We start from the raw sequence: 57,671 nt of genomic DNA, 5'->3' as shown, positions 1-57,671 counted from the left end.
GTACTCTATATACAAAGGTTTTCTTTGGGTTCTGCTTACCTATAAATTCTGCTACTTTTTTATTAGCCAATAGCATAAATTCTTCAATCAGTTTGTTGGCATCTTTACTGGTTTTAAAGAATACTCCCGTTGGGTTGGCTTCTTCGTCTAAATTGAATTTCACTTCAACCTTATCAAAGGAAATCGCTCCTGATCGCATTCGTTGCGAACGCATTTTTTTTGCCAATCTATCTAAAACCAAAACAGCTTCGGCAATCTCAGGTTTAGTGTTGTATTGTTTTCCTGTTAATGATACTTCTTGAGGGATCGTTGTATTTAATTGAGACGCTTCAACTGCTCCCAGCGTGACTTTAGGATTATTTTCTATGATAGCCTGCGCTTCTTCGTAAGCAAAACGTGCATCGGAATAGGTAACTGTTCTACCAAACCATTGATCTTTAATCTCACATTTATTGTTCATTTTAAAGACCGCAGAGAAGGTGTATTTTTCTTCATGCGGACGTAATGAACAGGCTCCGTTCGATAAAATTTCCGGTAACATTGGTACTACACGATCTACTAAATAAATAGAGGTAGCTCGCTCGTAAGCTTCATCATCTAAAACCGTTCCTGGTTCTAGATAGTGTGAAACGTCTGCAATATGTATTCCTATTTCATATAAGCCATTTTCTAAAACTTTAAATGATAAGGCATCATCAAAGTCTTTGGCGTCCTTAGGATCTATTGTAAAGGTTATATCCTTACGCATATCGCGTCGCTTGGCAATTTCTTCAGCTGTAATATTTAAGTCTATGGAATTAGCATAGTTTTCTACCTCATGAGGAAACTCGTGAGGCAAACCATACTCTGCTAAAATGGAATGAATTTCCGTACTGTGCTCACCTGGTTTCCCAAGAACTTCCAATACTTTACCATTGGGTGAATCTGCTTTTTCTGGCCACTCCTCTATGGATACCAAAACTTTGTCTCCATCCTCAGCTTTCTTGGTTTTATTGATAGGTACAAAAATATCTGTGTACATTTTAGCACTATCTGCTACTACGAAAGCAAAATTCTTTTTTTCGTGAATTTGAATAGTACCTACATATTCACTTCTAGCGCGCTTAATAATATTGGTGATTTCTCCTTCTTGTTTTCCTCTTCGTTTTCTTCTGTAGGCGTAAAATTCTACTTCGTCACCATCCAAAGCTCTATTGATATTATTGGATGCTATAAATACATCCTCCTCAAAATCATCACTGATGATGTAGCCATTGCCTTTTGAAGAAAGGTCTAGAATACCAGTATGATATTCTGTGTTTACAATGGCTTTGTATTTACCTCTATCGACTTGTTCTATTTCTTGTTTAGAAGTAAGTTTAGCTAAGGTTTTTATGATTTGGTTTCGGCTACTAGCATCGTTAACACCAAGTATAGATGCAATTTGCTTGTAATTAAAAGTTTTGTTTTTATCTTTTTTTAAAATACCTAAGATGGTATTTGTAAGGTTAGGAATCTTGTTCTTTTTAGATTTCCTTTTTTTCTGTCTTGTCATTTAATTTGTAATCATATTCGTTTCCTAAAAGTGTTAGGAATTCTTCATTTAAAACTCAATATAGGTGGAAGTGAAGATATTAAGTTTTGTGCAAAGCTACACTATTAAATTTTAATAGTGTTTAGTAAAGGTTAAATTAATAAAAAAATCACTTATCAACATATATATACATATCATCATTTTTCTTTTAAAATTTAAAAAATAAAATGATGGTTATTATAGTCTGTTAATAGCTAGTATAACTTTTTTAAGTTTTATTTTGATTTGTTGTAGTTTACAATTTATTACGGTTTAGTTAACACTAAATTTACATGTAAAAGCTTCATTTATAAGCTAAACAAAAAAGCTATCAACAACTGTTAATAATCTATGTTAATAGAATTAACTGATATGTTTTGAGTAAAAATTTGTTCATTTGAACAAAAAGGCTGTTTATAAATTCACTCCAAAAAAAGGATTAAAAAATTAGGTTATATAAATGCTATTTTGGTTTAAAAAATTAAATGAATAATCCTAATTTTTGTTTTCAAGACTTGTGAACAGTTATTAACAAGTAATGAGTATTACTATTAACCAGTTTTTATTATTTGTAACTTTGTTGAAAGATAAGATTAGTAATCCAGAGCTAAGAAATTAATCTCCATAATTATGGGATTGCCGCACTTCGCTCGCAATGACATAAAAATATGAACATCTCAATAGGAAACGACCATGCAGGTCCAGAATACAAGCTAGAAATTTTAAAATACTTACAAACTAAAGAACATGTCGTTACCAACTATGGTACCGATTCTACGGATAGTGTAGATTACCCTGATTTTGTGCATCCTGTAGCTAAGGATGTTAACGATAAAAAAGTGGATTTTGGAATTTTAATTTGTGGTAGTGCTAATGGTGTAGCTATGACGGCAAATAAATATCAAAACGTAAGAGCTGGTGTGTGTTGGACAAAAGAAATCACAGAATTAACTAGACAACATAATAATGCTAATATTATATGTATTCCAGCACGTTTTACATCTGTTCCACAAGCTATTAAAATGGTAGATACTTTTTTAAATACTGAGTTTGAAGGTGGTCGTCACCAAAAACGTGTGGATAAGATTCCGTTATCCTGTTAAATGGGTCACTCGCACGCTCATAAACATTCCCATAACCACGATCTAAATGGTCGTAATCTGTTTATTTCCATACTTCTCAATATTGTTATTACAGTCGCTCAGGTTGTAGGTGGTTTAATTTCAGGTAGTTTGGCCTTGCTTAGTGATGCGCTCCATAATTTAAGTGATGTTGTCTCTTTGATTATAAGTTTAATTGCGAATAAGTTAGTTAGACAAAAAGCCTCACTAAAACGTACTTTTGGATATAAACGTGCGGAAATCCTAGCGGCTTTCATTAATGCGGCTACACTTATTATTATAGCTATACTTTTAATATTTGAAGCTGTTGAGCGTTTTAAAAATCCACAGCAAATAGAATCTAACCTTGTGATTTGGCTTTCTGTTATCGCTATTTTAGGTAATGGATTTAGCGTCTTATTGCTAAAAAAGAATGCAGGTGATAACATGAATATGAAAAGCGCCTACCTTCATCTTTTAACCGATATGATGGCAAGCGTTGCAGTTTTAGTGGGTGGATTGTTAATGAAGTTTTATCAGATTTGGTGGATAGACAGTGTGTTAACCTTTGCTATATCCATTTATCTTATTGTGATGGGATGGAACTTATTAAAAGACTCATTTAGAGTCCTAATGTTATTTACGCCAGAGTCTACTTCTGTTGATTCTATCGTTAAAGATATTCAAACCATAGATACAATTAAAAATGTTCATCATGTTCATATCTGGCAATTGAATGAAGAAGAAATTCATCTCGAGGCTCATATAGATTTTAATAAGAATATTACCTTATCTGAATTTGACACCATTTTAGATGAAATTGAAGAACTGGTCTATCACAAGTACGAAATTAATCATATTAATATTCAACCAGAATTTGGAAAATGTGATACCAAGGATGTAATTGTACAAGACTAATTAATTTTGTCAGGCTGAAAAACAATTATGCTAGAAATAAAGACAAAAACATTTCAAGAATTAAACACTAAAGAGCTCTACGACCTACTTCAATTACGTAGTGAAGTGTTTGTGGTAGAGCAAGATTGTGTCTATCAAGATATTGATGGTAAAGATCAGAAAGCGCTACATATATTAGGCTATAGAGATAGAAAATTAGTGGCCTATACACGTATTTTTAAACCAGGTGATTATTTCGATGAAGCCAGTATAGGTAGAGTAGTGGTGAAAGAAAATGCTCGGCAATATAAGTATGGTTATAATATAATGACTGCTTCAATACAAGCAATTAAAGACTATTACGACGAATCTGAAATTAGAATTTCTGCCCAAATATATTTAAAGCGATTTTATAACAATCTAAATTTTAAGGAAGTGGGAGAGGAATACCTAGAAGATGGCATTCCGCATATAAATATGATTAAATCTTCTTAGTTAGAAGTTTTGGGTTTAATAACACGCGTCACAACGATTTCTACACGTCTATCTAATTCCGGCTCACCACCAAGCGGAAATTTTCTTCGTTGACCAACAAACTTCATGCGATAGCGCTTTACACCTTTTTCTGCTAAATAATCGTAAACTGTCTTAGCTCTTGCTAAGGATAAATTACGTTTTTTGGTTTTTCGGTCAATAGCATCTCGTGCACCGTGGGTACAACATACATGGCCTTCAATATTGAAATAAATATCTGTTCGCTTTACTAAAATTTTAGCGATTTCGTCTAATTTAGCCTTTGACTCCTTGGTAAGGTAACTATAACCCGTGCGGAATAAAATATTTTCTAGTTGAATTTTATCACCTTCTTTAAGCTCACCGCTTAGTAGTTCTTCAGTAGTTTCTTTTTTTGGTTGTTCTACCTTTTCACGAGGAGGATCATATGGTTGTACTATAATTTCAACCTTTCTGTTAAGTCCACGAATTTTATAAAGATCCTTATCATTTACAACATTGAGAAGGATTTCACCCTTACCATCCACATTTGTAATTACGGACTCATCAAACTCATTGTTAGAAAACACTTCTTTTATAGCATCTGCGCGCTGTTGAGACAACACCATGTTATAAGAATCACTACCTCTATCATCACAAAAACCGTATATGGATATTTTCTGAATATCCATGTTTTCAATTTCCGATAAAAACAAGAGGAGTCGACTTTCTTCAGTCTCAGGAATTTCGTATTTATCCGTTAAAAAATATACCTGATGCTTAATCTCCTTTTGAGCAAAAGCAAACTGAATGGATAGGCATATAAAAACGAGTAGGGACTTCATTTTTTCTAGAATTTTCTTACTAATTGAAAATTTCCTTAGTGTTAAATATAGATATTTTTTTCTTAAACGCTTTTATAGAGCGCTCTTACTTACCTAAAATGCTAGTATACTGCTTGGTATCATTCAATATAGAAACCGCTTTATTTATCTCAGGGTTATTTGCGATATAATATTGATACAAACCTTCACTATAGAAATAGCGTTTAATAATTTCATCAGTTAACAACGATTTTAATTGAGGCTTATTAGCATTAATAGCATTCGTTTTATAAGCCTTTAAAGCATTGTTTAAATCATCTATTTCTGAATTTATAACACCACTCAATTCTTCTTCATTAGCAACAGATATCGCATCTTCCAAAGCTTTTTCTGTTTTGGTTTCAAAATTAAAACCAGTGGTTTTTAAATACCCCTTAAAGGCATTGAAATCTGAATCAGATAACTTAAAGGCGCTTAAATCCTCTACCTTATTATCGTAATAATATTGTGTCGCAAAATTAAAGACTAAATTTTCGTTTAAAATCGCTTTGGTTATTGGCGTAAATTTAGAAAGCTCTATTTCAACATCTGGCTGTACTCCGCCACCATCAAAAACATCGCGCCCGTTGCGAGTTTTAAAGGCATTGTAATTTTCTTTTTTAACACGAGTTGCTTTTCCGTTCTCGTCTCTATTCCAGTAATCTAAAGCCTGTATACAACGACCAGAAGGTGTATAATATCTCGATATGGTAATTTTCATTTGTGTTCCGTAGGTCAAAGGTTTAGGACGTTGAACCAATCCTTTACCAAAGCTACGTGCACCTACCACTACTGCCCTATCCATATCTTGCAGGGCACCAGAAACAATTTCACTGGCAGAAGCACTGCTACCATCTATCAAGACTACTAATGGAATTTCAGTATCAATCGCATCTCTTTTTGTATAATAGGTTTTGTTATATTTTTTAACTTTAGATTTGGTGGTCACCACTAACTGATCTTTAGGTACAAAAATGTTAGTGACATTTACCGCCTCGTGCAATAAGCCACCAGGATTACCTCTTAAGTCGAGGATAAGTTGTGTAGCTCCTTGATTTTTTAATGCTCTTAACGCACCAAGTGTTTCCGCTGAAGCTTTTTGATTAAACTTTCTCAATACAATGTAGCCCGTTTTATCATCAATCATTGAATAGTGCGGAACCGCTTTTATTTCAAGTGATTCTCTAATGATTTTTACTGTATTGGTTTTACCTTGTCGTTTGTAGGTTACGGTAACTTCAGTACCTGCTGCACCTTGAAGCAGGTTGGCAGCATCATCCTTAAAATCGGCTACGACAACATTATCTACTTTAATGATTTCATCACCTGCTTTTAGTCCGGCTTTGTCCGCAGCGTAGTTTTTATAAGGCTCAACTATAACCAATTTATCTTTTAGCGTGAGTACTTTGGCACCAATACCAGTATAATCTCCAGCATTGTTTATTCGTGAAGCCTCAACATCTTGCTCATTATAAAACTGCGTGTAAGGATCTAAATCGTCTAACATGCTTTTAATAGCCGTGTCCATTAACTCACCAGGATTGGTCTCGTCAACATAGTTCATGTTGAGCTCTTTAAACATTGTGGTGAAGATTTCAATTTGCTTTGCTATTTCAAAAAAATCATTTTTAAATGCTGTAGTACTGAAAAATATAATTACAGCTAGAGCAGGTATTATGAGTTTTTTATGTAGATATTTTTTCATGATTCTGAGGTTTTATCTAAGAATTTCTTAAATAACAATTTTATACTGTCATTCAATTTATCAAAAGTTGTTCCATCCTTGCTAAGGTACAAAATCATAAACGCATAAGATGTTGAACTATTGTTAAAGTATAAGGGTTTATTCAGCCTATAAGCTTCTCTTAGTAAACGTTTTATTCTGTTTCTGGCCACTGCAGTTTTATGGAGGCGCTTACTTACTGAAACACCAGTTTTGAGCTTGCTACCATCTTTATAATCTGTTTTAAGGTAAATAAGACGTAGAGGATAAACCGTAACAGATTTGCCTTCATTAAACAAATGCTCAATGAGTTTTTTACTTTTTAGCTTATCTTTTTTAGAATATTGAAATCGCATCGTAACAAAAATAGAAAACCATGCCGATTAGACATGGTTTTCATAATCTATTTGAATAATTGCTTACTCTAAAGTAAGTGAATTATTTTCTCGTTTTACATCTGCCATCATCTGAGAAGGATCAATTTCAACAGATTTAACAGCCTTATTTGCTTCAAAAGTGTAGGTTGGTATTGCCCAAGCCCAATCATCTATTATAGTTGCTGATGTTGGTTTTTCTCCGCGCATCATTTGTAACGGAATATAAAACTCTTCAGTTGATCCGTCTGTATAGGTTACGGACAAATCAATAGGCATTGGCATTAATCCGATACGTTCTAAAGTAATGGATTTGCCCTCAACCGATTTTACAGCATAATCAATAGTATTGGTGGTTTGGCCAAAATCTATTAAGTACCAATCCAATTCAAAATCAGTTACACGTTCTGCTGTTCTTATAAAATCCATTGGTTTTGGATGTTTAAAGGCAAAATCATCATAATACTTTTTAATGGTTTTCTTAAGATTGTCTTCACCAATAACATAGCCAAGTTGTGCCATAAATACAGCCCCCTTGCTATATGCAGCAGCTCCGTAAACTTGATTATAAGCATATCGATCGGCATGTGTAGTCAATGGTTGTTCATAGCCCGAATTTGCTAATCCTATGTAGTTTCGATAAGAGCCAGCTTGTGGATTATCTTTTTTGGTTTCATTCAGTTCATTTTCAGCAAGATTAGAAATATAGCTTGTAAAGCCTTCATCCATCCACTCGTGCTTTGCTTCGTTAGTAGCTAATAAGAATTGAAACCATGTATGAGCCAACTCATGGGCTGTAACACCGAGTAAACTTCCATAACTTCGCTGACCGGTAATCAATGTACACATGGCGTACTCCATACCGCCATCTCCACCTTGTATAACAGAATATTGGTCGTAAGGATATTCACCAATATTTTCACTAAAGAAATCCATTAATTTTGCAGTGTCTGGCTGTAGTTTCTTCCAATTTTCAAGATACTTAGGCTCTAGATCTTTTTTGTAGTAGAAATGCAGTTTAGGACCATTTGGCATTTCATAAGTATCATGGATAAAATCTGGATCTGCAGCCCAAGTAAAATCATGAACTTTTGGAGCTTCAAAATGCAAGGTTTTTTTACCACCTTTAGCCTTGGTTTCATTTTTCAGATAACCCGTACCGCCAACAACATAATCTTTGTCGATAGTCAATTTCACATCAAAATCTCCCCAAACACCATGGAATTCTCTTCCGATGTATGGATCTGCATGCCAACCTTCGTCATCATATTCTGCTAATTTCGGGTACCATTGCGTCATGGAAAGTGCAACACCTTCTTTGTTGTTTCTACCAGAACGACGAATTTGAACAGGGACTTGAGCATCAAAATCCATATCAAAAGTCACTTTTTCACCTGGTTGAATAGGCTGAGCCAACTTCACCTCTAATACCGTGCCGACAGTTTCGTGCGTAATTGTTGTGCCGTTTTGCTTTAATGAATTAACTTTTATAAAACCAATTTCATTTGGTTGAAGTTTACTGATACGATCTCCTACTCTTGGGTCGGCATCTGCAATAGTTCTAGAGCGTACGTCCATTTCGCTTCCAGGCTGAAAGGCATTAAAATACAAGTGATAATACACTCGGTTTAATACATATGGTGAATTATTGGTATAAACCAACTTCTGTTTTCCTTTATATTGAAAGGTATTGACATCCATATCGATTTCCATTTGGTAATCCACATGTTGTTGCCAGTACTCTGTTTTAGGTTTAGCAATAGGGCTATTATTACTCTGACTAGGCTTTTCTGTTGCTCCACAAGAGAATACAAGAGCGATACAAGAAAGGCTTAAAAGAATTTTTTTCATATAATTTTAGGTTTAATTAAAAGTGTTTTAATGGCTATTTAATTTTTGAAGCCATTATTAATGCGTTGTAAGCATTGGCTATTTTTCCAGATGAAGACAGCTCAACAAATGGTTTAACGTTTGAAGCATCTCCACCGACCACAACCTTTGTCGTTAATGGCAAGCCAGAATCTAAAATCACTTGCTTAACTTGTGCGGCTGTTAAATTTGGATATTGAGAACGGATTAAGGCAGCAATGCCAGCTACACCTGGTGCAGCCATTGAAGTTCCTCCGTTAAAGTCGTATTCGTTTTCTGGCATTGTAGAGTAAATTGCAGAACCTGGAGCAAAAACATCCACGTTCTTCTTACCATAGTTTGAAAAGCCCGAAACCAATTTAGAACCATATTTTTCAGTCAATGAGCCCACTCTGATGTAAGTATCTGAAACTTCGACATAGTCAACGTTATCATCTGGGAAATTAGGCTCAACATCTACATCCTTACTGTCATTACCAGCAGCATGTACAAACACCACATCGTTATCAGAGGCATATTTAATGGCTTCTCTTACCCAGTCTGCATGTGGTGAAAATGACTTTCCAAAACTACCATTAATGACTTTTGCACCATTGTCAACCGCATAACGGATGGCAAGAGCAACATCCTTATCGTACTCGTCTCCGTTAGGCACAGTTCTTAAAGCCATTATTTCTACATTATTTGCTACACCGTTGGCACCCTTCCCATTGTTTCGTTCTGCAGCAATTATACCAGCTACATGCGTACCGTGAGACTCTGATTTTTTTACTGGGTTTACATTACTGTTACCGTAGCCAATATCAGATAAATCGTTGATATCATCATTCGTGGTTCTGCCTTTAAAATCTTTGTTTAGATTATAGTTTAAACGCTCATTAACCTGCTCTTGAATACCTTTTAATTCCTTTTGAGCTTGTTGTAAGGTTAAACCGTTGGCGTTTATATTTTGTGCTATTTGTTTCGCTTGTTGTACGTCTTGTTCTTCAGAAGAAATAGCATTGACCTCTTCCATAGTGTAATCTTCTTTATTAAGATGTTTTGCTAAAGTTTCATGAGCATTATTAACAGCTTGTGCAATTTGATCGTACTGTGTTTTTCTGGCTGTCCAAGTTTGGTATTCAGACTCATAGGTGGTTTTAGCTTCTTCATAACGTGGATGTGATGTATCTCCGCTCGCTAAAATTCTAACATATTCCAATTGTTCATTGTAAGCATCACCAAGAAAATTCCAACCATGGATATCATCTACATAGCCGTTGTTGTCATCGTCTTTACCATTATTTGGGATTTCATCCTCATTCGTCCAAATAACATCATCCAAATCTTCGTGGTCAATATCAATACCAGAATCAATGACGGCAACAATCACTTTCTTACCTTTCTTACCTTTTATTATTTCTTCATAAGCTCTATCAACTGCCATTCCCGGAATGGTATCTCTTACAAGATCTAAATGTCCCCAGTTTTTCTTTTCAGCTTCTGTAAGTTTAGTAACTTTTAGAGGAGATGTATCAATATTTTCAACGGGAGTTGAGAGAATATCAGCTGTTCCTCCACAACCCACCATAAGCGTTGTGGTTATGCCTAAATATAAAATAGGTCTGTAATTAAATTTCATTTGTGTTTATATATTAGTTTATTTAAAATAATTCGTTGCAAGTAAAAGTTTCATTGAGTCGCACCCCTTTTTCTGAGTGCTTTACGGTAATGATTTCGTTGTGAGCATCGTGCTCTAAAAATAGATAAAAATTTTGGTCAGCTGCCATATTCAAGAATAACTCTTTTTCGTCTAAAGTCAGCAAGGGTCTGGTGTCATAACCCATTACAAATGGTAAAGGTATGTGACCAGCGGTTGGAACCAAATCTGCCATGAAACAAATGGTTTTTCCTTTATAGTTAATCATTGGAATCATTTGCTTGTCGGTATGGCCATTGGCGTAAAATATATCAAAACCGAGCTCAGAATTCTGCAAGATATGATGATTAGGGATTGAAGTAAATTTTAATTGCCCACTTTCTTCCATTGGCAAAATATTTTCTCTTAAAAAAGATGCTTTTTCCCTCTGGTTGGGTTCTGTTGCCCATTGCCAATGGTCAGCATTACTCCAAAAGTGCGCATTTTTAAAAGCCGGTTCGTAACCTGTTTTGTCCTTGTTCCATTGTATACTACCGCCACAGTGGTCAAAATGTAAATGCGTCATAAACACATCAGTAACATCATCTTTATGGAAACCATATTTAGCCAAAGACCTATCAATACTATCATCTCCCCAAAGGAAATAATAACCATAAAATTTGTCACTTTGTTTATTGCCCATGCCAGTATCAATTAAAATCAATCGATCTCCATCTTCAATAAGCAAACAACGTGCCGCAATATCTATCATATTATTGGTGTCCGCAGGGTTTGTTCTGGTCCATAATGATTTTGGAACCACACCAAACATAGCACCACCATCAAGCTTAAAGTTACCTGCATTAATAGGGTATAGTTGCATTAAAAAGTCAATTTTTAGTGAAGTGCAAATTACTAAAAGCACGAATACTAAAAGGTTTAGACGCAAATAATTGATTGTTTTTTAACATTTTTGAGGCTAATTGCATTTCCATTCGTATTAAAATTAATTACATTTATATAATGCAAAACGTATAATGATGAAGCCAAAAGTGAAATCCCCTGTTAAGATAAAAAAGATGAAACTGTTAAGGTTCGGTAGGGATTTTGAACCAGACCAACAGGTTATTCTTAGAGATTATTTGGCAATAGAGCGCACACGTTTAGCGAATGAACGCACACTATTGTCTTACATAAGATCTTCATTATACCTGCTCCTTGGTGGCATAGCTTTTTTTCAACTTAAAGAGTTCCCAAATTTTAAATATTTGGCCATATTGTCACTGGTCTTTAGCCTTATCTTTTTTATCATTGGTATATATAGGTTTACACTTTTGAAAAAGAGTTTAAAACGCCTTTATTATAAATCAGAAGAGATAGAAGAGGAGAACGACTAAAATTTAAGACATATTGAGTGTAGAATTAATCATCACGTTTGCCATTATTGTTGTTGGCGTATTCCTATTTGTTAGGGATTACTTTTCTATTGACACTACTTCAATATTAATAATGGCCATGTTTATTGTCTCTGGAGTTTTGAATCCTGAAGAGGGTTTTTCTGGGTTTAATCATCCCGCTACAATAACCCTTGGTTGCATCTTTGTAGTTAGTGGTGGTGTTTTTAGTTCTGGTATTTTAGATGGTTTAAGCCATAGAATTATTAAACTTGCAAAGATCCATTACAGTATAGCTCTAATTGTATTTTGTACCATTTCAGGATTATTTTCTGCATTTATTAACGATACCGCAGTAGTAGCTTTACTACTGCCTATTGCATTAACGGTCTGCAGGGAAACCAAGATTGCCCCAAGCCGATTATTGATGCCAATTTCTTTTGCCGCACTATTTGGCGGAACCTGTACACTAATAGGTACATCAACAAATATTTTGGTTAGCAGCTACGCAAAAAAGTACGGAGTTGAAGAGTTTGGGATGTTTGAGTTTAGCGGAGCGGCTTTTTGTTTACTTATTGTAGGCTTTGTGTATATGTTTATAATTGGGCCAATTTTGTTGCCAAAAAACAGAGGTGCGGATGATGAATTTACCAAAAAAGCCGAAACTTATATTACAGAATTGTATGTTGAAGACAATTGTGAAGACATCAATAAATCCTTAGGCAATTCGCAATTGGTTAAGGATTTTAATGTAAATATCCTTTCCATTCTAAGAAATGGTGTACTGAAGCATACTTTTGGACTCGACACAAGAATTATGGAAGGTGACATACTTAAAATTTTGGCACCACCACAGACGCTCAGCAGGCTTTTAGATTTTGAGGGCTACAGTATTAAAGGCAATAAACGTATGAAAAAAGCCGAGGATAAGTACAAATCTTTTAACCTTTACGAAGTCATCATCCCTTATGGATCTGGTTTATCAAACAGCACATTAAAAGAATCTAATTTTAGAAGGCAGTACAATTCATCAGTAATTGCTATACGACAGCGTGGTGATGAAATTTACGATAAGCTGACACGCGTAATGCTGAAAGAAGGTGATATGCTTATTATATTGGGACAAGCTGAAGACATCAATAATCTCGAATCGCAAAACCTTGTTGTAAAACTTTCGGAATACGTAAAAAAGAAAACAAACCTTAAAAAGGCAATCCCAGCGGTTCTAATAGGTGTTGGAGTAGTCTTAGCAGCTTCACTAAATCTTACGTCCATATTGATAAGTGCTATGGTTGGAGCATTGTTAATGGTGGTTTTGGGCATACTCAAACCTATTGATGCTTATAAGGCAGTGGAGTGGAAAGTGATTTTTATGATGGCTGGTGTTTTGTCCATGGGTACGGCATTGGAAAAAACAGGAGGCGCAGAACTTATTGCCAATTTTATACAAGAAAGTCTGGGTCAATATAGTGCACAAATAACACTAAGTCTAATCTATCTTGCTACATTTATTTCTACCAATCTTATTTCTAGTAAGGCTACAGCCGCACTAATGACTCCCATTGTTATAAGTCTATCACAGGTAATGCAAGTGAGTGAACGACCATTTTTGGTTGCTGTAATGTTTGCTTGTTCATTAACATTTATGACACCAATGAGTTATCCAACCAACACCATGGTCTATGCCCCTGGAAATTATAAGTTTAATGATTTTTTAAAAATGGGAACGCCATTAAACTTGTTGATTTGGCTGGCAGCCTCTTTTGTAATTCCTTATTTCTTTCCATTCTGAGTTATTGGTGATTAACTGAAAAAGCCTTTCAAATTATATTTATTTAGTATTTTCACCAAAAAGTAAATTTATGTTAGAGTTAGCAGGAATCATCATACTAGGCATACTCGCACAATGGGTAGCTTGGAAGTTTAAAATACCAGCAATATTACCTTTGATATTAATTGGGTTGTTAGTTGGCCCAATAGCCGCAGAGTTTTTTAGTTCAGATGGGGTTACAAAATTAATTGATCCAATTTGGATTGAACCACAGTTAGATAATTATGGTAACCCTGTCTTAAATGAAGAAGGGGAACCTATAATGGGCAGAGGTCTTTTTCCTGGAGAAAGTCTTTTTTATTTTGTGTCGCTTGCTATTGGTATTATTCTCTTTGAAGGAGGGTTAACCTTAAAGAAAGGCGAAATTAAAAATGTAGGACCCGTCATTACCAAACTTATTACCATTGGATCTTTAGTTACATTTTTTGGAGGAGCTATAGCTGCTTACTATATTTTTAATTTAAGCTGGAAAATGGCATTTTTATTTGCGGCACTGATAATTGTCACAGGCCCAACGGTTATTACCCCAATTCTAAGGAATATCCCCTTAAAAAAGGATGTCTCTGCTGTTTTAAAGTGGGAAGGTATATTAATAGATCCTATAGGAGCTTTGGTTGCTGTATTAGTATTTGAGTTTATTAGTGTCGATGCAGGTGGGGAGTTTACCAAAACCGCTTTAATTGAGTTTGGAAAAATTGTTCTATTTGGGTTTACATTCGGTTTCACATTTGCGCACACGCTCAATTTTATTTTAAACCGAAAATGGGTACCACATTATTTAATGAACGTCTTTACTTTAGCTGTAGTTCTTGGATTATTTGTATTATCAGATGCCTTTGCTCACGAATCTGGGCTTTTAGCGGTGGTCGTAATGGGAATGGTTATGGGAAATTCAAACTCTCCTTATTTGAAAGATATCTTGTATTTTAAGGAGTCTTTAAGCGTTCTACTAATCTCCATATTATTTATATTATTAGCGGCGAACATAAACTTTGAGGAGTTAATGCTAATTTATAATTGGAATACTGTAGCTCTTTTTGCGATAATTGTATTTTTAATTAGACCTATTGGAGTGTTTTTGAGCACTTATGATTCTAACCTAAAGCTTAACGAAAAATTATTTATTAGCTGGGTTGGACCGCGTGGTATCGTTGCGGCTGGTATTGCTTCTCTTTTTGGTTTAAAACTAGCAAGTAAAGGTGTTGCGGGAGCAGAATACATTACGCCACTAGTTTTTGTTATAGTTCTAGGTACTGTTTTATTGAATGCAACTACAGCAAGGTTATTTGCAAGATTAGTGGGTGTATTTCTTGTTAAATCTGACGGGATTTTAATTGTGGGCGCATCTAAAGTTTCTCGTTTGTTAGGGCATTACCTCGAATCAAACGGAAGACATGTAGTACTTATAGACAGTAATCAAAGCAATATTGCAAAAGCTAAAGAATTAGATTTGGAGGCGATTAATACTAATATTTATTCTGATACACTTTTGGATAACATAGAATTAAATGATGTAGGTTATTTAATGGCAATGACAGGAAGCTCTGACATAAACCGATATGCAATTAGCAAGTTTAGCAAACAGTTCGGTGAAAACGGTTCTTTTAGATTGGTATCCCCAGAGGAAATGAGCGACCCAAAAAACAATCCTAAAGAAGGACTATTTTCCCATACCGATGATTACAATAATTTAACAGATGTCACAAGAAAATACCCATCCATTCAAGAGATAGAGATAGAGGACAAATCACATTACGATAGCTTAATTGATATTACGAACAAGGACAAGGATATCATTCCTTTATTTATAAAAGACAATGAGGACGAGCTCCACATTTTATCCTCCGACAGCATTGAATTTGAAGATATTAGCAAAGGTTGTAAACTTGTCTATTTAGGAAAGCCTTTTGATGTTGAAGAAGTTGCGGTTGAAGATGATTAAAATACAGGGAGGGATTTTACTAAAACCCCTCCCTGTATTGAATGATTAAAGGTTAGAGTTAATTTTTTCCGAGGTTAAATAATAACGACAGAGTAAATATGTTGTTCTTGTTTATCAAGAAATTTGTAAAGTCATTTTTAAACTCTCCACCACTTTCGGGTTTAAATGTCCAACGATTATGAGCAACAAGGTTGGTGTGCAGCGCTAAAGACCAATTTGTAGATAGCATCAGCTGAAAACCAACCACAACGGCAAGTGTGATCCGCGTAATATCAGTTGTAAAACTGTCAAACTTTTCGTTACCAAACCCATAACCTCCAAGTAAGCCATAAATTAAACGAATTTCATTAAACTGAGATATGGCTTGAAACATGAGTAAACTTACTTGTAAACCTACTAAGCTTTGTGTTCGGTCTCCAATGCTTAAGCCATCGTATTTTAAACCGAGAGAAGCAAAAAGCGCAGAACGCTGAAACAACTTTAATCTGTAATAATATGCAGCTTGTAAACACCATAAGGTTTCATCGTCACCAAACCCTACACCAGCTCCAATGGCCAACATTTGCATTGCAAACACAATATCTTCCGGATTGACTTGCTCATTTATTGCCTTGCTTAGCTCGGGTTTGTTTTCTAAGTAAGACTTAAAATCTTCAACAAGATAATCTGTTTCGAGATTGGTAAAATCTTCTGCTTTTATCTCTTTCTTTTCGAGATTGATGTCATTAAATAAGTCAGATTGGGCATTAAGTTGTATTAAAGAACACACTAAAAGCGCACTTAATACAAGAGAAAATTTAGTTTTCATAATATGTGGGTTTTGGTTGTATTTAGTTTTTTATGATCTTTCTAGTCACTTTATTTCCGCTTATGGAGAGAATTTCGATAGCATAAATACCACTTGGGAAGTTTTTTACAGAAAATCTATTATGTTTTGTACTTAGTAAAAGCTTGCCGAACATATCATAAACTTTGATGGCGAATATGGGTAGAGTTGTATTTATATAGACGTAATTATCAGAAGGATTTGGATAAATCTGCGCATTTGGCACAGTCTCTGACGATTCAGATAGGGTGGAGTCCGCTACTGTTAATACTAATTCATTGTTATTTCTACACACCACATCAAATTCGTAATTAGTTCCGCCATGTGTAGCCGTTACTGAGGCTGGTAAGTTACAAGTATTAATAATATTTGCTCCTTGGGTAATTAATACTACGAATTCGTCATTTACAGACGGACTAAAACCAAGTATAATTTCTAAGTTACCTTCTAAGTCGGCATCACCATTAATTGATAATAAATCATAATCCACCCCTTGATTTAGTCCATTTAACTCTATTTGTAAGTTCGAAGTAGAACTGGATTTATAATCATTAACCATAAACAAAGTACCTGGAGATAATCCTGGAGCTACTGTACCACCATTGGTTAAATTAGATGAATTGCCTGGAAGGTTTATTGTACCAACCCCACCCATAACTCCAGAAATAGTATTATCTATTGTCCCAGTAAAACTTAAACTATTTTGAATTACGTTAATAAAACCAGAATTTATAACCTGTACACCAATATTGGTCGTCCCTGATGGAGGATTTGAATGAATTGTACCATAATTGTTTAAAAGATTTGGAGCAACACCAATAGCATTAAAGCCAGATGTAGAAGCTTGTAAATTAATTAACCCATTAGCATTATTATTTAGTGTTGAGTTAGTGGTAATGGAAATATTTCCACCAACGATTTGCCTTATTTCACCGTTATTGTTTAATGTGGTTCCGTTATTAATACGTTTTGTCCCGCCACTAGATTTTACTATAAGATTATTGTTTGTCAGTGTGCCGCCTCCATCCAGATTGCCAGACACCCAATCGATAAAGCCTGATCCACTAAAGTTTAAATTAGCATTACCACTTATAAAAAGAGTAGAATTCCAATTAAGTTCTCCATCTAAATTTCCTGTTAGAATTCCAGAAATAGTTATCGGTTGAGACCAATTTAATAATCCGGTACTAGATACATTATATACGCCGTCGCTTAACTCAATAGCGCTATTGATTAAATTTAATGCACCATTACTAACCTGTAAGTATCCATTAATGTTATTCAATTTAACACCTATAGAAACCGTATCAGATACATCAGGTAAATCAACCACAAGGGTGCCATAATTATTTAACACTCTGCTAGCATCAGCAATACCCTGGGATAGGATATCACCCATAGAATTATTAAGATTAATCATCCCAGAGACATTATTGTTAAGAGTTGAGTTGGAACCTATAAGCAAGTCGGAAGTACTGTTTAGATTAATTTCGCCATTATTATCTAAAGTTGACCCATCCGTTATCACTAGACCTGCAGAACCACAGGAAATTATAGAATTGTTAATCAAAGTCCCTCCACCATTTAATTCTCCTCCGATACTATTTATGATAGAATTTCCTGAAAAACCAAAAGTTGCTGTAGTTTGTATGGTGACATCTCCACTCCAATTTAGCTCACCGTTAACAATGCCACTAAAGACACCACTAGCTTCAATGGGTCCAATCCAATTAAGAGTTGCATTTGAGGCAATATTATATTGCCCACCCGTTAAGTTGATTTGAGTAGAAGTTAAATTTAGTGTTCCATTATCTATTTGAAAAATACCATCAGTATTTATGAACTGTCCCGACAAAGACCCCATATCACTGGGACTGGAAAAGGAAGTTTTAATGGTGCCATAGTTATTAAGCACATTGGGAAGAGCTCCAGAACTTGTAATTTCTACTCCGTCTGACTGAAAATCAATAATTCCGGTTCCAGAATTATTTAACACGCTTTGGGTGCCAATAATAATAGTGGCGCCGTTAGATAGATTAATCTCTCCAGGATTATTTAAAACGACTGACCCAGCAAGGTCAAAAGAGCTAAAACTTAAGTTAATAATGCCATAATTGGTTAAAACACCAGGGCCTATTAAATCACCAGAACTCCAATTAACAACTACATTATCACCAAATTCTGAAGGGTTTTGAATGGTCAAACCTTGTGTAACATTTAAAGTGGAGTTCCCCTGAACCTCCAAGGATAATATGTTAGCAGGTGTGTCTAAGGTAACCACGAAACCGGACGGGATTAACACGTCTTCAGAGGAATCTGGGACATTTCCCGACCAATTATCTGCATTAGACCAAAGGTCGTCAACATTGCCGGTCCAAATGTTTTGAGAGTTAAGCGTAATAAAGGTGAAGAATAGAATGGTAAAAAGTAACTTTGTTTTCATAATGTGTGGATTAATAGCTTCAATGAAGATACATTGAAAATCAACACGTTACATACCAAATGTGACGACTAACACAAAAAACAACATAATTGACATTCTGTAGATTAGATATTTAGGTTGTTTTTAAAAGTTCTAGATAATGGAATGATTATATCGGGTCTCAGAATAACATTAGACCTATTGACCGACGACACATAGTTTTTGTTGATAATGTAAGACCGGTGAACTTTTACAAAATTGGGCGGTAGCTCTTCTAATATGGCCTTTATTTTATTACGATCAATGATTCGTTTTTCATCAGTAATAAATTCTAGGTAGTTACCATCGGATTTGATATATTTTAATTGTTTTAAATAAATTTTAGTTTTATTATTTAAAATCACCGCAATTTCCTCAACCTTTTTTGCAATGTGTGCTTTCTCTAACTCTATTTCCTTTACTCTCTCCCGAGATTTTATTAAACGACGGCCCATCCATACAGCAATTAACGTAGCGACTAATGCAACAATAAACCACCTCCACCTTAAATTTTCTTGTTTAGCAATTTCTAGTGCTTTGTTTTGGTTTTCTTGTTGTAAACTTATAAGTTCATTAGTTTGTTTTTGATTATTATATTTAGCAGTAATCTCTGTGATGCGTTCATTTTGCAGATCGCTAGCAATAGAATCGCTGATCTTTTTGAACACATTTGAATGTAATAAAGCCGCTTTATATTCTCCTTTTTGCTCAAAACTCCTAGATAGAAGAGCCTCAATATCCGCAGCTTGACTTCTTTTTATATTTTTATTTTTTGCCTTTTTTAAGTTAGCGATAGCCTTTTCGGGTTGATTGATGTGATAATAACATTTTCCCAGCAAAAAATAGGACTTATCTAAATTGGTTAGAAAGTTAATATCTTCTTTTATTTGAATTGATTTTATAAAGTAATCTACCGCTTCGTTAAATCGAAATTCCTCCATTAAAGATTGACCTAAATTATAATAGACAATAGACTTTAGTTTTTTGTTAGAACCATTTTTCAGTTCTTTAAGCATAAGCAAAGAGGTTGCAGTTTTTTGATAAGGTGTCATCCCCCTTTTACTCGAATCAGCTTTGTGTTTTTTATCATCGTTACCGCTTACTTCTAGGGAGGCGTCAAAAAAGTAATCAGCCATCTTAAGCTTATTTAACTTTTCATAAATTACACCTATTTGAAGATAAGATTTAGAAAGACCTTTAATAGAATTGGCTTGCTTATAATAATCAACACTATAAAAATAATGTTCTAAGGCCTCATCATAATTTTCGCCAATATCAAACATAGCAGCTTGATTATAATGCGAATTACCTACAAGAACATGAGTTAACTTATCCTTATTTTCAAAATTATAATCCAATAAAGATTGTGCCTTATCATATTTACCGTTAGATATCAAATAATATGAATAGTAGTATGCAACGGAACCAATTATAACGGTATCTTGAGTTGTCTGGGCTAGTTTATAAGCACTTTCAGTATAATAAATGGCGCTATCAATATTTTTAGACCCGCTTTCAATGGCTTTTTTAATTAAAGAATCTATATTGGGCGAATTAGTTTGTGAATAGCCCAAAACAGAAATTAAGGAAAGAACGAAAAATAAATAGCCGATATTTTTCATACTGAAAAGTACAAAAAAATAACGCAATTTTTATTAAAGCAACACCTGTTTCCTAATCGTTAAGCTTTAAAACAGCCATAAATGCTTGTTGAGGTATTTCTACATTACCCACTTGGCGCATACGCTTCTTACCTTTTTTCTGCTTTTCAAGGAGTTTACGTTTACGAGAAATATCACCACCATAACACTTAGCAGTAACATCTTTACGTAATGCTTTAACGGTTTCGCGAGCAATGATTTTCGCACCAATTGCAGCTTGGATAGGAATATCGAACTGCTGTCTAGGAATTAACTCTTTTAATTTCTCTGTTATTTTTTTACCTATAGTATAAGCATTGTCGGCATGTATTAATGCGGAAAGCGCATCTACGGTTTGGGCATTTAAAAGTATATCTACACGCACCAGTTTAGATTCTCGCATTCCTATTGGGGCATAATCAAATGATGCATATCCTTTTGAAACGGTTTTCAATCGATCATAAAAATCAAAAACAATCTCTGCCAAAGGCATATCAAAACTCAGCTCAACACGCTCTGTGGTCAAATACGTTTGGTTGGTAATTTGTCCACGTTTTTCAATACAAAGGCTCATCACAGGACCAACAAAGTCAGATTTTGTTATGATTGTGGCTTTAATATATGGTTCTTCAACACGATTTAATGTTGAAGGCTCTGGTAAATCAGAAGGGTTGTTTACGATGACGATCTCATCTGGATTTTTATTGGTAAAGGCGTGATAGCTTACGTTTGGTACGGTTGTAATAACCGTCATATCAAACTCACGCTCCAAACGCTCTTGTATGATTTCCAAATGCAACATACCTAAGAAACCACAACGGAAACCAAAGCCTAAAGCAGCCGAACTTTCTGGGGCAAAAACCAAAGATGCATCATTAAGCTGCAATTTTTCCATGGAAGTCCTAAGCTCTTCGTAGTCTTCGGTATCAACAGGGTAGATACCAGCGAAAACCATAGGCTTTACATCCTCAAAACCAGAAATGGCGTTTTTGGTTGGCTCTTTAGAATCCGTAATGGTGTCACCAACTTTTACTTCACGCGCATCCTTAATCCCTGTAATCAGATACCCAACATCACCAGCTTTGATTTCTTGCTTTTTTACTTGGTTTAATTTTAACGTCCCAACCTCGTCGGCGTAATAACTTTTGCCTGTGTTAATGAATTTAATGTGCTGCCCTTTCTTAATTGAGCCGTTTATTACTCTAAAGTAGGTTTCAACACCTCTAAAAGGATTATAAACAGAATCAAAAATCAAAGCCTGTAAGGGCTCATCAACATTACCTTTTGGAGCAGGAATCCGTTCAATAATAGCAGAAAGAATATCCTCTACACCAAGACCGGTTTTTCCACTGGCAGGAATCACCTCAGAAGGGTCACAACCTAAAAGATCAACGATATCGTCAGTTACTTCTTCAGGATTGGCACTTGGTAAATCTATTTTATTCAATACAGGAATAATTTCCAGATCATTCTCTAAAGCTAAATACAAATTAGAAATAGTTTGGGCCTGAATGCTTTGCGCAGCATCAACAATTAAAAGCGCTCCTTCACAAGCCGCAATAGAGCGAGATACCTCGTATGAAAAATCCACGTGACCAGGAGTGTCAATAAGATTCAACACATATTTTTCGCCATTATACTCATAATCCATCTGTATGGCGTGCGACTTTATGGTAATACCACGTTCGCGCTCTAAATCCATACTATCCAGTAACTGATCTTGTTTTTCTCTATCGGTAACAGAGCCTGTGGAATCCAATAAGCGGTCTGCTAGCGTACTTTTTCCGTGATCTATATGTGCAATAATGCAAAAATTGCGAATATTCTTCATCTCTCTTTTTCTAAGGGCGTTTTAAGACTGCAAATATAATCGATTTCTTGTGCATTACGCTATCCAAGGCTACATTAAACAGTTGATGAATTACGGAAAAACCATAATAAAAAGTAAAAAACAATCTTTATATTGCGATACAAACCTAACTAATGATTGCTCACCTACGAAATTATATTAGCACAATTCTTTTTGTGCTATCTTTAAGTGCCTTTGCTCAGGATTTTTCCCTTTCTGGAAAAGTGGTTGATGCTAACGGAAGTCCTATTGAATTTGCCAATGTTATTTTATCAGTTGAAAACGAAGATGAATTCTACAAGGGTACATCAACTGATGATAAAGGATATTTTATAATTGATAACCTAGATGCAACCACATATTTTGTTAGAATTAGTTTTATTGGACATGAAGAGTTCGCTCAGAAAGTTATACTCACCGGAAATTTAGATCTCAAAACCATTCAACTTAACGACTTACCAGAAAGCCTAGACGAGGTGACCGTTGTGGCCAAGCGCCCAACAATTACTAGAAAACCAGACCGATTAATTTTTAATGTCGAAAACACAGCGTTGACAGAGGGCTCAACTCTCGGAGTTTTAAAAAGTACTCCAGGCATCATTGTAAGCGAAGGAGGTATAAATATTAAAAGTGCACCAGCCGCCGTTTATATCAACAATCGTAAGGTGCAGTTAACTTCGGATGAACTCATTCAATTGCTTGAAAGCGCACCAGCAAACAGTATAAAATCTGTGGAGGTCATTACAAATCCACCTGCTAGCTACGATGCTGACAGTGGTTCGGTAATTAATATTATAATGAGCAAAAATCTGGTGACAGGTTACAGAGGAAGTATTCAAACCAATTTTACGCAAGGAGTATTTCCGAGGTATAATGCTGGGACAAGCCATTATTTTAAGAATGACAAAATCAACCTAAACTTAAATTATAGTTATACCAACCAAAAAATCAATAGAGACCAAGACAATAGAGTGAATTTTTTAGATGACTCTAATCAAATAGAAGAGATTTGGAAATCGAACGTCAATAGAAATACATGGTCTGAAACCCATAATCTCAATCTAAATTTTGATTATTATATTGATGAAAGAAATACATTAAGCTTAACGAGCACAGGTTTGTACACACCGTATTTTAAATATCAACTTAGAAACAATACTGATATATTTGATGCCAATGAAAACTTTGTGTCAAGTTTTACGGCAGACAACTTATCAAGGGACAATAAATATAATATTGGTACGAATTTAATTTTTAGACATGGTTTTAAGAATGATGCTAGCCTCACTTTTAACGTGCACCATACAGTTTATGATTATGAGCGCGACCAAAATGTGTTTCAAGATGAACCCGGAGTTGATGATGACTCAGAATTCAATACGCTAGCCAACCAAGACACACAAATTATTACTGGTAAAATGGACTATAATTTACCGATCAATGAAAGTTCTACTTTTGATCTTGGAGCGAAATACTCAAGTGTTAATACAGATAGCGACATTACAAGAACCGATATTATTAATGGTAATGAAGTGGTGAATATGGAGAATAGTGATGCGTTTAAGTATGATGAAAAAGTTCTCGCAGTTTATTCTAACTACAACAAATCTTGGGACAGTTGGGAGTTAAACTTAGGCTTGCGTGCAGAGCAAACCAATATTGAGGGAGAATCTTTGAGCTTAAGCGAAACCAACACGCAAGATTATTTAAATTGGTTTCCGAACGTAAGTTTATTGCACACCATTTCCGATGATGTTAATATTTACTCTAGCTACAAAAGAAGCATAACGAGACCAAGTTATACGAACTTAAACCCTTTTACTTTCTTTTTAAATGAAAACACGGTGGTTTTGGGTAATCCTAATCTAGTACCGACTTACAGAGATCATTATAAAATAGGCACCAGTTTTTTAGAGCATTTTACAGTTGAGGCTTATTATATGAACTATGATGGTGATATTGTAGAGTTGCCAAGGCAGAACAACCAAACCAATATTGTTGCCTACACACCTGTGAATTTGGATAAAAAAGTAGAGTATGGATTTGACTTTCTTTTTGATTACTACCCAACCAACACATGGAATCTCTACTTTGTAACATCGTTTTATAATATCTCTGAAGAATCTGATTTTGGTGAGGGTTTTGTGAAACAAGACCAATGGTCTAACTATAGCATATTGTACAACAATGTGTCATTTCTAGAAGACAGAAGTTTAAATGTGAGCTTAGCATTTACTTGGGCTGGAAAAAACTTGCAACAATTTCAAACGCTTAAAAATCGATTGGTTTCTGAGCTCAGTATCTCAAAATCCATTCTGAATAAAAAGGGTATTATTTCCTTAGCAGTGGACGATATCTTTAACATGCAAGATTTTGACTCTTCTACAAATTATCTCAACCAGTCTAGTAGTAGCTTTGTTGATGTTGACACTAGGTTTGTTAAACTTGGTTTTCGTTATAACTTTGGTAATACAAAGCTAGAAACCAATGAACGCACCACAAGCGCAGAGGAGCGCGAGCGTTTAAAAGACTTAAACTAAAACATGCAATTTGTAATTTAGAGTGCCATGCTGAGCTTGTCGAAGTGCTAAGCGAAGAATCTCAATCTTGCCACTCTGCAATAAATAAATTGGTATCTCTTGTCCCTCCGTTATTACGGTTAGATGAAAAAATTAAATGTTTACCGTCATTAGAAAACACAGGGAAAGCTTCAAACGTATTACCATGAGTCACACGCCTTAGGTTTTTACCGTCAATATCAATCATATAAAGGTTAAATGGGAAACCGATTTCACTTTCAAAATTAGAAGAGAATAATATTTTTTCGCCACTAGGATGAAAAAACGGACTCCAATTGGCATTGCCTAAAAAGGTTAATTGTCGCATATCACTTCCATCAGCGTTGCAGATAAACAATTCCATGTCACTTGGCTCAACAAGACCTTTAGCTAGTAGGTCCTTGTATTCTTTCTTTTCTTTTTCGGTTTCAGGGCGTGATGCTCTAAAAATCAACTTAGTCCCATCTGGTGAAAAGAATGCTCCACCATCGTAACCCAATTCATCTGTAATTTGCTTTACGTCGCTACCGTCAAGGTTCATGGTATAAAGTTCCAAATCTCCACTTCTTGTAGAGGTAAACACAATTTTATCTCCTTTTGGTGACACGGTTGGCTCTGCGTCATAACCTTCTTCGCTAGTTAATTGTTTTACAATATTACCTTCTAAATCCGCTATAAAAATGTCGTAACTATCATAAATTGGCCATATGTAATTACCATTTTCTTTTAGTGGAACTTCCGGACATTCGCCGTCTCCCAAATGTGTAGAAGCGTAAATAATATGTTTGTTGTCTGGCAGAAAATAAGCACAGGTGGTTCTCCCTTTTCCTGTACTTACCATGGGTGGTGCAATACTGTCTGTAAAGGTTTCATCTGCATCCATTAAAAACATTTGGTCGCAATTAACTCCCCATTTTACATTATTGGATTGAAAAACCAATTGCTTATCATCAAAACTCCAATAGGCCTCGGCATTATCTCCGCCATAGGTAACTTGTCGTAAAGATTTAAAATTGGTTTCTTCAGGATATATTAAGGATTCATTCATTTTTGTGGCACCAGAAGATGCGTCTGCACTAGATGAGTTCTTTTCGTTTTTACATGAAAAGAACAATAGACTTACAAAAACAATAACAGTTAATCTGCTCATGGTAAAGAATTATAATAAATGGCTATTAATGCCTAATTTTGTGCAAAAATAAGATTTAAGATGAAAAAAATTGTCCTTTTCGTTGTTTTAGCATCAATACTTTCTTGCAAAACCGAACCTAAAGTAGCAGAAAGCAAAATAAAGGAAGATGTTGCTTTTTTAGCAGACGATAAACTTGAAGGTCGACAAACCGGAACAGACGGCGAAAAAAAAGCAGCGAAATATTTAATAAAACGATATAAGGAAATAGGTCTAGACCCAAAAGGCACTAAAGGTTATTTACAACCATTTTCATTTAAACCAAAAACAGATCCACATAAAGAAGTAGAATTTACAACCAATGCAGACAGCACCATAACAGGTAACAACGTTATTGGTTATATTAATAATGGCGCCAAGAGCACTATTGTTATTGGAGCGCATTACGATCACCTAGGTTTTGGAGGAGAAGGCTCTCTTTTTAGAGGAGAAGAAAAAGCCGTACATAACGGAGCGGATGACAACGCAAGCGGAGTTGCAGTAATGTTGAATTTAGCAAGTCGATTAAAAGTGAAAAATGATACCGCTAAAGTAAAGGACAACAACAACTACCTGTTTATGGCATTTTCTGGTGAAGAAATGGGTTTGTTAGGCTCTAATTATTTTTCAAAAAACCCAACCATTGATGCCGCCTCCATTAATTATATGATAAACATGGATATGGTTGGTAGAATGAAAGCTGATAGCACATTGGCGGTTTACGGTACTGGCACATCACCATTGTTTAAGCAAACATTAAAAGCCAATAACGAAAAATTTAAACTCATAGAAAATGAAAGTGGAGTAGGACCAAGTGACCACACCTCATTTTACTTAATTGATATACCGGTTTTACACTTCTTTACAGGGCAGCATGAAGATTACCACAGACCTGGAGACGATTCTGAAAAGTTAAATTACGAGGGCATGCGTTTAATTTCAGATTACATCTATTCTGTTATAACAGATTTAGATGATAACGGAGAATTGGCTTTTAGAAAAACTAAAAACGAAAGTGAAGAAACACCACGATTTAAAGTTGGTTTAGGCGTTGTGCCAGATTATCTGTTTGACGGAAAGGGTATGCGTATTGATGGAACTCGTGAGGATACTCCTGCTTTTAATGCAGGTCTACAAAAAGGCGATGTTGTAGTGAAATTGGGTGATAGCACGGTAACGGACATGATGAGCTATATGCGAGCACTTTCAGTTTTCGACAAGGGAGATGAGGCGGATATTACGGTAAAACGCAAAGAGAAAACTATAGAAACTAAAGTTAACTTTTGATTAATATTTTGCTATAAATTACTGAAAGAGAACTAAGTAGTAGATATTCTAAAAAGACTTAGCTTTGCATAAAATTTAAGCATTGGTTAAAATAGGAGACATAGAATTACCAGACTTTCCGTTGCTTTTGGCACCGATGGAAGATGTTAGCGATCCACCTTTCCGTGCATTGTGCAAGGAGCAAGGCGCAGACGTGGTCTATACCGAGTTTGTGAGTAGCGAAGGCTTAATTCGTAATGCGGCTAAAAGCGTTATGAAGCTAGATATCTACGAAAAAGAACGCCCCGTTGGCATTCAGATTTTTGGAGCCAATATGGAGAGCATGTTGCAGACCATTGATATTGTAGAAAAATCCAATCCAGATATAATTGACATTAATTTTGGCTGCCCTGTAAAGAAGGTTGTTTCTAAAGGCGCAGGTGCGGGAATTTTAAAGGACATCTGCTTAATGGAAAAGCTCACAGCCGAAATGGTAAAGCGTACCAATCTGCCAGTAACCGTGAAGACTAGGCTTGGCTGGGACCACGATTCCATAAAAATTGTTGAGGTTGCTGAACGCCTTCAGGATGTGGGTTGTAAATCTATTGCAATTCACGGAAGAACAAGAGCGCAAATGTATAAAGGTAACGCAGATTGGAAACCTATTGCACAAGTAAAAAACAATCCCAGAATGCACATACCTGTATTTGGCAATGGTGATGTAAACACACCAGAACGCGCTGCAGAAATGCGAGATAGTTATGGGTTGGATGGTGCTATGATTGGTAGAGCAACCATTGGTAATCCATGGTTTTTTAAGCAAGTTAAACACTACTTTAAAACGGGAGAACACCTGCCACCAATCTCAATGCCAGAGCGTGTAGAAGCAGCGAGACGCCATTTACAAATGTCCATTGATTGGAAAGGTGAAAAACTTGGTGTTTTTGAAACCCGAAGACACTACACCAACTACTTTAAAGGTATTCCTAACTTTAAGGAATATAGAATGAAAATGGTCACCAGTGATGATTCTAAAGATGTATTTGACACGTTTGACGAAGTGTTGGAAAAATTTGCAGACTACCAGTTCGCTTAGATTAACCTTGTATAAGGTTTTTAGTAATTCTCTGTGATGCAATTCGAGAAGCTACAACACCTAGCGCAAAAATTGTCGCCAAAACTATAAGTACATTAAACGCATTTAATCTTACCGGATAAGGTAATTCAGGCGTGAGCATTACCAACTCAAAAGATTGTTGCAAAAAAACAATAAGTAAGCCAAGGGCAACGCCTACTATACCGCTAAACATAGTCATTAAACTACCTTGCCAAAAGAAAATAGATTTAATGTTTTTGGGTTCTGTACCCAAGTTAAAAAGCGTGTTTAGAGACTTTTTCTTATCTAAAATCATCATAATGATAGCGCCTATAACGTTAAAAAGCGCAATAATAATCACCAAAGTAAAGATGAGGTAAATTGCAAGGTTTTCAGTATTCAACATTTTAAAAAGCGCGTCATTGAGTTGCTCTCTGTTTTTGATAGTGAAACGATTTGGGAAACTTGAGTTGATTTCGGCCCTAACATCACTTTCGTTAGCATTTGGATTTAATTTTAATTCTACCGCGCTAATTTGATTTTCCTTATAGTTCAATAGTTGCTTGGCCAATTCAATACCCGAAAACACATATTCTGAATTGAGCTCCTCGTTAATATCAAAAAGCCCGACATTGTTTACGTAAGCAGAATTATATATACTTTTTAGCGAGCTCGATTGTCCTTTTCCCGGCTTAGGGACATATAATGATAACGCTTTTCTATAATCAAGGATACCAAAAGAGAGTTTATTGGAAATTCCCCAGCCAGAAACCACATCGTTGCTTTCAGGCGAAATCCAACTACCTTTTGTTACCATGGAATCCACATTGGTAACATTCAAAAAATTAGAATCCACACCTTTTAAAGTGGCAAGGAGATTTTTGTTTTCAGACTTTATAATGATGCGTTCCTCTATAATTTCAGAATAAAACGCGATACCGTCAATGGAATTGAACTTAGAAACATCATCATCTGTAAAAAGAAACGATTTACCTTCTGAAGGAAGCAATTTTAAGTCGGGATCTACAAAAGATGAAAACTGAAGGCTGTAATCCTTAAGGCCTGCAAAAACAGAAAGCACAATAAATAAAGCAGCCGAAGCAATAACAACTCCGCCTGAAGCGATGAGCGTCATAATATTTATAGCATTGTTACTGCTTTTAGAAAACAGGTAACGTTTTGCTATATATAGGGAAAAATTCACTTAAGATTTTTTGCGCTTACCTAACAAATCAGGATCCTCAAGAGGGTTGTCGCCCCCTTTAAGAGAACGCTCAATACCATCGATATATTCTAATGAATCATCTATAAAAAATTCGAGTTGAGGCATACGTCTTAGCTGATGCCTTGTGCGTTGTGCCAATTCGTGACGTATTAATGGAGTATTGGACCTAACGCCTTCCAATAATTCTTTAGCCTCTTTATTCGGAAAAATACTGAGGTAAACTTTAGCAATGGATAAATCTGCGGTAACGCTCACTTTTGAAACAGATATGATAACCCCTTTCAATCCACCATCTGCAGCAGCACGCTGCAAAACTTCTGCCAAGTCTTGCTGTAAAATACCTGCTATTTTTTTCTGTCTGTTACTTTCCATGATGCAAAAGTATAGGATATTATAGTATTATAGTATTTTTGAAGGTAAATATTAAGTAGATTTCTGCTTTAAGGAGACTGAAATTGTTTTAAAATGAAGAAAATTGAACACATTGGCATTGCCGTAAAGGATATTGAGAATTCGAATCAATTGTTTAGGACCCTTTTTGGAAAATCGCACTATAAAATTGAAGATGTAGAAAGCGAAGGCGTTAAAACATCTTTTTTTAAATGTGGACCGAATAAGATTGAGTTGCTACAAGCCACCAATGAAGATAGCCCAATTGCAAAGTTTATTGAAAAAAAGGGAGAAGGCATTCACCATATTGCTTTTGCGGTAAGCGATATTGAAAAAGAAATTGAACGCTTGACAAAAGAGGGCTTCAAAATGATTCATAAAGCACCAAAAAAAGGAGCAGACAACAAGCTGATTGCTTTTTTACACCCAAAATCCACCAACGGTGTGTTAGTAGAGTTATGCCAAGACATTAGCGATTAAAATTCTTGTAGAGTTTTAAAATATATAGTAATATTGCACACTCTTTAGAAATAGAGAGATTGGTTTTACCAATAGGTCCTATAACTCAGTTGGTTAGAGTATCTGACTCATAATCAGAAAGTCCCTGGTTCGAGCCCAGGTGGGACCACAAATTAGAAGCTGCCTCATTAATTTGAAGCAGCTTTTTTTATTATTATATTCTTAGCATTTAATGAATTAAAGGCTGTTGAGTATTCATCGAATAAGGAATAAATATTATATTTGTGTTAAGTGTTCATGTGAAATGTGCGTATCTTCCCTAATTTAAGCTCATTTTATGCATTTCATCGACAATATTTACCGTTCAAAGACGTTTTTTAGTTGAATTAGTTTTGTTAGATAGGTTTTTTTTATACATTTACAGCTTAAATTATCACATGCAGAATAAAAATATGTTAGCCTCAATCTTATTTTTCTTCGTAGGTTTCATATCTATGGCTCAGGGAGCTACGCCTCCTCCGCCTATGCCTCCTCCTCCTCCGGGACTGCCAATTGACGGTGGAGTTGTGGCGCTATTTTTAGTTGCCCTAAGCTTCGGGATTTATAAAGCTTATACAATTTCAAAAAAAACTGCTTAGTTCCTTAGATCATTAAGACGCTTAATATATTTACCTATTACATCAAACTCAAGGTTTACATCATCACCAACTTTTAAGGTGTTGAAGGTGGTATGCTCATACGTAAAAGGAATTATCGCTACAGAGAATTGATTTACCTTAGAGTTTACAACAGTTAAGCTAACACCATTCACTGTAATTGAACCCTTTTCTATAGTTATATTATTGAGGCTCTTATCGTAGTTAAAAGTAAACAACCAACTTCCATTTTCCTCCTCAACCGATATACATTTTGCAGTTTGGTCAACATGACCTTGTACAATGTGTCCATCTAAGCGGTCACCTAATTTCATGGCACGTTCTAAATTCACCACATCACCTTTTTTAAGAGAATCTAAATTGGTTTTATCCAAGGTCTCTTTTATAGCGGTTACAGTATAATTATTGTTTTCTATACCTGTCACGGTTAAGCAAATGCCGTTATGAGCGACACTTTGATCAATCTTTAATTCATTGGTAATTGAAGAACCCAATGTTAAATGAAGATTGCCATCTTCTTTTTCTAATTTTTGAACAGTTCCTAAATCTTCAATGATACCCGTAAACATAGTATGTGCTTTATTTGGTTAAATTTGCATCAGCAAAGTTAAGTACACCACTTAACTCAATCACCAATTTTAATAAAAAAATAGGAGAATCACTTATTATGAAGAAAGAAGAAAAAGTTATTGTTGGTATTTCTATTGGTGACCTCAATGGTATAGGACCGGAAATCATCATAAAAACTTATGAAGACCCGAGGGTGTTAGAACTAAATACACCCGTGATTTTTGCATCAGGCAAGACGATGCAATTTTTTAAGAATCATTTTAAAAGTAAAATCAACTTTTTTAATATTGATGATGTAAATAAAATTTCCCATGGAAAAGTCAATGTGGTCAATGTGTGGCAAGAACCAGTAAAAATTGAATTTGGTAAAGAGGATAAAAGAATAGGGGAATATGCCATAAAATCGCTTGAAGCCGCAACCAACGCTCTAAAGGATGGAGCCATAGATGTTTTAGTTACCGCTCCTATAAATAAACACAATATCCAATCAGATAAATTTAATTTTCCAGGCCACACGGATTATCTGGCACGAGCTTTAAATGGTAAAAGTTTAATGTTTATGGTATCTGATGAACTGCGCGTAGGACTTTTAACAGATCACGTGCCTTTAAAAGATGCCAGCAATCATATTACAGAAGATTTAATCCAAGAAAAAATTGCTACAGTAACTAAATCCTTAAAGCAAGATTTTAATATTAGAAGGCCTAAAATAGCTGTTTTGGCAATAAATCCACATGCGGGTGATAATGGTGTTATCGGTAATGAGGATGACACAATTTTAAAACCTACATTAGAAAAGATTAAAGCTGATGGCAACTTGGTTTATGGACCATATTCCGCGGATAGTTTCTTTGGCTCAAATAATTACGAAAGTTTTGATGCCGTAATTGCATCTTATCACGATCAAGGGCTCATCCCTTTTAAAACCATTGCGTTTGGAAAAGGTGTAAATTTCACTGCTGGGTTAGACAAGGTAAGAACATCACCAGACCACGGCACAGCCTATGAAATTGCGGGAAAAGGCACTGCTGACGAAAGTTCATTTAAGCAAGCTATTTATACTGCAATTAAGATTTACAGAAATAGACAGGATTTTAATCATTATAGCAAAGACCCACTAAAGAAAGCCTCAAAATAGGTATTAACAAATTTTGTTGATATCTAGGCTTTAAATAACTAAAAATTTATATATTTGCACGCTCAAAATGAGTGTGGTAATGAAGGCATTAAAAGAATATACAATCCAATTCGTTGGGTTAAAAGAAGGAGAGCACAATTTTGATTTTAATATAGACAATACGTTCTTTCAGAATTTTGAATACGATGAGTTTAATGAAGTTGATGTGAAAATCAATCTAAAACTCATTAAGAAAACGACGCTTTTGGAGTTGTATTTTTCTGCTTCTGGACATGTCAATGTAAATTGCGACTTAACCAATGAGCCTTATAATCAGGTTGTTGAGGATGAGTTTAAATTGGTTGTAAAGTTCGGTGCAGAATATAACGACGACAATGAGGACATTTTGATTGTGCCTCATGGTGAGTATGAAATTAATATAGCTCAGTATATTTATGAGCTTATTGTTTTAGCAGTACCGGCAAAACGAGTTCATCCAGGTGTTGAAGATGGAACATTAAAGTCAGAAATACTTTCAAAATTAGAAGAATTAAGTCCAAAGGAGGACTCAAAAACAAAATCATCAGAGGATATAGACCCTCGTTGGAATAATTTAAAAAAACTATTAACGGAGAAATAACATTTAAAATGGCACATCCTAAACGCAAAATATCTAGAACAAGAAGAGACAAGAGAAGAACACACTATAAAGCTTCCGTACCTCAAATAGCAACTTGCCCTACAACAGGTGAGCCACATTTGTACCATAGAGCACATTGGCACGAAGGTAAACTTTATTACAGAGGACAAGTTCTAATAGACAACTCTACTGAAGAAGAGAATTTAGCATAACTATTATGCACGCATATAATAAAACGCTCACTTGTGAGCGTTTTTTTTGTTATTATTTTCTGAATAAGCCAAAAACCACTTAATTTGTATAATTATTTGCCAAAAAATGAGGAAAATTGGCCAAAAAAGCATTGGTTTTGTCTTTTTTCAACTAATTTTAATTAACTAAATCCTAACAATGAGTAAAATCACAGCGGCAATCACAGCTGTAGGAGGCTATCTTCCTGACTTTGTGTTATCAAATAAGGTTCTTGAAACTATGGTTGACACAAATGACGAATGGATTACCACACGTACGGGAATTAAAGAGCGAAGAATTCTTAAAGAAGAAGGAAAAGGAACCTCATTTTTAGCCATAAAAGCTGCTGAAGATCTTATCAGTAAAAAAGGATTAGACCCTAAAGAGATTGATTTGGTCATAGTTTCAACAGCTACTCCAGACATGAAAGCTGCCTCAACCGCAGCTTATACAGCAACTCAAATCGGAGCCGTAAATGCATTTTCCTATGATCTTGAGGCGGCTTGTTCTAGCTTCCTTTTTGGTATGTCAACGGCAGCAGCTTACATAGAGTCTGGGCGTTATAAAAAAATTCTTTTAATAGGAGCAGATAAAAACTCATCATTTATTAATTATGAAGATCGAGCTACTTGTATCATTTTTGGTGATGGCGCAGGCGCTGTATTATTTGAACCTAACGAAGAAGGGTTTGGTTTGCAAGATGAGTTATTAAGAAGTAATGGGGAAGGACGAGAATTTTTACAAGCCACATATGGTGGTTCGTCTTATCCAATCAACGAAAACACCTTCAAGGAAGGAAAGCATTATGTTTTTCAAGATGGGAGGACCGTATTTAAAAATGCAGTTTTTAATATGGCAGATGTAACTGAGCGCATTTTAAAAAGAAACAATCTTACTAATAATGACATTTCTTGGTTGGCTGCTCACCAAGCTAATAAAAGAATAATAGACGCTACGGCACAACGTATCAATCTAGAAAATGAAAAGGTAATGATGAATATACAGAAATATGGTAACACTACGTCTGCAACATTACCATTATTATTATACGACTACGAATCCCAATTAAAAAAAGGGGATAATATTATATTCGCTGCTTTTGGCGGTGGATTTACTTGGGGCTCAATTTATTTTAAATGGGCTTATAATCCTAACTAATATAACTAACGAACAAATAATCTAAAAACTATGGATTTAAAAGAAATTCAGAACTTAATTAAGTTTGTGGCCAAATCTGGTGCAAGCGAAGTTAAGCTAGAAATGGATGATGTTAAAATTACCATCAGAACAGGTTCAGAAAACGATACCACTATTGTTCAGCAGGTACCAGTGCAGTCTGCGCCTATGGTTCAGCACGCTCCTGCACCAGCACCTGCCGCAGCACCACAAGAGGCTTCTGCTCCAGCTGCCTCAGCAAATGATGATTCTAAATATATTACTATAAAGTCACCTATAATAGGTACATTTTATCGTAAACCATCTCCAGATAAACCAGTTTTTGTAGAGGTAGGTACTGAAATAAAAGAAGGAGATGTGCTTTGTGTCATTGAGGCAATGAAATTATTTAACGAAATAGAATCTGAGGTTTCTGGTAAGATTGTAAAAGTCTTAGTAGATGACTCTTCTCCAGTTGAATTTGACCAACCACTATTTTTGGTTGATCCATCATAACAATTGAAAATTCCAATCTACTCCCGTTATTTCGGGACCAAAACCCAAATTATTGGATTTTGGTGCTTGGAAGTTGAATTTTTAAAACTAAAGTTATGTTTAAAAAAATACTAATTGCCAATAGAGGCGAAATAGCATTACGTGTTATTAGAACCTGTAAAGAAATGGGCATTAAGACCGTTGCGGTTTATTCAACTGCAGACGCTGAAAGTCTGCACGTAAAGTTTGCAGATGAAGCAGTTTGCATTGGCCCACCTCCCAGCAGCGAATCATATTTAAAGATATCCAATATAATTGCAGCAGCAGAAATCACAAATGCTGATGGAATCCACCCAGGTTATGGCTTTTTATCTGAGAATGCTAAGTTCTCAAAAATCTGCGAGGAACACGGTATTAAATTTATTGGAGCATCAGAAGAGATGATTTCTAAAATGGGAGACAAAGCGACTGCCAAAGCAACTATGAAAGCGGCAGGAGTGCCATGCGTACCAGGAAGTGACGGAATTATTGCAGATTTTGATGAATGCAAAAAAGTTGCCAAGTCCACAGGATATCCTGTAATGTTAAAGGCAACCGCAGGCGGAGGTGGAAAAGGGATGCGAGCCGTATGGAAGCCAGAAGACTTAAAAGAGGCATGGGATTCTGCAAGACAAGAGTCTAAAGCAGCTTTTGGGAATGACGATATGTATATGGAGAAACTCATTGAAGAACCCAGACATATAGAAATTCAAATAGTAGGTGATTCGAGAGGTAAAGCATGCCATTTATCCGAAAGAGACTGTTCTGTTCAACGTCGCCACCAAAAATTAACTGAAGAAGTACCATCTCCGTTTATGACCGACAAGTTAAGAACAAAAATGGGTAAGGCTGCAGTTAAGGCTGCAGAATACATCAAGTATGAAGGCGCGGGAACTGTGGAGTTTTTAGTGGATAAGCATAGGAACTTCTATTTTATGGAGATGAATACGCGTATTCAAGTTGAGCATCCAATTACTGAACAAGTTATAGATTTTGACCTTATCAGAGAACAAATATTGGTTGCGGCCGGAGTGCCGATTTCTGGTAAAAACTACACACCAAACCTGCACTCCATAGAATGTAGAATCAATGCTGAAGATCCGTTTAACGATTTCAGACCATCACCCGGAAAGATTACGACGCTCCATGCACCAGGTGGTCACGGAGTACGACTAGACACACATGTTTATGCTGGTTATAGTATACCTCCGAATTATGATTCTATGATTGCAAAATTGATTACAACGGCACAGACTCGTGAAGAGGCCATCAACAAAATGAAGCGTGCTTTAGATGAATTTGTTATTGAGGGTATAAAAACTACAATTCCATTTCATCGACAATTAATGGAGCATCCAGACTATTTGGCTGGTAATTACACCACCAAGTTTATGGAAGATTTTAAGATTAAAGAAGAATCAGAATAAAATTAAAGCCCAAGTTTAAACTTGGGTTTTTTTGTAGGGTAAACTTTAAAAGCTTAAAAAAGCTTCAATTTGTCAAAATTGCTTAAATTTGAGTCTAACCTACGGTTATTAATAATTAAATATTATCACATGAAAAACTTTACACTTTGTGTTTTATTAGGACTGCTGTTGGCGGCTGTTCCATATAATAGTCATGCCCAAGACCGTTGCGGTATGGAAGAATATATGGAAGAAATGATGAAAGATCCTGAGTATGCCAGACAATACGAGGAAAAACAAAAGGCTTTAAAACAGAGACTACAAAACTATCTTAACAACAGCGATTTATATCAACGCGGCGGAACTATAGAAATTCCTGTTGCGGTTCACTTTCCTGAAGCTAGTGAAGCAGAGAGATCTTGTTTAGAAGCGTTAGCTCAAAACCAGATTGATATATTAAATGCCGATTACACTGCAACAAACTCAGATATTTCAAGCTGGAACGCAATTAGCAGTCAGTATCCTGGCACTAGTGCAGGTGTGGCTAACATATCATTTTGTATTGCAACATCCAACCACCCAGCAGGATTGGACCCAGAGCTATTGGAAGGAAACCCTTGTATTACCATTGGCTACAATTTTGGTGGTGGTAGTAATACAGATGGCAACTGGAGTGGCTATCTTAATTTTGTGATTAGAAATATTGGAGCCTTAGGTTTTTCACCGTTATTTGGAGATATTTCAGATGGAGACGCTGTTACTATGGATAATAACGCATTCGGTTCGGGTGCAGGTTGTACGTCTGTAGTTCCTGGTGCACCTTATAATTTAGGTAGAACAACAACACATGAGCTAGGGCATTTTTTCGGTCTTAATCATACATTTAATGCAGATGGTGGCGGTACTTGTGGTTCTGGAGGAGATGGTATTGCAGATACACCAGAAGTTGCTAACAGCACCTATGGATGTCCTAACCCACCAACATCAGTTCCTTCATGTACACCTGGTCAACCTGCATTAACCATGAATTATATGGATTATGTTAATGATGCCTGTATGTATATGTTCAGCCAAGATCAAATGACATTCGCAGAAGCTTACATATCTAGTATACAAGCAGATATTAAACCAAATGTTTGCCAACCGGCTACACCAGGTTTTAACTTGGCAGTGACAGGGGATGACGAACTATTGACTTGCCCAACCACAGACAATGAAGCGGTTTATAGTTTCTCATATACTACCGTTATGAGTTTTTCTGAAACAACAACATTTAGCGCAAGTGGATTGCCTGCAGGAGCCACAGCAACATTTAGTCCAACATCATTAAATTCTGATGGGGCTTTTACATTAACTGTTGGTAATTTAATGTCTACGGCTCAAGGTACTTATACCATTACAGTAACTGGTACATCATCTCCTTCTTCGGTTACAGAATCGGTAGATGTGGTATTAAATAATAATTGTACAGAAATTGTTTGTAATTCGTATAGTTCACCTCAGAATTTAAACCTTGCGATTGCAGATGGTAGTGGAGGAACTGCTGGTACACCAGTATTGGAACACATTATTAATATACCAGATATGGCGACTATAGAAAGTATGACTGTTAATGTTGATGTTACTCATACTTTCATATCAGATTTATTAGTGCGTATCGTACACCCTGATGGAGCTACTTTTGTAGATGTATGGAGTGGTGATTGTGGGAGCAATGATAATTTTGATGTCACTTTTGATGATTCTGCAGGCGCACTAGTATGTGCCAGTCCTACTGTAGGTACATTTATGCCAAATGGAGCGTTAAGTGCATTTAACGGACTTGAGGCCCAAGGCGATTGGACGATATTAATTGGGGATTTCTTTGCTCAAGATACAGGGAACCTCAATGATTGGTCTATTGAAATATGTGCGGAACAAGCGTTAAGTGTTTCTGAATTTGATTTAGACGACCTACAAGTATATCCAAATCCTAATAACGGTACTTTTAATATTGGTTTTAGCCCTAAGTCAGGTGAGGATATTACTATTCAGGTTTATGATATTAGAGGTAGAGCTATTTTTGAGAACACGTTTAATAGTGTCGGTAGGTTTGATGAAGTTATTCAATTGACGAATGCAGAATCTGGTGTTTACCTGTTAAGCATTTCTGATGGCCCTCAAAAAGTAACTAAGAAAATAGTAGTTGATTAACTATTTAATTTATTAATAAAAAGCTCCTAATATTAGGAGCTTTTTTTATAACATGAATTTATCATATTGGGAAATAAAGACATGGTTATCTAACATTGATTTTACGATCGTTGGAAGCGGAATCGTAGGTCTAAACTGTGCCTTAGAATTAAAAAAGAAGTTCCCTAATTCTAAAATTCTAATTTTGGAAAAAGGGACTTTGCCACAAGGTGCAAGCACTAAAAATGCTGGTTTTGCTTGTTTTGGAAGCCTTAGTGAGATAATAGATGATTTAGAGAACCATTCAGAAGAAGAGGTTTGTCAGCTTGTTAAAAAAAGAGTTGATGGCTTAAGTTTACTTAGAAAAACTTTAGGAGATGAGGTTATTCAATATCAAAATAAAGGAGGCTATGAATTATTCTTAAGTGAAGATAAAGAACTATATGATTTATGTGTAGGTAAGCAACAATACATCAATAAGCTTCTGCAGCCAATTTTCAAAGCCGATGTTTTTTCATTTAAGGAAAATCTTTTCAACTTTAACAAAATAAAACCACAGTATAGTTTTAATCAATTTGAAGGACAGATTGATACAGGAAAAATGATGGAAGCCTTATTGTTAAAAGCGCTGAAATCTGGTATAAAAATATTGAACAACTGCAATGTTAAAGGTTTTTCAGAAGATATTGATAAGGTGAAAATTACGACTGACAACTTCGAGTTTTCAACTTCAAAATTGTTAATAGCCACTAACGGATTCGCCTCAAAACTGATAAATCAAAACGTAAAACCCGCAAGAGCACAAGTTTTAGTTACCGAACCGATAAAAAATCTTCACATCAAAGGAACATTTCACCTCGATAGAGGCTATTATTATTTTAGAAATATTGATGATAGAATATTACTTGGAGGCGGACGTCACTTAGATTTTAAAACCGAGGAAACCCAAGAGTTTGGTAAAACAGATATTATTCAGAGTAAACTAAACGAATTACTTATAACAATGATTTTGCCAAATATAGATTATAAGATTGACTATCAATGGTCTGGTATTATGGGAGTTGGAGAACAAAAGAGCACCATTGTAAAACAATTAAGCAATAATGTGTACTGTGGAGTAAGATTAGGTGGAATGGGAGTCGCCATTGGAAGTTTAGTTGGTAAAGAACTTGCAGACTTAATAGCATGAATACCAAACAGCAACTTTATAACAAATGCAAATCGCTTATAGATAACCGTTTAAAGGTTATTCAGAATAGTATTTTAGACATCCAGAACGCTCTACAATCGGAAACCAAAAGTAGTGCTGGCGATAAACACGAAACTGGTAGAGCTATGCTTCAACTTGAGCGCGAAAAAGCAGGTCAACAACTTGCTGAAATCCAAATGCAATTCGAATTATTAAACAAAATAAATCCAGAGACTATTCAAAACACAGTTGCCTTAGGCTCTGTAGTTTATACTCCTCAATCTAATTATTTTTTAGCGATCAGTGTAGGAGAAATTAAGATAGACGAGCAATGCTTTTTTGCTATTTCGCCTGTCACACCAATAGGTAAATTATTAATGTCTAAAGCTGAGGGAGACAAAATACAATTTAAGAATCAAGAGATTAAAATTTTAAAAGTATTGTAGAAAAACGTTAAATCACTTTAAAGTGTTTTGGTTGTACAGTAACTTAACAAAGAAAAACTGTTATTATGCAGCGCCTTTTAATTTTATTTATTAGTTTGTTTTGTTTTGAGAATGCAAATGCTCAAGACTCTAGCATAGATTTCATCATTAAAAACCTTGGCGTTAATGTAGATGGTCATTTCAATGAATTTGTCATAACTGCTGATTTTGATTCAGATGGTAAGCTGAATGACATTGCGGGCACTATTGATGTATCTTCAATAGAAACGGGAATTGATAGTAGAGACGAACATATCTTAGAGGAAGATTATTTTAATGCAAAAAAGCATCGAAAAATCACCCTGAAGAGTACCGCAATCAAAATATTAAAAGTCGGCAGTTATGAGGTAACAGCCCATTTAACTATTAAGGGGAAGACAAAGAAAATCACAATTCCTATTGCCATAGAAAAGGTAGATGGAAAATATAAAATTACCTCATATTTTGAAATCAACCGCAAAGATTTTGATATTGGAGGTGGTAGTTTCATAATGGGTAAAACGGTCAAAATTAGTGTGACACATTACCAAGATATCTAATGCGCAAACAAGACTTCGATGTTATAATCATTGGTGGTGGTTTAGCCGGATTAGCAAGTGCCATACACTTAGCTAAGTACAATATTGAAGTCTTGATTATTGAAAAAAACAGCTATCCAAAACATAAAGTTTGTGGTGAATATGTGTCTAACGAAGTATTGCCATACTTGAAGCATTTAGGCCTTAATCCATTTAGTTTTGGTGCTAAAGTCATTTCTAAGTTTGAGTTAACAACACATAATAATAAAAAGATTCAGGCCAATTTACCTTTAGGAGGTTTCGGTATGAGCCGCTATGCAATGGATTTTCAGCTATATAAATTGGCCGTTTCTAATGGAGTGGAAGTACTTCAAGATTCCGTAATTGATGTAGACTTTGAACAGGATATTTTTAAAGTAGAAGCTAAATCCAATGGAACATTCCATTCAAAAATAGTAATTGGAGCATTCGGGAAACGATCTAATCTAGATGTGAAATTCAACCGAAAATTCATAAAAAATAAGTCGCCTTATTTAGGAGTGAAACTTCATGTTTCAGGAGTATTTCCTGAGGATAAAGTTGCGCTTCATAACTTTAAAGGAGGTTATTGCGGTGTTTCAAAAGTTGAAAACGACCACATCAATTTATGCTATATCACAGATTTTAAAGCTTTTAAAAAGTATAAGGATATTGAATCTTTTCAGGAAGAAGTAGTGTTCAAAAATTCAGCATTAAAAGAGATTTTCAATAATTCTGAAATTCAATTTGAAAATCCTTTGACGATCAGCCAGATTTCATTTGAAACTAAACAGCCAATAGAAAGCCATATCATAATGTGTGGCGATTCTGCAGGAATGATTCACCCCTTGTGCGGCAATGGAATGGGAATGGCAATAAGAAGTGCACAATTAGCATCAGAGCTGATTATTGATTATCTTCAAGGAAAAATTGAATCTAGGGAAAAATTGGAGAAATATTATGCCAAACGCTGGCAACAAACATTTAGATTTAGATTAAAAATTGGCCACACAATTGCGTATTTGTTTAGGCAAAATTGGTTAGCTCCAAAGCTATTGATTATGTTGAGATGGTTTCCGTTTTTAGTTCCTTTAATCATTAAAATGACACATGGTAAACCTATGAAAGCGTAGTGAATTTATTTATAAACACTAAATATCGAAGCAATAAAACAGAGCTCATGGACGATTTTTCACTAAAAGGGGAATTGTTACGCGACACCTTGGATAAACTCGGTAACATCAATAAATGGCTAGGAGGAAACCGTGTGACTTTAGATGGTATTATTCAGCTTTTAAAAAACCAGCCAAAGAATAAAACCTATACCATTATAGATTTGGGCTGTGGACACGGAGACATACTAAGACAAGTCGCAAAATATGGCCGTAAACATCAATATAGCTTTAGATTAATAGGTGTCGATGCCAACCAAGATGCAATTGCTTATGCCACGGAACTATCTTCTGGGTATCCTAATATAACTTTTAAAAGTATCGATATTTTTTCGGACCAATTTGAAACTTTGAATTTTGATATTGCGCTTACAACACTTTTTCTGCATCATTTTAAAGAAGAGGAAATAAAAAAATTATTAAAAAAATTATATGCCAATGCTAATATTGGTTTGGTTATAAATGATTTACAAAGGAGTAAATTGGCCTACGGACTCTTTAAATTATTAGGTTTGGTGATAACCAACCAAATGATAAAACAAGATGGATTAACCTCTATTCTTCGTGCTTTTAAACGAGAAGAATTAGAAGAAATATCACAACAACTACACCTCAAATCACAAATCCGCTGGAAATGGGCATTTCGTTACCAATGGCTAATTAAAAAATAAATGGCAGTTAGAATTACATCAGTTGCAAAACAATTACCAAAATATACCAGAGAGACCAAAGACATTTTACCTTTTGTGGAACTATGGCTAAATGGAAAAGAAGAACGTTTTAAAAGAAAAGTCCTAAAGATTTTTGAAAATGCAGCAGTAGATAAACGCTATTCCATAATGGATGCCGAAGAGGTTTTCAACAAAACGTCTTTTGAGGAAAAAAACGATATATACACTAGGGAGGCGATAATATTAGCAGAGAAAAGTTTGCTTAAAGCATTGAAAAAAGCCCAACTAAAACCTACTGACATTGATTATATAATTACGGTGAGTTGCACTGGCATTATGATTCCGTCGTTAGATGCCTATCTTATTAATAATCTTGAAATGAAACAAGATATTGTACGTCTCCCAGTAACCGAAATGGGTTGTGCAGCAGGAGTTTCAGGAATTATATATGCCAATAATTTTCTAAAAGCCAACCCGAATAAACGAGCAGCGGTGATTGCGGTAGAATCGCCAACGGCAACCTTTCAACTCGATGATTATTCTATGGTAAACATTGTGAGCGCAGCAATTTTTGGAGATGGTTGTGCGAGTGTGATTTTATCGTCGTATGAAGAGGAAAAAGGCCCAGAAATAAAAGACGAAGCCATGTACCATTTCTTTGATGCCGAACATATGATGGGTTTTAAATTGAAAAATTCTGGCCTACAAATGGTGTTAGACCAATCAGTGCCACAAACCATTGCAGACCATTTTCCTAAAATAATTCATCCGTTTTTAGAGCGAAACAATCTTACGATTGAAGACATTGACCATTTGGTTTTTCATCCTGGAGGAAAAAAAATAGTACAGACGGTAGAAGATTTATTCGGTGATTTAGGCAAGAATATAGATGACACAAAGGAAGTGCTAAGACTTTATGGAAATATGAGTAGTGCAACCGTGCTTTACGTTTTAGAGCGATTTATGGACAGGGATTTGCCAAAAGGAGACAAAGGTATTATGCTAAGTTTTGGACCGGGATTTTCGGCACAAAGAATTTTGTTAGAGTGGTGACAAAATTTATTTTGTTGTGCTGAACTTGTTTCAGCATCTCATTATTATTAAAAACATGAAAGAATTTAAAAGCAAAAATTATTGGGCACTCATTTTAGGAGGCAGCAGCGGCTTAGGTTTGGCAACAGCAAAAAAACTGGCCAAACACGGCATGAATATCTGCATCGTTCATAGAAATTCAAGATTGCAAGAAGACGAAATTGAAGCAGAATTTGAAACTATAAAAAATGAAGGAGTAAAGTTTAAATCCTTCAACACAGACGCTTTTAAAGCTGAAAAAAGAAACGAAGTCATCCAAAAACTAAAAGAAACGTTTGGAAGTGACGGGAAAATTAGAACCCTTGTTCACAGCGTCGCCAAAGGCAATTTAAAACCAATGGTTTCAAACGAAAAACCGGAATTAAAAAATGATGATTTCAATTTAACTATAAATGCGATGGCAATAAGTCTTTACGATTGGACAAAAGCCATTTATGAAGCCGATTTGTTTTCAGCAGATGCCAGAATCATAAGTTTTACAAGCGAAGGCAATTCTAGAGCTTGGCCAAATTATGCGGCCGTTTCAGCAGCCAAAGTAACGCTTGAAGCCATTACGAGGAACATAGCATTGGAGTTTGCACCATACGGCATTAAAGCCAACTGCATTCAAGCGGGAGTTACAGATACATCATCTTTACGCATGATTCCAGGAAGCAAAAAAATAATAGAACACACTCTTAAACGCAATCCAAACAAACGATTAACACTGCCAGAAGATGTTGCAAATGCTGTATATTTATTGAGCAAGGATGAAGCGTCTTGGATTACGGGAACTGTGATTCCTGTTGATGGAGGAGAACATCTGTCATAAAGTATAAATAAAATGTCACTTCGAGTGATTTTTGAGGAACAAGAAAATTGTATTGAGAAGTTATAAAGAAACTATGAATAAGAATGACATCATAAACCTTTTACCCTATCAAAACCCATTTTTATTCGTCGATGGCATAGATGAAATTTCAGAAGAAGAAATCAAAGGTCACTACACCTTTAAAAGTGATGAAATGTTTTACAAAGGCCATTTTAAGGACAACCCAATCACACCAGGAGTGATCTTAACAGAATGCATGGCGCAAATAGGATTAGTTTGTCTAGGGATATATTTAATGAAAGACGAGTTAGACGATAGCAAAAACCCACAAATAGCATTGACGTCACATCAAATGGATTTCTATTTACCGGTTTTGCCTAATGAAAAAGTAACTGTCATTTCAGAAAAAAAAGTATTTCGATTTAATAAATTGAAGTGTAATGTAAAGATGATTAATGAAAAAGAGGAATTGGTTGCACGTGGAAAAATTTCGGGAATGATACAAATTCCTGTGTAGGCAGTAATCTCACAATTGGGAAAAATGAAAAAAAGAGTAGTCATAACAGGTTTGGGAGTGGTAGCACCAAACGGAGTGGGAGTGACAGAATTTACAGATGCGCTAAGAGAAGGTAAATCAGGAATCACATTTCACCAGAACCTAAAAGACCTCAATTTTTCTTGTCAAATTGGTGGCGTTCCAAATATTTCTGAAGACTTAAAGTCAAAATATTTTACAGATTTACAATTAAGGGGATTTAATAGCTCTGGAATTTTGTATGGTTGTATCGCTGGTGTAGACGCCTGGAAAGATGCTGGTTTTAATATGAATCCAGAAAGTGAATTGGATTATTATACGGGACTTATTTTCGGAACAGGAACATCTGGTGTAGAGAAGTTCAGAGAAGCCATTCATGGAGTCGATGAAGGCAAAGTGCGTCGTTTGGGAAGCACAGTGGTGTTACAGACCATGGCAAGTGGAGTTAGTGCATATTTAAGTGGAATGTTAGGTTTGGGCAACCAGGTTACAACAAATTCTTCAGCTTGCACAACAGGAACAGAAGCATTGTTGATGGGTTTTGACCGTATTCAAAATGGAAAAGCTAAACGTATGCTTGTTGGCAGTTGCAGCGACGATGGCCCATATATTTGGGGCGGATTTGATGCCATGCGCGTAATGACTTACAAGCATAATAATGAACCAGAAAAAGCCTCAAGACCAATGAGTGCTACAGCTTCTGGCTTTGTTCCTGGAAGTGGTGCAGGCGCTTTGGTTTTAGAATCTCTTGAGAGTGCGTTAGAGCGTGGTACAACTATTTATGCTGAGGTTTTAGGTGGAGAAGTTAATTCTGGTGGACAACGAGAAGGCGGTACATTGACCGCACCAAATCCAGAAGCCGTAAAACGTTGCATCAAAAAAGCAATTGAAAATTCTGGAATTTTGTCAAATGACATTGAAGTAATAAATGGTCATCTTACAGCTACTACTAAAGATGCTCTAGAAATCGAAAATTGGACCAAAGCCTTAAATCGAACAGGTATTGATTTCCCATATGTAAATTCTACTAAATCCATGATTGGCCATTGCTTGGCTGCTGCTGGCGCGATTGAGTGTGTGGCGAGCGTGATTCAATTAAAAGAACAATTTATTGCACCAAACATCAACTGTGAAGATTTGCATCCTGAAATTGAAGCACTTATCGATTCAGAAAAAATTCCTACGGAAAAAATAGATTTAAATTTTGATGTTCTGGCGAAGGCAAGTTTTGGTTTTGGCGATGTTAATGCTTGTGTGGTTTTTAAGAAGTTTCATTTATAATTCGCTGTCAGAGTGACAATAAGTTAGCCTTATATTTTTCTATTTCATAGATGCCATTTATAGCGTAACTTTACAATACAATAACAAGCTATGAACAAAGAAGAATTAATCCCAAAACTAAAAACCATAATAGCACCTTACGTTCAAGACGAAGAAGCTTTTAAATTCTTATCCGAAGACACCGATTTTGTAAAAGACCTGAAGATAAATTCAGCAAATTTAGTTGATATTATTCTTGATATCGAAGACGAATTTGATATAAGATTGGAAAACGAGGATATGGAGAATATGCTCGATGTTAAGTCAGCTATGCAAATTATAAACACCAAATTAGATAATTAATGGTTGGCAATGATATTGTTGATTTGGCTGAAGCAAAAATGTCCTCTAATTGGCAACGTCCTCGCTTCTTAGAAAAATTATTTACGCCAAATGAGCAACAATACATTAAAAATTCTAATAATCCGTTTTTAAAAGTATGGCAACTGTGGTCAATGAAAGAAGCTGCTTATAAACTTTACACACAGCTAAATCCAAGCCGATTTTATAGTCCCAAATCTTTTGATTGTGCAGTTCAAAATAAAAACCAAAAAGTGTTTTTCAAAGACTTTGAATGTTACACACAATCAAAAGTAACTTCAAACTATATAATTTCTGAAGCACGGTTAAATCTTTTTGAAATAAATTCAGAAGTCATTCGACTTAACGTAAGACATCACAAATCACAGAGCAAAGAAACTAAATCAGCGTTATTGAGCAGCATTTCAAGAACACATCAAGTTCCTTTTTCAGAACTAAAACTTCAGAAATCAGAGCTTGGAATTCCGACCGTGAGTTTTAATTCAGAAAAAATCAAAGTGAGCATTAGTCATCATGGGCAATTTGGTGCTTATGCCTTTGTGCACGTTGCCCTTCCTGCGAAAGGAGGAGTATCATTATGATATAAACTAAACTAAAATAGATCCCTGCTTTCGCAGTAATGATAAATGAATAAATTAAAAGCCATCATATCAACTATCATCAAATTCAGAATAGCAATCATTATGGTTTTGGTGTTGCTAATGGGTGTTTCAGCTTACCAAACCATAAATAAACTCAGTGTTGACAATTCATTGTCTATTTGGTTTTTAGAGGATGATCCTAGCTATAAAGCGTATATAGATTTTCAGGAAAATTTTGGTTCAGATGAAATCTTTATTGCTATGCTTCCTGTTGAAAATGCCATTGGCGAAATTGAAATAAATAGGTTAAAAAAGCTTCATAAAACTTTCGAAGACTTACCTTACGTGAAGACAACGTTCAGTTTGGCTAAAGCCAAATACCCTATTTATGCCAACAGCAAAATAAATTTTGATAACCTCTACAATCCGAAACGTAGTGAAAAAGGATTAAAAAACCTCTTTTCAAAATTACCGAATATTACTTCGCAATTGGTGACCAAAGACTACAGAAATCAATTCTTTTATATTCAGCTCAACCCAACTCCGACGATTGAAGCCAAACGCCAAGATATTGCTGGGGAGATACGTACAATTTTAGATAAGGAATTTTCAAATTATTATCTAACGGGTCCACCAGTATTAAATGAAGCGTATAGTAAAGGGATTTACAAAGAGAGCTTAACCTTTGGGATTTTAACCATTTTGGTAATCACAATTTTACTTTTGTTTATGTTGCCGAGTAAGCGTTATTTAATTATTTCACTTTTGTCGGTAGCGGTTCCAATAACCCTGTTATTTGGACTTATAACATCCTTGGGATATGCACTCAATATGATATCTATGCTCATCCCAACCATATTAATGGTTTACAGTGTTAGTGATGCTGTTCATATCATTAACATTTATCACAAAGAAGGGATTTTAAACAAAACATTGAACAAAATTGATCTGCTAACCATTGCCATTCGAAAAAGTCTCACACCTTGTTTCTACACTACGTTGACCACATTCGTTGGTTATTTTGCGCTGTATTTGTCACCTTTACCAGCGTTTAAGAATATGGGTGTTTTTACGTGTATTGGCTTATTACTAAGTTTTATCTTGGTATATGTGATTACCATTATTGGCTTCAGTTTTATGACTCATAATTTTGAAAAGGCCAAACCGCTTTTAAGCTTAAAAAAATGGAATCAAAATGCGTTTATTAATTGGATTAATAGTGTGACTTCCCAATATAAAACGAGCATTATAGTGGGCTTTTCGGCAATTCTTTTGTTTGGTATATATTCTATATTTCAAGTTAAAATTGATACTAATTCCCGTGACCTTTTGGCAGAAGGAACAGCAAAACAAGATTTAAGAACTGTTGAAGTTGAACTCGGTGGAAGTAACCGTTTACAGCTCAATATTTCTACAGTAAATGGAGACGTTATTCTGAATAGAGACGCCATAAAACAACTTGAAGATTTTCAAAATAGATTGGAGGACAATCCATTTATTGCGAGTCCGGTTTCGGTAGTTACTATAAAATCCTTTTTGGAAAAACGAACTCCTGTTTTATTTCAATCCAACATTTCTGAAGCAAAATTAAAAAACACGTTAGCTGAAGTTGATAGTAATGATAACAGCTTCTTCAAGCTCTTTTCTGAAGATCTATCAACTGCAGGATTCACGTTGACGTTAGGAGAAATGAAAACCTCTGAACTAGAAAAAGTACTGGAAGATATTCAGAGGGATTTTGAAGCGACCTTTAATGTTGAAGATTACAATTTAAAAATTAACGGATTTGCTGTTGTGTTTGCACAGCTCAATAACTTCATCCTAGAGACACAATTTAAATCGTTTTTTGCTGCTTTTTTTGTGGCGTTTCTTTGTCTTTTAATTTTTATTAAGCGATTGCGAACCACGCTATTGGTTTTAATACCTAACTTATTACCACTTGCAATGTTGGCAATTTTTATGAGCTTGTTGGATATTCCGTTGGATGTGACCACGGCAATGATTACACCCATTATGTTGGGTATTGCTATGGACGACACCATCCACTTAGTGCATAAATACAGACGAAGTAAAACCATAAAAGGCTCTCCGAAAAACCGAATGGATAATGCGATGCATTATACGGGAAGCGCATTGATTTCTACAACTATCGCTTTGGTTGGTGGTTTTTTGATTATTGCCTCAAGTGCTACACCTTCCGTTAAGGATTTTGGTTTGTTGTGTGCGGTTACAGTTGCGATTGCATTGATAACGGATATATTTTATTTGCCAGCACTCTTGAAGAAGTTTGATAAGTAAAAGTTATTTTTTGATATTAAAATACACAACAGTGTCTTTTTCTAAGAAGTTTCTGTGAGTAATGAAAACAGAATCACTATTATATTCTGCTTCAATCAACCAAGAATTACCGTTAAAATAAGACTGTTTCACAAGAGCTTTAAAATTAGATTGCTCTACAATTTCAAGTTGATGTGCATAGTAGATTTCATCATTTATAGTCGAAAATTCTTCAAAAAAAGAAGCAATCAGTGGTGTTTTTGGGCTTTTGTACAGCTCTTGAGGTGTGCCTTTGGCAATGATTTTTTTATTGTGAAGTACAATCATTTTATCAGCAAAGCCCAGTACGTCACTCTTGTCGTGAGTCGCAACAATACAAGAAATGCTGTTCCCCTTTAGATACTTAAAAAGGTTTCGTCTTAAAGATTGTTTTTTAAAATTATCAATATGGCTAAAAGGCTCATCTAGTAACAAGATTTCGGGTTCTTTTGCTAATGCTCTAGCGAGTGCAACACGTTGTTTTTGCCCACCACTTAAGTTTTTAACTTTAGTTTTTGAAAAGGACTCAAGCTCTACAACTTTAATCAGTTCTTTAATCCGTTTTTCTTTTTCCTTTGGATAAAAACGAGACAGGTATTTGCCTATATTTTCTTCAACCGAGGTGTAAGGCATTAAATCAAACTCTTGGGTGACATATTTCATAAAGTCATAGCCAATTACCAGATTGTATTTTGGCCCAAGAATTTTGATGTCATTCCATAAAATTTCACCGACTTCTAAATCATATTCACCGTAAATTAGTTTGAGCATGGTACTTTTTCCAGAGCCACTTTCGCCAATAATGGCTAGGTTTTCACCAATTCCAATACTAAAGTCAACTTCTTCTAAAACAGTAGTTGAAGAATACCCAAAAGAAATATTTTTTACTTTAAGCATGTTGTAAAAATACCATAAAAAAACCGCTTGATTTCTCAAACGGTTTTAAGGATAGTTATATGGTGATTTTATTTTTTTATAAATTTTCGTCTTATGCTTTTCCCTTCAGATTCAAGCCTTAAGAAATATACACCACTTTGCAAGCTTGAAACACTAAGCTCATTGGTAAGTAGCTTTTGGTTATAAACCCTTTTACCCGTAACATCAAAAATAGTTGCAATTTTTTCTGTTAAATCCGCTCTTGTTTTAATGATTAAAACGTCATCAACCGGGTTTGGATATATAGAAATGTCACTTAAGGTTTCGTCTTCTACACTTAATGGCGAAGAACCCTCTACTATTGTATGTGTGGTGTTGTAACCAGGATTTTCAATAACATCTATTTCACCTGAAGGCCAATATACTCTTATCTCGTTTATAGTTGTATCCGAGCCAATTCCAAAATGTGTATTGAGTGAGCTCATAAACTCAAATCCCTCACCACTTCTAACATCTCTAATCTGAGTACCCGAAGGAGTTGTAAGCACAACTCTTGCACCAATACCATTTCTATTACTATAGTTTGGTGTAACATGCGCCATACCCACAGTGTTTATTTTCACCCAGTTGTTGCTGTTACCTTGGTTATAATATCTTACACCATTATAATAAGCGTCTATAAAGCCATCATTGTTTAAGTCACCGAAGCTACCATTCTTATAATTTAATTGGTTTGGATCTGCGTCTTCAAAAGTCATATCCCCTTTTCCGTACATTATGGAGCCATTACTGATAATGTCTAAATTACCATCATTATCAATGTCAAATGAAGAGCTCTCCCAACCAGTTGGAGCGGAAATTCCCGCACCAGCAGTTACATCTGTAAATAAGTAATCATTGTTAGGGTTTCCATCGTCTGTAAAGCCACTGTTCATCATAAGTTTATGACTTCCTGAACTTGCACCTACAAAAACATCCATATCTCCATCGTTATCATAATCTCCCCAAGTAGAGGACCAAGTTTGCATAGGATCATCCAAACCTAAGACAGCAGCATTTTCTGAGTAAGTACCATCACCATTGTTTGTAAGCATCATATTGGTTCTTCGTTCTACAGAGCCGCCACATTTTGCTATAAACAAGTCTATATTCCCATCGTTATTGTAGTCAATCCAAATTGAGCCATAATCGCCACCAGAAGGATAATTACCTAATGAATACGGTGCGCCTGGCGTAACATCAGACTGGTAGAAAGTTAAATTACCTGTACCGTCGTTAATAAAATATACGTTTGGTTCAACATCGTGGCATACAAAAGCATCAAGATTACCATCGTTATTAATATCTACAAAGTTTGAGCGTTGCGAAAACACATATTCAGTTGTGGATTGTTCAGTAAAACTAAGCCCATCATTACTGGCTTTCATAAAAGTAACACCACTACCTGCACCATATAACAAATCTGTTTTTCCATTGGCGTCTATATCTGCTGCAGCTATACTCCAGCTTGGTAAGTAGTCTGCATTTGGCGTTGTGATATTAATATCCGTAAATGTACCATCAGGGTTTTGTTTCTTTATGTTTACGTTAGTAGAAGAAACTCCGACAATATCATCTAAGAAGTCACCATCCATATCAACCACAGCTAAATCAGAGCCACTCACAGAAATCGGCTGTTGTGAGTAATTTATTCTTGACAATGCTTGTGTGGTAAAGGTATACGGTCCAGAATAATTTGAAGTTTCACCGGTACAAACCGATTGAACATAAAAATCATAAGATGTGCTTGGCGATAACCCTGTTAAATTATAGGATGTATTTGTTAAACCATTAGCCATATTGCCCGAACCCATAAGAAATCCAGTGTTTCCCCATTCTAAATTCCATTGTGATGCAGAACCATTTTCTACCCAGTTTAAGTCGGCAGAATCTAAAGTTACTCCAGAAGCTGTTAAATTATTTGGTCCCGGGCAACTAGAGCCTTCTTCTATACATATATCAGCAGTACCACTCTGTTGATCCCTCCAAATTACAGCATAGTATGTAGCACCAGGAGTTAAGCCGCCTATTTGACCAGAATTATCACCCGCGTCGAAACCGTTGTTTGTACAATTTGAAACCGAGTTGCCGCCACAAGAATCATACACTTCGAGCCCAATAGCATTAGCGGCGCCACTAAAATGTATAGCAACAGACCCAACAGCAGGGGCTGTAAAACTTATAAAATACCCATAGTTACCAACGGCGTCACAAGATGGGTTTTCATTATTTGCATCTATGTCTGCTGCAACACTAAAGTCAAAAGTCGTTGGTGCTGCACTGCTACAATTGGACTCTACATTGACGCTAACTGCTGAAACGCAAGTTCCACCGGGAGCAGCGGTAATAAAGTTAAAAGGTCCAGCAAAATTAGATAAGTCGCCTCCTCCACAATTTGATTGTACATAAAAATCATATGAAACTCCTTGAGAGAGACCAGACAAACTATACGTTGTAGAAGTAACATTAGCTATTGTTGTGCCTGTTCCTGGAGTAAATCCGCTAGTTCCCCATTCAATATTCCATTGGGTAGCAGAGCCGGATTCTGCCCATTGAATGTCAGCAGAAGTTTCCGTGACATTAGTTGCATTAAGGTTTATTGGATCTGGACAACTAGGAGTTTCAATCAGAGTCACCACGATATTCGACCAATTGGCATCCGAACCACCATAACTTTGATTTAAAACTAAATCAATATAGCCATCTGCAGCTGGATTGTATACACCAGCTAAATTACCTTGGAATGTTAAAACTGTATTACTAGTTGAATTTGCAGCACCAGTTGTAGGTGGATCAATAGTTGTTGAACCTGCAGAGGTGGTAAAAGTCAAATCAGCTTCTGTTGACCAAGGAATTCCTGCGCCAGCTGCCCAATCTACGGAAATAGAAAAAGAGTTGTAAGTACCTGTTGAAGATGCAGATACATTAGCTGAGTTAGCAGCATTATTTAGATTTATGGTAACAGGAGAGCCTTCTGCAACATTGGTAGGTCCAACTATTGGATCAAAAACAAACTGAGCATTACCCACAAAGGAAGACAATACAACAGCAATTAAAAGTAAAGTAAAATTTTTCATATTTATTTATGTTATTCGCAATTAGTTAATGAGGCAATCCATTCCTCTACAAGGTCAATACCTTCTTCATGATTAATAGTCCTTCCTAGCAAGGGCATTCTAAAAGATTCGTCAGTGGTACTTAATCTGTAATAGAGTATGGATAGATCTGTGTCGTTGGGCTTTACAATATAAGAATTTGGAATGAATTGAGTTTCAGGTTCTACACAAACTCCAATATTTTCGGGTTCATCTGTAAACTGAAATTCAAACCTCATAGGTCTGTAATTACAATGTCCGTTGTCTGAATGACAATGTGCGCAGTTTATATCTAAATATGAACGAACTCTTTCTTCAAGAGGCTGGGAGGAGTCATCCCAGGCCACGGTTGTCTCAATATTGTTTGGTATATCAGAATTAAGATAGCCTATTTCGCTAAGCTTACGTAGTTGATTAGCTATTCCGCTGGCATAGTTATAATCCTTATTTAAGTTTTGTGGTTTTAAACCAATAACCGAAGGGTTATCTAGTTGATTATGACAAGTAAAGCATTCTGCTCTAGATGGGATTCGGTAGTCTGTTGTTTTAATATTTTCGCCCTGAAGCCAACTTATATATACCGTACTGCCCTGATTAGTAAAAAAAGCCTCTGTTTGGTCCTCGTTCCATACATAGTTTGCAAAATCCCACCCGGTTGATTTTTTATACATTATCCTAGTCTCTAGGATTTTAGTGGAATTATTTGGTTGGACATCATTATAATAAAAATTTTTAATAATAATTGTGCCTTCGGGAAATTGAAGAGATGAATGATCGTCTACATAATTCGCACTAACGCCATTTGGCAACCATAAAAAGCGTTTTTTCTTAGCGTAATCGGTAAATAATGGGGAAATTAAATCGTAAGGAACCACTCCGAATGTGGGATTTAAATCTTTTAAATCTCCCTCAAAAAAATTATACTCTGAAAGTGTTTGATGAGGTGTATCGCCAGTAAAAACATTCACAACAGAAGAAGATATAATTGTAATGGAAACATTTCCGGTTTCACACTCCCCTGAATTATTACATATGGTATACTGAAAAGAATCTTGCCCTACTATATTAGGGTTGGCCGTGTAAACTACAGAGTCATCACTCGGATTATTGGGTGTGCCATTAGCATCTATAACTTGTACCACTCCCATTGTTGGAGAACTAAGGGACAGACTACCAATTTCAGGAATATTAGAATCATTTTCAAATATGAAGATTTCAACCTCAGAGTTTTGAGCTAATACAGCGTTATCTGCAACAGTTTCAATATTTACTGGAGTTGTACCGTCATCTGTGCCACAGGAAAAATGCAGCAAAAGTAAGACTAAAAATAAGCTGAGTACGTACTTCTTTTTCATACAATTATTAGTCTATATCAATAGAACAACCTAAACTGAGAAACCCCTACTTTTTACAAAAATAGGAGTAAATCTAAGATTTTTTTATTAAATCGTTAATAATCAATAAAAAGGGATGACCTACCTACTTAAAAGCGTTGTATTTTAGAAGGAAAAAACGCTTAAGGATTTTAAACCTAATGTATTTATTGAGCTTAATGTAGAGATAAACAAAATACATAGGCGCAAGCATTGTTATTAACTTGTTCTTTTTGTAAAGTACAGGTTTTAGCTTTACTAAATACCTAAAATATTTTTCAGGAGTCATTAAGAATTTAATAGCACTTTTAATAGGGCTTTTAATTTTTGGTGGTTCATAAGATATACCAACTTGATTTGTCCCAACATTTTGATAAAAGCCATGGCTTAACGTATCTAAAAACTTTAATTTTTTGACACTCTGAAACAGCCCAACCTTTAAAGCTATTTTAGACATGGTCTCTTGCATCATTTCTTCGGAATAGCACAAAGGTTGTAAATTGACTAATAGCTTTTTATGTAGGCTATACATTTGCTCTTGGTGAGGCTTAATGTGATTTTCGTAAAGCCACTTTTCTTCTGGTTTATGATACTCTAAGGTGTAGCCCTCTGCATCTAAACTGTAATCTAACGCACTACCATGATCTGCCGCAGAAAATTGTTCGTAAAGCTGCATATTCGCCATTATAATATGGTCGTGGTAGTCTGGATAAGGCATTAAGGAAAAGTTTAATCCATGTCGTTTTGTTAAAGGTTGTATATCATAGATTTCATTAAGCCCAAGGTAATAACCAGTGACCGGGATCTGTTCATCAAAAAATGCATAAATGCCCTCTTGCATAGTGCCTCCCCAACCAATATCAACGAGATGAATTCCGTTTTCTTCAATGTTGGTGTTAAAAGACTGAATATATGTTTCAAATGCCCTACGACTTAAATCCCTGTGCTCGTTATAATATGAAACAAAGGTTTCATTCTGTTTTAAACTCTCAAATATAGGAGAGTTAAAAAAACCTTTAACACTGGCCCTCCCTTCGATATTAAGTTCTTTTATCACCTTTTCCCTAAGGTTGTCTGGGCAATTGACGGCAATTAAAAAATCTTCAGTTGAGATATTGCCATACTTTTTACTTAGAAAAGTAAATGGCTCTTCATTAATATCTTTTAAGGACATTTGAAGTGCGGCATGCCTCGATATTTTTAAATAGTGCGTTTTTATTCTATGGCTTTCATCAATCAAAGCGAAATCTTGATAGGAGTCAAAAAGTTTTTTTAGATATTGCCCTTCGCGAGAAAGAAAGAATAAATTCTTAATTTTTTTCCTTTTGGCAACTTCGTATAAGCGTTCGGCAAATATGTGATAAAATATAACGTATTCAGTATATGGTATAGCGGAGCTTTTTTTGCATTTTTTATATACAGCGTTGATAATTGATTTTAGTTGCTTTTTGTCATTACCAAAATTATTACGCTTGTTTTTCCTTAAATAATTCTTATGAGGCAGGTGATAGGCATTCAATCCATTTTTAATAGCATTGGTGTAATCACTTTTTAAGTTGTCACCAATCATCATTACCTCTTCGGGTTCTATTTTTAATTCTGAAAGAATTGGTTCATAGATTGAATTTGAAGACTTACTTTTTTCCAATTCAGCCGAGCTATATATACCATCAAATAAATCTATGATTTTATGATGTGTCAATAGTTTTTCGAAAAGAGTTTTGGCACCATAGAAATCTGAAACTATATAAACCTTTCCTCCATTACTCTTAAAGTATTTGATGGTATCCAGAACATCTTGGTCTATGTATTGCACGCTAGACTCTGCTTTTACATCTGCATCTTCAAAAAGGTTGATAAAATCATCTTTTTCGTTTACAGAAATGACATCATCGTTGATTAACCTTTTACTAATTTCTTCTTTTTGCCTGTGATAAGGAATTTCATCAATACTCTTTCCTAACTTATTAACAAGATAGTTTACGGATTCTTGTCGTATAAAATATAGTTTATCAATAGAAATACACAATCCCAACTCCCTGATCATAAATTTAGCCCACAAACGTTGAGCATAATTTGGGTGCACATGTCTATGTACTATGGTATCATAGTAGTCCGTGAAAAGAAATTTAATATACTTTTCTTTAAGTTGCTTATGAAGTTGGTTAAGTGACAAAAAATATGA

The 57,671-nt window shown here is 35.4% G+C and carries 49 protein-coding genes and 1 tRNA gene (1 of these 50 only partly in view); 31 read left to right on the top strand and 19 right to left on the bottom strand.

Annotated elements, in window-relative coordinates:
* Positions 1-1,534, bottom strand: the 5' portion of a protein-coding gene (gene rnr / locus F1003_RS09550) for a ribonuclease R (protein WP_155089181.1). It extends 701 nt beyond the left edge of the window; 1,534 of the gene's 2,235 nt are visible here — the first part of the coding sequence; its start codon is at positions 1,532-1,534; its stop codon lies off the left edge, out of view.
* 686 nt (positions 1,535-2,220) lie between these two features.
* On the opposite strand from rnr, the gene rpiB reads away from it, so the two are divergent.
* The 3 genes from rpiB to F1003_RS09535 are packed head-to-tail and all read left to right on the top strand — an operon-like array spanning position 2,221 to position 4,044.
* Positions 2,221-2,655 (top strand): ribose 5-phosphate isomerase B, encoded by a 435-nt coding sequence (rpiB, locus tag F1003_RS09545; RefSeq protein WP_155089180.1) that lies wholly within the window; start codon positions 2,221-2,223, stop codon positions 2,653-2,655.
* Positions 2,656-3,570: a cation diffusion facilitator family transporter gene (locus F1003_RS09540; protein WP_155089179.1), complete on the top strand. Its 915-nt coding sequence runs from the start codon at positions 2,656-2,658 to the stop codon at positions 3,568-3,570.
* A gap of 27 nt (positions 3,571-3,597) precedes the next feature.
* Positions 3,598-4,044, top strand: a complete 447-nt coding sequence (locus tag F1003_RS09535) for a GNAT family N-acetyltransferase (RefSeq protein ID WP_155089178.1) — start codon at positions 3,598-3,600, stop codon at positions 4,042-4,044.
* Here the strand turns inward: F1003_RS09535 and F1003_RS09530 are convergent.
* From F1003_RS09530 to F1003_RS09505, 6 genes are all read right to left on the bottom strand, one after another.
* Positions 4,041-4,886 carry an OmpA family protein gene (locus F1003_RS09530; RefSeq protein ID WP_155089177.1) on the bottom strand — a complete coding sequence of 282 codons (846 nt, stop codon included), beginning with the start codon at positions 4,884-4,886 and terminating at the stop codon, positions 4,041-4,043. The genes F1003_RS09535 and F1003_RS09530 overlap by 4 nt on opposite strands.
* A gap of 85 nt (positions 4,887-4,971) precedes the next feature.
* Entirely contained in the window at positions 4,972-6,609 is a 1,638-nt protein-coding gene (locus tag F1003_RS09525) for a S41 family peptidase (protein ID WP_155089176.1), read from the bottom strand.
* A complete protein-coding gene (rnpA, locus tag F1003_RS09520) occupies positions 6,606-6,983 on the bottom strand; it encodes a ribonuclease P protein component (protein ID WP_155089175.1) in 378 nt (125 codons plus the stop codon). Before rnpA ends, F1003_RS09525 begins: the two co-directional genes overlap by 4 nt.
* A 63-nt stretch (positions 6,984-7,046) precedes the next feature.
* Complete coding sequence (locus F1003_RS09515; RefSeq protein WP_155089174.1) at positions 7,047-8,852, bottom strand: M1 family metallopeptidase; 1,806 nt, start codon at positions 8,850-8,852, stop codon at positions 7,047-7,049.
* A gap of 34 nt (positions 8,853-8,886) precedes the next feature.
* Positions 8,887-10,491, bottom strand: coding sequence for a S8 family serine peptidase (locus tag F1003_RS09510; RefSeq protein ID WP_155089173.1), 1,605 nt, complete (start codon positions 10,489-10,491; stop codon positions 8,887-8,889).
* Between the two features lie 22 nt (positions 10,492-10,513).
* A complete protein-coding gene (locus F1003_RS09505) occupies positions 10,514-11,371 on the bottom strand; it encodes an MBL fold metallo-hydrolase (RefSeq protein WP_155089172.1) in 858 nt (285 codons plus the stop codon).
* Between the two features lie 196 nt (positions 11,372-11,567).
* Between F1003_RS09505 and F1003_RS09500 the strand changes: the two genes are divergently transcribed.
* The 3 genes from F1003_RS09500 (at position 11,568) to F1003_RS09490 (ending at position 15,655) form a co-directional block, all read left to right on the top strand.
* On the top strand, positions 11,568-11,885 hold the full coding sequence (locus F1003_RS09500; protein ID WP_155089171.1) for a DUF202 domain-containing protein: 318 nt from the start codon (positions 11,568-11,570) through the stop codon (positions 11,883-11,885).
* 13 nt (positions 11,886-11,898) lie between these two features.
* Entirely contained in the window at positions 11,899-13,674 is a 1,776-nt protein-coding gene (locus F1003_RS09495; protein ID WP_155089170.1) for an SLC13 family permease, read from the top strand.
* A gap of 70 nt (positions 13,675-13,744) precedes the next feature.
* A complete protein-coding gene (locus F1003_RS09490) occupies positions 13,745-15,655 on the top strand; it encodes a cation:proton antiporter (RefSeq protein WP_155089169.1) in 1,911 nt (636 codons plus the stop codon).
* 58 nt (positions 15,656-15,713) lie between these two features.
* Here F1003_RS09490 and F1003_RS09485 read toward each other — a convergent pair whose 3' ends face one another.
* The 4 genes from F1003_RS09485 to lepA all read right to left on the bottom strand — a co-directional run bounded on the left by F1003_RS09485 (position 15,714) and on the right by lepA (position 22,413).
* A complete protein-coding gene (locus F1003_RS09485; protein ID WP_155089168.1) occupies positions 15,714-16,463 on the bottom strand; it encodes a hypothetical protein in 750 nt (249 codons plus the stop codon).
* 22 nt (positions 16,464-16,485) lie between these two features.
* Positions 16,486-18,924: a T9SS type A sorting domain-containing protein gene (locus tag F1003_RS09480; protein ID WP_155089167.1), complete on the bottom strand. Its 2,439-nt coding sequence runs from the start codon at positions 18,922-18,924 to the stop codon at positions 16,486-16,488.
* A 104-nt stretch (positions 18,925-19,028) separates the two neighbouring features.
* Positions 19,029-20,564 (bottom strand): LytTR family transcriptional regulator DNA-binding domain-containing protein, encoded by a 1,536-nt coding sequence (locus F1003_RS09475; RefSeq protein ID WP_155089166.1) that lies wholly within the window; start codon positions 20,562-20,564, stop codon positions 19,029-19,031.
* A 52-nt stretch (positions 20,565-20,616) separates the two neighbouring features.
* Positions 20,617-22,413 carry a translation elongation factor 4 gene (gene lepA, locus F1003_RS09470; protein ID WP_155089165.1) on the bottom strand — a complete coding sequence of 599 codons (1,797 nt, stop codon included), beginning with the start codon at positions 22,411-22,413 and terminating at the stop codon, positions 20,617-20,619.
* 152 nt (positions 22,414-22,565) lie between these two features.
* On the opposite strand from lepA, the gene F1003_RS09465 reads away from it, so the two are divergent.
* Complete coding sequence (locus F1003_RS09465) at positions 22,566-24,971, top strand: outer membrane beta-barrel family protein (protein ID WP_155089164.1); 2,406 nt, start codon at positions 22,566-22,568, stop codon at positions 24,969-24,971.
* Positions 24,972-25,032: 61 nt separating this feature from the next.
* On the opposite strand, the gene F1003_RS09460 is transcribed toward F1003_RS09465, so the two are convergent.
* Positions 25,033-26,139: a TolB family protein gene (locus tag F1003_RS09460; RefSeq protein ID WP_155089163.1), complete on the bottom strand. Its 1,107-nt coding sequence runs from the start codon at positions 26,137-26,139 to the stop codon at positions 25,033-25,035.
* Positions 26,140-26,199: 60 nt separating this feature from the next.
* Between F1003_RS09460 and F1003_RS09455 the strand changes: the two genes are divergently transcribed.
* Together F1003_RS09455 and dusB are read left to right on the top strand one after the other, a co-directional pair.
* On the top strand, positions 26,200-27,444 hold the full coding sequence (locus tag F1003_RS09455) for a M28 family peptidase (RefSeq protein ID WP_155089162.1): 1,245 nt from the start codon (positions 26,200-26,202) through the stop codon (positions 27,442-27,444).
* A gap of 82 nt (positions 27,445-27,526) precedes the next feature.
* Positions 27,527-28,519 carry a tRNA dihydrouridine synthase DusB gene (gene dusB, locus F1003_RS09450; RefSeq protein ID WP_155089161.1) on the top strand — a complete coding sequence of 331 codons (993 nt, stop codon included), beginning with the start codon at positions 27,527-27,529 and terminating at the stop codon, positions 28,517-28,519.
* Position 28,520: 1 nt separating this feature from the next.
* On the opposite strand, the gene F1003_RS09445 is transcribed toward dusB, so the two are convergent.
* Positions 28,521-29,723: an ABC transporter permease gene (locus F1003_RS09445; RefSeq protein WP_162306944.1), complete on the bottom strand. Its 1,203-nt coding sequence runs from the start codon at positions 29,721-29,723 to the stop codon at positions 28,521-28,523.
* Positions 29,724-30,116 carry a 30S ribosome-binding factor RbfA gene (gene rbfA / locus F1003_RS09440; protein ID WP_155089160.1) on the bottom strand — a complete coding sequence of 131 codons (393 nt, stop codon included), beginning with the start codon at positions 30,114-30,116 and terminating at the stop codon, positions 29,724-29,726.
* Between the two features lie 93 nt (positions 30,117-30,209).
* Between rbfA and mce the strand changes: the two genes are divergently transcribed.
* The 3 genes from mce (at position 30,210) to F1003_RS09425 (ending at position 31,231) form a co-directional block, all read left to right on the top strand.
* On the top strand, positions 30,210-30,614 hold the full coding sequence (gene mce / locus F1003_RS09435) for a methylmalonyl-CoA epimerase (protein WP_155089159.1): 405 nt from the start codon (positions 30,210-30,212) through the stop codon (positions 30,612-30,614).
* A 74-nt stretch (positions 30,615-30,688) separates the two neighbouring features.
* Positions 30,689-30,762: transfer RNA gene (locus F1003_RS09430), tRNA-Ile, on the top strand.
* Between the two features lie 283 nt (positions 30,763-31,045).
* Entirely contained in the window at positions 31,046-31,231 is a 186-nt protein-coding gene (locus F1003_RS09425) for a PID-CTERM protein-sorting domain-containing protein (RefSeq protein ID WP_155089158.1), read from the top strand.
* Here the strand turns inward: F1003_RS09425 and F1003_RS09420 are convergent.
* Positions 31,228-31,818 carry a riboflavin synthase gene (locus tag F1003_RS09420; RefSeq protein WP_155089157.1) on the bottom strand — a complete coding sequence of 197 codons (591 nt, stop codon included), beginning with the start codon at positions 31,816-31,818 and terminating at the stop codon, positions 31,228-31,230. The two genes, F1003_RS09425 and F1003_RS09420, sit on opposite strands and share 4 nt — an antisense overlap.
* Before the next feature lie 98 nt (positions 31,819-31,916).
* Between F1003_RS09420 and pdxA the strand changes: the two genes are divergently transcribed.
* The 19 genes from pdxA (at position 31,917) to F1003_RS09325 (ending at position 50,085) form a co-directional block, all read left to right on the top strand.
* Entirely contained in the window at positions 31,917-32,957 is a 1,041-nt protein-coding gene (gene pdxA / locus F1003_RS09415; RefSeq protein WP_155089156.1) for a 4-hydroxythreonine-4-phosphate dehydrogenase PdxA, read from the top strand.
* Positions 32,958-33,036: 79 nt separating this feature from the next.
* Positions 33,037-33,576: a YceD family protein gene (locus F1003_RS09410; protein ID WP_155089155.1), complete on the top strand. Its 540-nt coding sequence runs from the start codon at positions 33,037-33,039 to the stop codon at positions 33,574-33,576.
* An 8-nt stretch (positions 33,577-33,584) separates the two neighbouring features.
* Positions 33,585-33,788, top strand: coding sequence for a 50S ribosomal protein L32 (gene rpmF, locus F1003_RS09405; RefSeq protein ID WP_087492327.1), 204 nt, complete (start codon positions 33,585-33,587; stop codon positions 33,786-33,788).
* A 178-nt stretch (positions 33,789-33,966) separates the two neighbouring features.
* On the top strand, positions 33,967-34,965 hold the full coding sequence (locus F1003_RS09400; RefSeq protein WP_155089154.1) for a beta-ketoacyl-ACP synthase III: 999 nt from the start codon (positions 33,967-33,969) through the stop codon (positions 34,963-34,965).
* Positions 34,966-34,995: 30 nt separating this feature from the next.
* The gene (accB, locus tag F1003_RS09395) at positions 34,996-35,478 is read left to right on the top strand and encodes an acetyl-CoA carboxylase biotin carboxyl carrier protein (RefSeq protein ID WP_155089153.1); all 483 of its coding nucleotides are present in this window, start codon (positions 34,996-34,998) and stop codon (positions 35,476-35,478) included.
* A 95-nt stretch (positions 35,479-35,573) separates the two neighbouring features.
* A complete protein-coding gene (gene accC / locus F1003_RS09390) occupies positions 35,574-36,923 on the top strand; it encodes an acetyl-CoA carboxylase biotin carboxylase subunit (RefSeq protein ID WP_155089152.1) in 1,350 nt (449 codons plus the stop codon).
* A gap of 129 nt (positions 36,924-37,052) precedes the next feature.
* Positions 37,053-39,095 carry a zinc-dependent metalloprotease gene (locus F1003_RS09385; RefSeq protein WP_155089151.1) on the top strand — a complete coding sequence of 681 codons (2,043 nt, stop codon included), beginning with the start codon at positions 37,053-37,055 and terminating at the stop codon, positions 39,093-39,095.
* 52 nt (positions 39,096-39,147) lie between these two features.
* Positions 39,148-40,263, top strand: a complete 1,116-nt coding sequence (locus tag F1003_RS09380) for an NAD(P)/FAD-dependent oxidoreductase (protein ID WP_155089150.1) — start codon at positions 39,148-39,150, stop codon at positions 40,261-40,263.
* Complete coding sequence (locus tag F1003_RS09375; RefSeq protein WP_155089149.1) at positions 40,260-40,709, top strand: 3-oxoacyl-ACP synthase; 450 nt, start codon at positions 40,260-40,262, stop codon at positions 40,707-40,709. The genes F1003_RS09380 and F1003_RS09375 overlap by 4 nt, the downstream gene beginning before the upstream one ends.
* Before the next feature lie 65 nt (positions 40,710-40,774).
* A complete protein-coding gene (locus F1003_RS09370; RefSeq protein WP_155089148.1) occupies positions 40,775-41,287 on the top strand; it encodes a YceI family protein in 513 nt (170 codons plus the stop codon).
* Entirely contained in the window at positions 41,287-42,417 is a 1,131-nt protein-coding gene (locus tag F1003_RS09365) for an NAD(P)/FAD-dependent oxidoreductase (protein WP_155089147.1), read from the top strand. The genes F1003_RS09370 and F1003_RS09365 overlap by 1 nt, the downstream gene beginning before the upstream one ends.
* 47 nt (positions 42,418-42,464) lie before the next feature.
* A complete protein-coding gene (locus tag F1003_RS09360; RefSeq protein WP_155089146.1) occupies positions 42,465-43,127 on the top strand; it encodes a methyltransferase domain-containing protein in 663 nt (220 codons plus the stop codon).
* Entirely contained in the window at positions 43,128-44,180 is a 1,053-nt protein-coding gene (locus tag F1003_RS09355) for a type III polyketide synthase (protein ID WP_155089145.1), read from the top strand.
* 55 nt (positions 44,181-44,235) lie between these two features.
* Positions 44,236-45,030 (top strand): enoyl-ACP reductase FabI, encoded by a 795-nt coding sequence (locus F1003_RS09350; protein ID WP_155089144.1) that lies wholly within the window; start codon positions 44,236-44,238, stop codon positions 45,028-45,030.
* A 73-nt stretch (positions 45,031-45,103) separates the two neighbouring features.
* A complete protein-coding gene (locus tag F1003_RS09345) occupies positions 45,104-45,547 on the top strand; it encodes a 3-hydroxyacyl-ACP dehydratase FabZ family protein (RefSeq protein WP_155089143.1) in 444 nt (147 codons plus the stop codon).
* A 24-nt stretch (positions 45,548-45,571) separates the two neighbouring features.
* Positions 45,572-46,846 carry a beta-ketoacyl-[acyl-carrier-protein] synthase family protein gene (locus F1003_RS09340; RefSeq protein ID WP_155089142.1) on the top strand — a complete coding sequence of 425 codons (1,275 nt, stop codon included), beginning with the start codon at positions 45,572-45,574 and terminating at the stop codon, positions 46,844-46,846.
* Between the two features lie 90 nt (positions 46,847-46,936).
* On the top strand, positions 46,937-47,188 hold the full coding sequence (locus F1003_RS09335) for an acyl carrier protein (protein ID WP_155089141.1): 252 nt from the start codon (positions 46,937-46,939) through the stop codon (positions 47,186-47,188).
* Positions 47,188-47,787 (top strand): 4'-phosphopantetheinyl transferase family protein, encoded by a 600-nt coding sequence (locus F1003_RS09330; RefSeq protein ID WP_155089140.1) that lies wholly within the window; start codon positions 47,188-47,190, stop codon positions 47,785-47,787. Before F1003_RS09335 ends, F1003_RS09330 begins: the two co-directional genes overlap by 1 nt.
* 45 nt (positions 47,788-47,832) lie before the next feature.
* Entirely contained in the window at positions 47,833-50,085 is a 2,253-nt protein-coding gene (locus F1003_RS09325) for an efflux RND transporter permease subunit (protein WP_155089139.1), read from the top strand.
* A 3-nt stretch (positions 50,086-50,088) separates the two neighbouring features.
* Here the strand turns inward: F1003_RS09325 and F1003_RS09320 are convergent, their stop codons facing one another.
* From F1003_RS09320 to F1003_RS09305, 4 genes are all read right to left on the bottom strand, one after another.
* Positions 50,089-51,000: an ABC transporter ATP-binding protein gene (locus F1003_RS09320; RefSeq protein ID WP_155089138.1), complete on the bottom strand. Its 912-nt coding sequence runs from the start codon at positions 50,998-51,000 to the stop codon at positions 50,089-50,091.
* 68 nt (positions 51,001-51,068) lie between these two features.
* Positions 51,069-54,095 (bottom strand): FG-GAP-like repeat-containing protein, encoded by a 3,027-nt coding sequence (locus F1003_RS09315; RefSeq protein ID WP_155089137.1) that lies wholly within the window; start codon positions 54,093-54,095, stop codon positions 51,069-51,071.
* A gap of 11 nt (positions 54,096-54,106) precedes the next feature.
* The gene (locus tag F1003_RS09310; RefSeq protein WP_202913891.1) at positions 54,107-55,468 is read right to left on the bottom strand and encodes an Ig-like domain-containing protein; all 1,362 of its coding nucleotides are present in this window, start codon (positions 55,466-55,468) and stop codon (positions 54,107-54,109) included.
* A 124-nt stretch (positions 55,469-55,592) separates the two neighbouring features.
* Entirely contained in the window at positions 55,593-57,662 is a 2,070-nt protein-coding gene (locus tag F1003_RS09305) for an HAD family hydrolase (RefSeq protein ID WP_155089136.1), read from the bottom strand.
* Positions 57,663-57,671: the final 9 nt, after the last annotated feature.

Origin of the sequence: Winogradskyella ouciana (genome assembly GCF_009709615.1) — a bacterium.
Classification (GTDB): domain Bacteria; phylum Bacteroidota; class Bacteroidia; order Flavobacteriales; family Flavobacteriaceae; genus Winogradskyella; species Winogradskyella ouciana.
Note: the sequence above shows the minus strand (reverse complement) of the source record. Positions and strands in the feature narration are given on the sequence as shown.

Bases quoted from the DNA above. Each gene is read 5' to 3' on its own strand.
- F1003_RS09310 (WP_202913891.1), bottom strand. From the start codon at position 55,468: ATGAAAAAGAAGTACGTACTCAGCTTATTTTTAGTCTTACTTTTGCTG.
- F1003_RS09485 (WP_155089168.1), bottom strand. From the start codon at position 16,463: ATGAAAACTAAATTTTCTCTTGTATTAAGTGCGCTTTTAGTGTGTTCT.
- F1003_RS09360 (WP_155089146.1), top strand. From the start codon at position 42,465: ATGGACGATTTTTCACTAAAAGGGGAATTGTTACGCGACACCTTGGAT.
- F1003_RS09345 (WP_155089143.1), top strand. From the start codon at position 45,104: ATGAATAAGAATGACATCATAAACCTTTTACCCTATCAAAACCCATTT.
- F1003_RS09475 (WP_155089166.1), bottom strand. From the start codon at position 20,564: ATGAAAAATATCGGCTATTTATTTTTCGTTCTTTCCTTAATTTCTGTT.
- accB (WP_155089153.1), top strand. From the start codon at position 34,996: ATGGATTTAAAAGAAATTCAGAACTTAATTAAGTTTGTGGCCAAATCT.
- accC (WP_155089152.1), top strand. From the start codon at position 35,574: ATGTTTAAAAAAATACTAATTGCCAATAGAGGCGAAATAGCATTACGT.
- F1003_RS09330 (WP_155089140.1), top strand. From the start codon at position 47,188: ATGGTTGGCAATGATATTGTTGATTTGGCTGAAGCAAAAATGTCCTCT.
- F1003_RS09490 (WP_155089169.1), top strand. From the start codon at position 13,745: ATGTTAGAGTTAGCAGGAATCATCATACTAGGCATACTCGCACAATGG.
- F1003_RS09350 (WP_155089144.1), top strand. From the start codon at position 44,236: ATGAAAGAATTTAAAAGCAAAAATTATTGGGCACTCATTTTAGGAGGC.
- F1003_RS09355 (WP_155089145.1), top strand. From the start codon at position 43,128: ATGGCAGTTAGAATTACATCAGTTGCAAAACAATTACCAAAATATACC.
- F1003_RS09510 (WP_155089173.1), bottom strand. From the start codon at position 10,491: ATGAAATTTAATTACAGACCTATTTTATATTTAGGCATAACCACAACG.
- rbfA (WP_155089160.1), bottom strand. From the start codon at position 30,116: ATGGAAAGTAACAGACAGAAAAAAATAGCAGGTATTTTACAGCAAGAC.
- F1003_RS09420 (WP_155089157.1), bottom strand. From the start codon at position 31,818: ATGTTTACGGGTATCATTGAAGATTTAGGAACTGTTCAAAAATTAGAA.
- F1003_RS09315 (WP_155089137.1), bottom strand. From the start codon at position 54,095: ATGAAAAATTTTACTTTACTTTTAATTGCTGTTGTATTGTCTTCCTTT.
- F1003_RS09375 (WP_155089149.1), top strand. From the start codon at position 40,260: ATGAATACCAAACAGCAACTTTATAACAAATGCAAATCGCTTATAGAT.
- F1003_RS09525 (WP_155089176.1), bottom strand. From the start codon at position 6,609: ATGAAAAAATATCTACATAAAAAACTCATAATACCTGCTCTAGCTGTA.
- pdxA (WP_155089156.1), top strand. From the start codon at position 31,917: ATGAAGAAAGAAGAAAAAGTTATTGTTGGTATTTCTATTGGTGACCTC.
- F1003_RS09370 (WP_155089148.1), top strand. From the start codon at position 40,775: ATGCAGCGCCTTTTAATTTTATTTATTAGTTTGTTTTGTTTTGAGAAT.
- F1003_RS09460 (WP_155089163.1), bottom strand. From the start codon at position 26,139: ATGAGCAGATTAACTGTTATTGTTTTTGTAAGTCTATTGTTCTTTTCA.
- F1003_RS09400 (WP_155089154.1), top strand. From the start codon at position 33,967: ATGAGTAAAATCACAGCGGCAATCACAGCTGTAGGAGGCTATCTTCCT.
- F1003_RS09455 (WP_155089162.1), top strand. From the start codon at position 26,200: ATGAAAAAAATTGTCCTTTTCGTTGTTTTAGCATCAATACTTTCTTGC.
- F1003_RS09540 (WP_155089179.1), top strand. From the start codon at position 2,656: ATGGGTCACTCGCACGCTCATAAACATTCCCATAACCACGATCTAAAT.
- F1003_RS09365 (WP_155089147.1), top strand. From the start codon at position 41,287: ATGCGCAAACAAGACTTCGATGTTATAATCATTGGTGGTGGTTTAGCC.
- rpiB (WP_155089180.1), top strand. From the start codon at position 2,221: ATGAACATCTCAATAGGAAACGACCATGCAGGTCCAGAATACAAGCTA.
- mce (WP_155089159.1), top strand. From the start codon at position 30,210: ATGAAGAAAATTGAACACATTGGCATTGCCGTAAAGGATATTGAGAAT.
- rnpA (WP_155089175.1), bottom strand. From the start codon at position 6,983: ATGCGATTTCAATATTCTAAAAAAGATAAGCTAAAAAGTAAAAAACTC.
- F1003_RS09530 (WP_155089177.1), bottom strand. From the start codon at position 4,886: ATGAAGTCCCTACTCGTTTTTATATGCCTATCCATTCAGTTTGCTTTT.
- F1003_RS09465 (WP_155089164.1), top strand. From the start codon at position 22,566: ATGATTGCTCACCTACGAAATTATATTAGCACAATTCTTTTTGTGCTA.
- F1003_RS09320 (WP_155089138.1), bottom strand. From the start codon at position 51,000: ATGCTTAAAGTAAAAAATATTTCTTTTGGGTATTCTTCAACTACTGTT.
- F1003_RS09535 (WP_155089178.1), top strand. From the start codon at position 3,598: ATGCTAGAAATAAAGACAAAAACATTTCAAGAATTAAACACTAAAGAG.
- F1003_RS09500 (WP_155089171.1), top strand. From the start codon at position 11,568: ATGAAACTGTTAAGGTTCGGTAGGGATTTTGAACCAGACCAACAGGTT.
- F1003_RS09425 (WP_155089158.1), top strand. From the start codon at position 31,046: ATGTTAGCCTCAATCTTATTTTTCTTCGTAGGTTTCATATCTATGGCT.
- F1003_RS09335 (WP_155089141.1), top strand. From the start codon at position 46,937: ATGAACAAAGAAGAATTAATCCCAAAACTAAAAACCATAATAGCACCT.
- F1003_RS09325 (WP_155089139.1), top strand. From the start codon at position 47,833: ATGAATAAATTAAAAGCCATCATATCAACTATCATCAAATTCAGAATA.
- F1003_RS09380 (WP_155089150.1), top strand. From the start codon at position 39,148: ATGAATTTATCATATTGGGAAATAAAGACATGGTTATCTAACATTGAT.
- F1003_RS09340 (WP_155089142.1), top strand. From the start codon at position 45,572: ATGAAAAAAAGAGTAGTCATAACAGGTTTGGGAGTGGTAGCACCAAAC.
- F1003_RS09515 (WP_155089174.1), bottom strand. From the start codon at position 8,852: ATGAAAAAAATTCTTTTAAGCCTTTCTTGTATCGCTCTTGTATTCTCT.
- F1003_RS09410 (WP_155089155.1), top strand. From the start codon at position 33,037: ATGAAGGCATTAAAAGAATATACAATCCAATTCGTTGGGTTAAAAGAA.
- F1003_RS09385 (WP_155089151.1), top strand. From the start codon at position 37,053: ATGAAAAACTTTACACTTTGTGTTTTATTAGGACTGCTGTTGGCGGCT.
- F1003_RS09505 (WP_155089172.1), bottom strand. From the start codon at position 11,371: ATGCAACTATACCCTATTAATGCAGGTAACTTTAAGCTTGATGGTGGT.
- lepA (WP_155089165.1), bottom strand. From the start codon at position 22,413: ATGAAGAATATTCGCAATTTTTGCATTATTGCACATATAGATCACGGA.
- F1003_RS09480 (WP_155089167.1), bottom strand. From the start codon at position 18,924: ATGAAAACAAAGTTACTTTTTACCATTCTATTCTTCACCTTTATTACG.
- rpmF (WP_087492327.1), top strand. From the start codon at position 33,585: ATGGCACATCCTAAACGCAAAATATCTAGAACAAGAAGAGACAAGAGA.